At 37.8% G+C, this 57,671-nt stretch carries 54 protein-coding genes, 2 tRNA genes, 1 pseudogene and 2 other annotated features (1 of these 59 running past the window's edge); of the genes and pseudogenes, 52 read left to right on the top strand and 5 right to left on the bottom strand.

Translation table 11 applies throughout. The annotated features are described in order from the left end of the window. Positions 1 to 1,513: the 3' portion of an excinuclease ABC subunit UvrC gene (gene uvrC / locus GMJ66_RS15495; RefSeq protein WP_156291226.1), read on the top strand. 266 nt of this gene lie to the left of the window's left edge; 1,513 of the gene's 1,779 nt are visible here — the last part of the coding sequence; its start codon lies beyond the left edge, outside the window; it ends in the stop codon at positions 1,511 to 1,513. 70 nt (positions 1,514 to 1,583) lie between these two features. Here the strand turns inward: uvrC and GMJ66_RS15490 are convergent, their stop codons facing one another. Then, complete coding sequence (locus GMJ66_RS15490; protein WP_156291225.1) at positions 1,584 to 2,024, bottom strand: DUF2507 domain-containing protein; 441 nt, start codon at positions 2,022 to 2,024, stop codon at positions 1,584 to 1,586. 805 nt (positions 2,025 to 2,829) lie between these two features. On the opposite strand from GMJ66_RS15490, the gene GMJ66_RS15485 reads away from it, so the two are divergent. The 4 genes from GMJ66_RS15485 to GMJ66_RS15470 all read left to right on the top strand — a co-directional run bounded on the left by GMJ66_RS15485 (position 2,830) and on the right by GMJ66_RS15470 (position 6,543). Next, complete coding sequence (locus tag GMJ66_RS15485; protein ID WP_156291224.1) at positions 2,830 to 3,450, top strand: succinate dehydrogenase cytochrome b558 subunit; 621 nt, start codon at positions 2,830 to 2,832, stop codon at positions 3,448 to 3,450. A 28-nt stretch (positions 3,451 to 3,478) separates the two neighbouring features. Further along, positions 3,479 to 5,230, top strand: coding sequence for a succinate dehydrogenase flavoprotein subunit (gene sdhA, locus GMJ66_RS15480; protein ID WP_156291223.1), 1,752 nt, complete (start codon positions 3,479 to 3,481; stop codon positions 5,228 to 5,230). A gap of 18 nt (positions 5,231 to 5,248) precedes the next feature. Continuing rightward, on the top strand, positions 5,249 to 6,013 hold the full coding sequence (gene sdhB / locus GMJ66_RS15475; protein WP_156291222.1) for a succinate dehydrogenase iron-sulfur subunit: 765 nt from the start codon (positions 5,249 to 5,251) through the stop codon (positions 6,011 to 6,013). Positions 6,014 to 6,078: 65 nt separating this feature from the next. After that, positions 6,079 to 6,543, top strand: coding sequence for an acyl-CoA thioesterase (locus GMJ66_RS15470; RefSeq protein ID WP_331279690.1), 465 nt, complete (start codon positions 6,079 to 6,081; stop codon positions 6,541 to 6,543). A gap of 102 nt (positions 6,544 to 6,645) precedes the next feature. On the opposite strand, the gene GMJ66_RS15465 is transcribed toward GMJ66_RS15470, so the two are convergent. Further along, complete coding sequence (locus GMJ66_RS15465; RefSeq protein WP_010651078.1) at positions 6,646 to 6,870, bottom strand: helix-turn-helix domain-containing protein; 225 nt, start codon at positions 6,868 to 6,870, stop codon at positions 6,646 to 6,648. 804 nt (positions 6,871 to 7,674) lie between these two features. Between GMJ66_RS15465 and GMJ66_RS15460 the strand changes: the two genes are divergently transcribed. The 13 genes from GMJ66_RS15460 (at position 7,675) to yihA (ending at position 20,573) form a co-directional block, all read left to right on the top strand. Next, positions 7,675 to 8,091, top strand: a complete 417-nt coding sequence (locus tag GMJ66_RS15460) for a MarR family winged helix-turn-helix transcriptional regulator (protein ID WP_156291228.1) — start codon at positions 7,675 to 7,677, stop codon at positions 8,089 to 8,091. A gap of 22 nt (positions 8,092 to 8,113) precedes the next feature. Then, complete coding sequence (gene racE, locus GMJ66_RS15455; RefSeq protein WP_156291220.1) at positions 8,114 to 8,938, top strand: glutamate racemase; 825 nt, start codon at positions 8,114 to 8,116, stop codon at positions 8,936 to 8,938. A gap of 145 nt (positions 8,939 to 9,083) precedes the next feature. Continuing rightward, positions 9,084 to 10,169, top strand: a complete 1,086-nt coding sequence (locus GMJ66_RS15450) for a GerMN domain-containing protein (RefSeq protein ID WP_156291219.1) — start codon at positions 9,084 to 9,086, stop codon at positions 10,167 to 10,169. 471 nt (positions 10,170 to 10,640) lie between these two features. Continuing rightward, positions 10,641 to 11,396, top strand: a complete 756-nt coding sequence (rph, locus tag GMJ66_RS15445; protein ID WP_156291218.1) for a ribonuclease PH — start codon at positions 10,641 to 10,643, stop codon at positions 11,394 to 11,396. Positions 11,397 to 11,410: 14 nt separating this feature from the next. After that, a complete protein-coding gene (locus GMJ66_RS15440; RefSeq protein WP_156291217.1) occupies positions 11,411 to 12,004 on the top strand; it encodes an XTP/dITP diphosphatase in 594 nt (197 codons plus the stop codon). A 16-nt stretch (positions 12,005 to 12,020) separates the two neighbouring features. After that, entirely contained in the window at positions 12,021 to 12,530 is a 510-nt protein-coding gene (locus tag GMJ66_RS15435) for a metallophosphoesterase (protein WP_156291216.1), read from the top strand. A gap of 348 nt (positions 12,531 to 12,878) precedes the next feature. Continuing rightward, positions 12,879 to 12,952, top strand: a tRNA-Gly gene (locus GMJ66_RS15430). A 3-nt stretch (positions 12,953 to 12,955) separates the two neighbouring features. Then, positions 12,956 to 13,029, top strand: a tRNA-Arg gene (locus tag GMJ66_RS15425). A 133-nt stretch (positions 13,030 to 13,162) separates the two neighbouring features. After that, positions 13,163 to 14,143: a tetratricopeptide repeat protein gene (locus GMJ66_RS15420; protein ID WP_156291215.1), complete on the top strand. Its 981-nt coding sequence runs from the start codon at positions 13,163 to 13,165 to the stop codon at positions 14,141 to 14,143. Positions 14,144 to 14,282: 139 nt separating this feature from the next. After that, a complete protein-coding gene (tig, locus tag GMJ66_RS15415) occupies positions 14,283 to 15,569 on the top strand; it encodes a trigger factor (RefSeq protein ID WP_156291214.1) in 1,287 nt (428 codons plus the stop codon). Between the two features lie 350 nt (positions 15,570 to 15,919). Next, positions 15,920 to 17,197, top strand: a complete 1,278-nt coding sequence (gene clpX / locus GMJ66_RS15410) for an ATP-dependent protease ATP-binding subunit ClpX (protein ID WP_156291213.1) — start codon at positions 15,920 to 15,922, stop codon at positions 17,195 to 17,197. Between the two features lie 471 nt (positions 17,198 to 17,668). After that, complete coding sequence (lon, locus tag GMJ66_RS15405) at positions 17,669 to 19,984, top strand: endopeptidase La (protein ID WP_156291212.1); 2,316 nt, start codon at positions 17,669 to 17,671, stop codon at positions 19,982 to 19,984. 1 nt (position 19,985) lies between these two features. Further along, positions 19,986 to 20,573 (top strand): ribosome biogenesis GTP-binding protein YihA/YsxC, encoded by a 588-nt coding sequence (yihA, locus tag GMJ66_RS15400; RefSeq protein WP_156291211.1) that lies wholly within the window; start codon positions 19,986 to 19,988, stop codon positions 20,571 to 20,573. Between the two features lie 573 nt (positions 20,574 to 21,146). On the opposite strand, the gene GMJ66_RS15395 is transcribed toward yihA, so the two are convergent. Next, entirely contained in the window at positions 21,147 to 21,629 is a 483-nt protein-coding gene (locus GMJ66_RS15395; protein ID WP_156291210.1) for a LiaI-LiaF-like domain-containing protein, read from the bottom strand. A 246-nt stretch (positions 21,630 to 21,875) separates the two neighbouring features. Between GMJ66_RS15395 and hemA the strand changes: the two genes are divergently transcribed. From hemA to GMJ66_RS15360, 7 genes are all read left to right on the top strand, one after another. Beyond that, complete coding sequence (hemA, locus tag GMJ66_RS15390; protein WP_156291209.1) at positions 21,876 to 23,252, top strand: glutamyl-tRNA reductase; 1,377 nt, start codon at positions 21,876 to 21,878, stop codon at positions 23,250 to 23,252. Positions 23,253 to 23,460: 208 nt separating this feature from the next. After that, positions 23,461 to 24,390: a hydroxymethylbilane synthase gene (gene hemC, locus GMJ66_RS15385; RefSeq protein ID WP_156291208.1), complete on the top strand. Its 930-nt coding sequence runs from the start codon at positions 23,461 to 23,463 to the stop codon at positions 24,388 to 24,390. Beyond that, positions 24,390 to 25,151, top strand: coding sequence for a uroporphyrinogen-III synthase (locus GMJ66_RS15380; RefSeq protein ID WP_156291207.1), 762 nt, complete (start codon positions 24,390 to 24,392; stop codon positions 25,149 to 25,151). Before hemC ends, GMJ66_RS15380 begins: the two co-directional genes overlap by 1 nt. A gap of 6 nt (positions 25,152 to 25,157) precedes the next feature. Continuing rightward, complete coding sequence (hemB, locus tag GMJ66_RS15375) at positions 25,158 to 26,132, top strand: porphobilinogen synthase (protein WP_156291206.1); 975 nt, start codon at positions 25,158 to 25,160, stop codon at positions 26,130 to 26,132. Between the two features lie 16 nt (positions 26,133 to 26,148). Then, complete coding sequence (gene hemL / locus GMJ66_RS15370; RefSeq protein WP_156291205.1) at positions 26,149 to 27,435, top strand: glutamate-1-semialdehyde 2,1-aminomutase; 1,287 nt, start codon at positions 26,149 to 26,151, stop codon at positions 27,433 to 27,435. Positions 27,436 to 27,736: 301 nt separating this feature from the next. Further along, positions 27,737 to 28,897: a stage VI sporulation protein D gene (gene spoVID / locus GMJ66_RS15365; RefSeq protein ID WP_156291204.1), complete on the top strand. Its 1,161-nt coding sequence runs from the start codon at positions 27,737 to 27,739 to the stop codon at positions 28,895 to 28,897. Between the two features lie 67 nt (positions 28,898 to 28,964). Then, positions 28,965 to 29,975 (top strand): protein kinase family protein, encoded by a 1,011-nt coding sequence (locus GMJ66_RS15360; RefSeq protein WP_156291203.1) that lies wholly within the window; start codon positions 28,965 to 28,967, stop codon positions 29,973 to 29,975. A gap of 252 nt (positions 29,976 to 30,227) precedes the next feature. Here GMJ66_RS15360 and GMJ66_RS20775 read toward each other — a convergent pair whose 3' ends face one another. Further along, positions 30,228 to 30,416: a hypothetical protein gene (locus GMJ66_RS20775; RefSeq protein ID WP_231514948.1), complete on the bottom strand. Its 189-nt coding sequence runs from the start codon at positions 30,414 to 30,416 to the stop codon at positions 30,228 to 30,230. Between the two features lie 445 nt (positions 30,417 to 30,861). Next, positions 30,862 to 31,096: a binding site (T-box leader), on the top strand. 52 nt (positions 31,097 to 31,148) lie between these two features. Between GMJ66_RS20775 and GMJ66_RS15355 the strand changes: the two genes are divergently transcribed. The 26 genes from GMJ66_RS15355 (at position 31,149) to yajC (ending at position 55,501) form a co-directional block, all read left to right on the top strand. Next, the gene (locus GMJ66_RS15355) at positions 31,149 to 33,800 is read left to right on the top strand and encodes a valine--tRNA ligase (RefSeq protein ID WP_156291202.1); all 2,652 of its coding nucleotides are present in this window, start codon (positions 31,149 to 31,151) and stop codon (positions 33,798 to 33,800) included. A gap of 216 nt (positions 33,801 to 34,016) precedes the next feature. Beyond that, positions 34,017 to 34,925, top strand: coding sequence for an SPOR domain-containing protein (locus GMJ66_RS15350; RefSeq protein WP_156291201.1), 909 nt, complete (start codon positions 34,017 to 34,019; stop codon positions 34,923 to 34,925). Between the two features lie 171 nt (positions 34,926 to 35,096). Then, the gene (gene radC, locus GMJ66_RS15345) at positions 35,097 to 35,786 is read left to right on the top strand and encodes a RadC family protein (RefSeq protein ID WP_156291200.1); all 690 of its coding nucleotides are present in this window, start codon (positions 35,097 to 35,099) and stop codon (positions 35,784 to 35,786) included. 218 nt (positions 35,787 to 36,004) lie between these two features. Next, complete coding sequence (locus GMJ66_RS15340) at positions 36,005 to 37,045, top strand: rod shape-determining protein (RefSeq protein WP_156291199.1); 1,041 nt, start codon at positions 36,005 to 36,007, stop codon at positions 37,043 to 37,045. Between the two features lie 12 nt (positions 37,046 to 37,057). Further along, positions 37,058 to 37,939 (top strand): rod shape-determining protein MreC, encoded by an 882-nt coding sequence (gene mreC, locus GMJ66_RS15335; RefSeq protein ID WP_156291198.1) that lies wholly within the window; start codon positions 37,058 to 37,060, stop codon positions 37,937 to 37,939. After that, entirely contained in the window at positions 37,936 to 38,463 is a 528-nt protein-coding gene (gene mreD / locus GMJ66_RS15330; RefSeq protein WP_156291197.1) for a rod shape-determining protein MreD, read from the top strand. The genes mreC and mreD overlap by 4 nt, the downstream gene beginning before the upstream one ends. A 60-nt stretch (positions 38,464 to 38,523) precedes the next feature. After that, positions 38,524 to 39,210, top strand: coding sequence for a septum site-determining protein MinC (minC, locus tag GMJ66_RS15325; protein WP_156291196.1), 687 nt, complete (start codon positions 38,524 to 38,526; stop codon positions 39,208 to 39,210). Further along, the gene (gene minD, locus GMJ66_RS15320) at positions 39,203 to 40,003 is read left to right on the top strand and encodes a septum site-determining protein MinD (RefSeq protein ID WP_156291195.1); all 801 of its coding nucleotides are present in this window, start codon (positions 39,203 to 39,205) and stop codon (positions 40,001 to 40,003) included. The genes minC and minD overlap by 8 nt, the downstream gene beginning before the upstream one ends. A gap of 906 nt (positions 40,004 to 40,909) precedes the next feature. Next, entirely contained in the window at positions 40,910 to 41,677 is a 768-nt protein-coding gene (locus GMJ66_RS15315; RefSeq protein WP_156291194.1) for a M23 family metallopeptidase, read from the top strand. Then, entirely contained in the window at positions 41,664 to 42,530 is an 867-nt protein-coding gene (locus GMJ66_RS15310) for a site-2 protease family protein (RefSeq protein WP_156291193.1), read from the top strand. The genes GMJ66_RS15315 and GMJ66_RS15310 overlap by 14 nt, the downstream gene beginning before the upstream one ends. 63 nt (positions 42,531 to 42,593) lie before the next feature. After that, positions 42,594 to 42,673, top strand: a sequence feature (ribosomal protein L21 leader region). A gap of 12 nt (positions 42,674 to 42,685) precedes the next feature. Further along, entirely contained in the window at positions 42,686 to 42,994 is a 309-nt protein-coding gene (gene rplU, locus GMJ66_RS15305) for a 50S ribosomal protein L21 (protein ID WP_156291192.1), read from the top strand. 12 nt (positions 42,995 to 43,006) lie between these two features. Further along, on the top strand, positions 43,007 to 43,348 hold the full coding sequence (locus GMJ66_RS15300) for a ribosomal-processing cysteine protease Prp (RefSeq protein ID WP_156291191.1): 342 nt from the start codon (positions 43,007 to 43,009) through the stop codon (positions 43,346 to 43,348). Between the two features lies 1 nt (position 43,349). Continuing rightward, on the top strand, positions 43,350 to 43,640 hold the full coding sequence (gene rpmA / locus GMJ66_RS15295; protein WP_156291190.1) for a 50S ribosomal protein L27: 291 nt from the start codon (positions 43,350 to 43,352) through the stop codon (positions 43,638 to 43,640). Positions 43,641 to 43,871: 231 nt separating this feature from the next. Further along, positions 43,872 to 44,405 (top strand): Spo0B domain-containing protein, encoded by a 534-nt coding sequence (locus tag GMJ66_RS15290; protein WP_156291189.1) that lies wholly within the window; start codon positions 43,872 to 43,874, stop codon positions 44,403 to 44,405. 10 nt (positions 44,406 to 44,415) lie between these two features. After that, positions 44,416 to 45,696: a GTPase ObgE gene (gene obgE / locus GMJ66_RS15285; protein WP_156291188.1), complete on the top strand. Its 1,281-nt coding sequence runs from the start codon at positions 44,416 to 44,418 to the stop codon at positions 45,694 to 45,696. Positions 45,697 to 45,736: 40 nt separating this feature from the next. Then, positions 45,737 to 46,591: a prephenate dehydratase gene (pheA, locus tag GMJ66_RS15280; RefSeq protein WP_156291187.1), complete on the top strand. Its 855-nt coding sequence runs from the start codon at positions 45,737 to 45,739 to the stop codon at positions 46,589 to 46,591. A 426-nt stretch (positions 46,592 to 47,017) separates the two neighbouring features. Further along, positions 47,018 to 47,956, top strand: a complete 939-nt coding sequence (gene safA / locus GMJ66_RS15275) for a SafA/ExsA family spore coat assembly protein (RefSeq protein WP_156291186.1) — start codon at positions 47,018 to 47,020, stop codon at positions 47,954 to 47,956. A gap of 359 nt (positions 47,957 to 48,315) precedes the next feature. After that, a complete protein-coding gene (gene nadE, locus GMJ66_RS15270; RefSeq protein WP_156291185.1) occupies positions 48,316 to 49,059 on the top strand; it encodes an NAD(+) synthase in 744 nt (247 codons plus the stop codon). Between the two features lie 66 nt (positions 49,060 to 49,125). Continuing rightward, positions 49,126 to 49,701, top strand: a complete 576-nt coding sequence (locus GMJ66_RS15265; protein WP_156291184.1) for a YhcN/YlaJ family sporulation lipoprotein — start codon at positions 49,126 to 49,128, stop codon at positions 49,699 to 49,701. 86 nt (positions 49,702 to 49,787) lie between these two features. Continuing rightward, positions 49,788 to 50,519: a YebC/PmpR family DNA-binding transcriptional regulator gene (locus GMJ66_RS15260; protein ID WP_156291183.1), complete on the top strand. Its 732-nt coding sequence runs from the start codon at positions 49,788 to 49,790 to the stop codon at positions 50,517 to 50,519. A gap of 87 nt (positions 50,520 to 50,606) precedes the next feature. Beyond that, positions 50,607 to 51,212 (top strand): Holliday junction branch migration protein RuvA, encoded by a 606-nt coding sequence (gene ruvA / locus GMJ66_RS15255; protein ID WP_156291182.1) that lies wholly within the window; start codon positions 50,607 to 50,609, stop codon positions 51,210 to 51,212. 18 nt (positions 51,213 to 51,230) lie between these two features. Further along, on the top strand, positions 51,231 to 52,235 hold the full coding sequence (ruvB, locus tag GMJ66_RS15250; RefSeq protein WP_156291181.1) for a Holliday junction branch migration DNA helicase RuvB: 1,005 nt from the start codon (positions 51,231 to 51,233) through the stop codon (positions 52,233 to 52,235). Next, a complete protein-coding gene (locus tag GMJ66_RS15245; RefSeq protein ID WP_156291180.1) occupies positions 52,232 to 52,429 on the top strand; it encodes a DUF2905 domain-containing protein in 198 nt (65 codons plus the stop codon). The genes ruvB and GMJ66_RS15245 overlap by 4 nt, the downstream gene beginning before the upstream one ends. Positions 52,430 to 53,016: 587 nt before the next feature. Beyond that, positions 53,017 to 54,042 (top strand): tRNA preQ1(34) S-adenosylmethionine ribosyltransferase-isomerase QueA, encoded by a 1,026-nt coding sequence (gene queA / locus GMJ66_RS15240; protein WP_156291179.1) that lies wholly within the window; start codon positions 53,017 to 53,019, stop codon positions 54,040 to 54,042. Positions 54,043 to 54,058: 16 nt separating this feature from the next. Continuing rightward, a complete protein-coding gene (gene tgt / locus GMJ66_RS15235) occupies positions 54,059 to 55,201 on the top strand; it encodes a tRNA guanosine(34) transglycosylase Tgt (RefSeq protein WP_156291178.1) in 1,143 nt (380 codons plus the stop codon). Positions 55,202 to 55,234: 33 nt separating this feature from the next. Further along, positions 55,235 to 55,501 (top strand): preprotein translocase subunit YajC, encoded by a 267-nt coding sequence (yajC, locus tag GMJ66_RS15230; protein WP_156291177.1) that lies wholly within the window; start codon positions 55,235 to 55,237, stop codon positions 55,499 to 55,501. An 88-nt stretch (positions 55,502 to 55,589) separates the two neighbouring features. Here the strand turns inward: yajC and GMJ66_RS15225 are convergent, their stop codons facing one another. After that, positions 55,590 to 55,970 carry a TIGR04086 family membrane protein gene (locus tag GMJ66_RS15225; RefSeq protein ID WP_156291176.1) on the bottom strand — a complete coding sequence of 127 codons (381 nt, stop codon included), beginning with the start codon at positions 55,968 to 55,970 and terminating at the stop codon, positions 55,590 to 55,592. A gap of 128 nt (positions 55,971 to 56,098) precedes the next feature. Between GMJ66_RS15225 and GMJ66_RS21240 the strand changes: the two are divergent. Then, positions 56,099 to 57,379: pseudogene (locus tag GMJ66_RS21240) on the top strand (ArsB/NhaD family transporter). Positions 57,380 to 57,671: the final 292 nt, after the last annotated feature.

Raw genomic sequence — 57,671 nt, 5'->3', positions numbered from 1 at the left:
CAATGTGATGTTAAAGGATGATAAATCCTATCCATATTTAAAAATAACTTCGGAAAGACATCCTCGACTCCTTATTACTCGCAAAGTGAAAAAAGATAAAGGGAAATATTTCGGGCCGTATCCTAATGTGATTGCAGCACGGGAAACGAAAAAATTATTAGACCGTCTGTATCCGTTAAAAAAGTGCAATAATCCACCAGGTCGTCCGTGCCTGTATTATCACATGCACCAATGTTTGGCATGCAGTGATAACCCGCCAACAGTTAGTGAGTATAACGCCATAGTGCAGGAGATCACTTCTTTTCTTCATGGTGGGTTTAAAGACATAAAAAAGAATTTAACAGAAAAAATGCTTGAAGCGAGTGAACAGCTCAACTTTGAACGTGCGAAAGAATTCAGAGACCAGATACAGCATATCGAATCTGTGATGGAACAACAAAAAATGACATTAAATGACCGGACTGACCGTGACGTGTTTGGATACAGCTTTGATAAGGGATGGATGTGCATCCAAGTGTTTTTTATAAGGCAGGGAAAGTTAATTGAACGGGATGTCTCCATATTCCCTTTCTTTGATTCTCCTGAAGAAACATTTTTAAGTTTTATTGGTAGATTTTATTTGCATAAACAGCATATTAAACCGAAACAGATTCTAGTTCCAATTGGTACGGAAACGGAAATGTTAAGCGAATTATTAGAGACTGATGTTCATACTCCGTTTAGAGGAAGAAAGAAAGAATTAGTGGAATTGGCTGAAAAAAATGCAAAAATTGCTTTGAAAGAGAAATTTTCTTTAATAGAACGGGATGAAGAACGTACAATAGCAGCTGTTGAAAAAATTGGTGAAAAGCTGAATATAGAAACACCGCATCGTATAGAGGCTTTTGATAACTCCAACATACAAGGGACAGATCCCGTATCTGCAATGGTTGTTTTTATTGATGGCAAACCGAGCAAAAAAGATTATCGAAAATATAAGATCAGGGATGTAGAAGGACCAGATGATTATGAAACGATGCGGGAAGTAATTCGCAGAAGATATACTAGAGTTTTAAAGGAGAATTTGCCATTACCGGACTTAATCGTAGTTGATGGTGCGAAAGGGCAAATGAGTGCAGCTCTGGACGTACTTGAAAATGAGTTAAGCCTTGATATTCCATTATGCGGTCTGGCGAAAGACGACCGCCATCGAACAAGTGAATTATTGTATGGAACTCCTCCAGAAGTAGTATCTTTATCAAGGAATTCACAGGAATTTTATCTAGTTCAACGTTTACAGGATGAAGTTCACCGATTTGCTATTTCATTTCACAGGCAATTACGAGGCAAAAATTTATTTCAATCAGAGTTAGATAACATTCCAGGTGTTGGTGAAAAGCGCCGGAAATTATTACTTCAGCATTTTAAATCAATTGATGAAATTAAACGTGCTAATATTCAGGATATGACAAAACTCGGAATTCCGAGCAATATAGCACAGGAAATATTAGATTATTTAAATCATGATCATTAGAAATTTCTACAATAAAAGCTGTAGCTCTATTTCTGAACTACAGCTCTCTACTCTCTACAATTCGTGTACCTTATTCGGTAAAAACAATGGTGAATTTAATGAGGTTAATTCGGTTGTTGATGTTTTCTATGCATTCACACTCTCTCCCGAATATCTGTTGTATGGCTTCTGCTATGAAGCCAGATTCGAGCCGGAATTCCCTGGCAAATGGTGTTTGTAATTTTAATACGATTGAATCGGCCATTAGCTCAAACACCAGTTCTTTCTTTTTTTCCTTTACTAAATCCAATTTACCCCAACCTAACGCTTCAATAATCAAATATAAGGATTCCAAAGAATCAATTTCAAATTTTCTCGCTAAGTTTTTTCCCATAAAGTAAAGGAGTGTGTCTGATTCTTTGCCAAGCAATTCAGGTAAACTTATGTATCTTAAAACATCATAGCCAGCGCCATCAGTACGTAAATCTTTTAGCTGAGTAGTCGTAAGAAGATTTTTGGTTATTTTTGACATAGGTGCCATCCTTTCTTTCATCCCACTTGCATTACACTATGATTCCTCGCTAAAGGGTGTATAATACGGTTTTAAAATTAAATACTGCAAGTGGCTCACTAATCCCTTTTGTTGCTTCTTATATGAGAAAACCATCTATTAAGGCTTTTTCTAAAATGTTGGGACTGCAGTTACTCGTCCCACCGAAAAGATTTGTTATTATTACACAAAATGCATAAACTGCGAACTAGTATGTGCACCGCCCGTTTCCGCTCCGGGCAGTCGCTTTTCGCGGGCTCGCAATGAGCCTACTCCCGAGCAAAAATCGCTCGCTGCGGGGTTTCATCGTCTTCGATTTCCCGCAGGAGTCGACCGCCCTCCACTCCAGCCAACCAGTTTAATAGCGATAAGCTATACTAAAATTTATTTAGCTAATTCTAACATTAGAAAGATAAAAGCTCAAAGCGAGATGAAGTGTATTTACGGAGCGGTAAGTTAATGCGCAGTTTATATCTACTGCGAGTTAAAAAAACAACAAAACTTACCAAAGGAGCCTTTAGTAAAAAATGAAGGCTAACATATATTATCTATTTTATGCCGCGATTAATCAAGCATCCTAACGACGTTTTCTAAGATTTTTTAACGAAAGAATTAATATATTGGTCAAATTTACTGGGTGGTTTTCTTGACGCTTAGAATAGTTAGAAGTACAATAAACTTGTTAAAAGATTGTACAATTTTAAAAAATGAAGCTAGTTTGGATAAAAGCGCTTTATTTTTTGAAACGTACACAACCAGACTATTATTCTACTAAGGGGGGATAACTATGGCAGAACATCGTGATCTATTTTACAGAAGATTACATTCTTTGCTTGGGGTAGTACCTATTGGGATTTATTTGGTCACACATTTAATTGTAAACCATTTTGCTGTTTATGGAGAAGAGGAATTCAACAGGGCAGCAGGGTTTATGGGCAATCTTCCATTTTTATTGCTACTGGAAATTTTTGTGATTTATCTGCCAATTTTATTTCATGCTGTGTTAGGGGTGTACATTGCATTTACAGCTAATTACAATGTTAAAAAGTTTAACTATTTCCGAAATTGGATGTACGCTTTACAACGGATTACCGGTATTGTAACACTAATTTTTATCGTGTGGCATGTTTGGGAGACACGTGTCCAAAAAGCATTAGGTAATGCAGAAGTGAACTATAGCATGATGGAAAGCATTCTTTCCACTCCATTTATGTTTTGGTTTTATGTAGTAGGTGTAATTGCTACGATCTTCCACTTTGCTAATGGATTGTGGGGCTTCTTAGTTACATGGGGTATTACACAAACTCCAAAATCGCAAAAAATTGCTACTTACGGTGCAGTCATTGTATTTCTTGTGTTAAGTTATGTTGGAGTTAGAACTTTAATCGTATTTGCATACGGAGTTTAGTAGATAGAGAAAAGGGGAGTGAGTATTTATGAGTAATCGCAAAATTGCTGTAGTTGGCGGTGGACTTGCTGGTTTAATGGCTACCATTAAAGCTGCTGAAGCAGGTGTCAACGTAGATTTATTCTCAGTCGTACCAGTGAAACGTTCTCACTCAGTTTGTGCGCAGGGCGGTATTAATGGAGCGGTCAACACAAAGGGTGAAGGTGATTCACCTTGGATTCACTTCGATGACACAGTTTATGGTGGGGACTTTTTAGCGAATCAGCCGCAAGTGAAAGCAATGTGTGATGCAGCGCCTGGCATTATACATATGTTTGATCGTATGGGAGTTATGTTCAACCGTACGCCAGAGGGTCTTCTTGACTTCCGTCGTTTTGGTGGAACACAGCATCATCGTACAGCTTATGCAGGTGCTACGACAGGTCAACAGTTATTATATGCATTAGATGAACAAGTTCGCCGTTATGAAGTGGAAGGCTTAGTTACGAAGTATGAAGGATGGGAATTTGTTGGTGCAATTCTGGATTATGATGGAGTTTCAAGAGGAATTGTTGCCCAGGATATTAAGACCCATGAAATTAAATCCTTCCGCTCTGATGCAACTATTTTTGCTACAGGTGGACCGGGAATTATTTTCGGTAAATCAACTAATTCGATGATTAATACGGGTTCTGCCGCTAGTATTTTGTATCAGCAAGGTGTAAAATACGCCAACGGTGAATTTATCCAAATTCATCCAACTGCTATCCCTGGTGATGATAAACTTCGCCTTATGAGTGAATCCGCTCGTGGGGAAGGTGGACGTGTATGGACATATAAAGATGGAGAGCCGTGGTATTTCCTAGAAGAAAAATATCCTGCTTATGGAAATCTGGTGCCTCGTGATATTGCAACACGTGAAATCTTTGATGTTTGTGTCAATCAAAAACTGGGAATCAACGGAGAGAACATGGTATATCTTGATTTATCGCACAAAGATCCAAAAGAATTGGATATCAAGCTTGGTGGTATTATTGAGATTTATGAGAAATTTGTTGGTGAGGACCCACGTAAAGTACCGATGAAAATTTTCCCTGCTGTTCATTATTCCATGGGTGGAATGTGGGTGGATATTAATCAAATGACAAACATTCCTGGTATTTTTGCTGCTGGTGAATGTGATTATTCACAACACGGTGCAAACCGATTAGGTGCAAATTCACTATTATCTGCCGTTTATGGTGGTTCTGTTGCTGGTCCTAAAGCAATTGAATATACGGAAGGACTTGAAAAGCATGCAGATGAATTGTCTTCGGAATTATTCGATTCCAAAGTAAAAGAAGAAGAGGAGAAATTCCAGCAATTAATGAACATGAATGGTAATGAAAATGCATACCAAATCCATCAGGAGCTGGGAGAATGGATGACGGATAATGTCACTGTAGTTCGTGAAAATCCAAAACTTCTAAAAACCGATGAGAAAATACAGGAATTGCTCGAGCGCTGGGAGAATATTAACATCAATGATACATCGAAATGGTCCAATCAAGGAGTTATGTTTACTCGTCAGTTGAAGCATATGCTTCATTTAGCGCGTGTTATAACTATCGGTGCGTATAACCGTAATGAAAGTCGCGGTGCACACTATAAACCGGAGTTTCCTGAGCGTAATGACGAGGAATTCCTGAAAACAACCATTGCTGAGTTTGATGTAGAGAACCAAGCACCAGTATTGAGCTATGAAGATGTAGACGTTTCGCTAATTGAACCACGTAAGCGTGACTATACGAAAAAACACTAATAGGGGGAGAGAAGTAGAATGGCTGAACAAAAGACAGTTACCTTTATTATAACTAGGCAAGACGGCCCGGATTCTGCTCCTTACGAGGAAACTTTTGAGGTACCTTACCGGAGGAATATGAATGTTATTTCTGGGTTAATGGAAATCCGTAAAAATCCTGTCAATGCAAAAGGTGAAAAAACAACTCCGGTTCAGTGGGATATGAACTGTCTGGAAGAAGTATGTGGGGCATGTTCTATGGTCATTAATGGTGTGCCAAGACAATCTTGTGCTGCATTGGTGGATGATTTGGAACAGCCTGTACGGTTAGCTCCAATGGCAACATTTCCAGTCGTTCGTGATTTGATTATTGATCGTGAACGTATGTTTGATGCCTTGAAACAAGTAAAAGCATGGATTCCGATTGATGGCACACATGATTTAGGACCTGGTCCACGTATGCCGGAAAAGAAACGCCAATGGGCATATGAGTTATCCAAATGTATGACTTGTGGAGTTTGTCTGGAAGCATGTCCTAATGTTAATGATAAATCCGATTTTATTGGTCCAGCTGCGATTTCGCAAGCTCGTCTATTCAATGCTCATCCGACCGGTGATATGAATAAGAGTGAGCGTTTGGATGGATTAATGGAAGAAGGTGGAATCAGCGGCTGCGGTAATTCACAAAACTGTGTGCAAGTTTGTCCAAAAGGGATTCCATTAACCACCTCCATTGCTGCAATGAATCGTGCAACCAATATCCAAGCATTTAAAAACTTCTTTGGAAGTGACAATGCGCATTAATATTTTATTCAAAAGACCTTTCCAATTGTTTTTGGGAAGGTCTTTTACCTATTAGGGGGATGTTTATGCAGGATTATATAAATGATTTTGAAAGGTGGAAAGCAGAGTTTGAATTTTCTATACCGATTAAAATTCGTTTCTCGGAAACAGATATGTACGGGCATGTGAATAATGTGTCCGCATTCATTTATTTTGAGGAAGCTCGAATTGATTTTCTATATACAATCGGGTTGCATGAATTAATACAAAAAGATGGCGGTGCAGTAATTGTAGCGGATCAGCAATGTGACTACCACCGACAAATGTTTTTTTATCAACGGATCAAGCTGTTTGTAAAAGTAAATCATATAGGTACAACTTCCTTTAATCTACATTATTTAGCTTTAAACGAACGGAAACAAGTTACCTTAACAGGACGCGGAAGAATGGTTTATGTGAATGCTACTTCTTCCAAACCAAAACCGCTCACATTACAAATGAAAGAATTATTATCAGCAAAAGAAAAACCAAAAACCGACTCCTTAAAATAAGGGTCGGTTTTTGGTGTTTACTGACTTCATATCAGTAAATATAAAATAAGTCAACTAATCACCATATAGTCTAGCGTCTTAGAGGGGTTCTAAGCTCACTATTTACAGCTTTAATTCCCCCATACGAAGAAGCTCGACTACGGCTTGTGATCGCCCCTTAACTCCTAACTTTTGCATAGCATTTGAAATGTGGTTACGGACAGTTTTTTCTGATATAAACAATTCCTGGGCAATTTCCTTTGTTGTTTTGTCTTGTACTAACAATTCGAATACTTCTTTTTCTCGTTTGGTTAATAATTGCTTCGGTTTATACTCGTTGTCCTTCAAATGTTAACCCCTCCTTGCTCTCAATAGAGCTGCATGCTGAAGGGAAATTATTTAGTCACTATAGCTTATGAGGATGTCAAAAAATAGTGAGCACATTTAGACGGGAAAAGTATTTTTTCTTAAGGGTTTTTGTTGTTTAATTAACCTCATAGTAGATATAAAGTACGAACTAGTATAGTGCTCCGCCCATTCGCTACGGGCAGTAGCGCACCTTAGGGCACGGCTTCAGCCTCCTCGGAAGAAAACCACTTCCTGCTCAGGTCTAGACACGTGCTTTTCCCGCAGGAGTCGACCGCTTCCGCTACAATCAACTATTTTAATAGTAATTAACCAACAGATGGTATAACGCAACAATTATAATATTTTAGGAAGTTACAATACTCAACAATAGCGTAGTGTATTTCCGTAGCGGTATTTTAGCTCCAGCATAATATAAAGTTACTCCGCAGTTTATGTATTTAGTGACAAAATAACAAATTTTTTTGGTGGAGGAGTAACCGCAGTCTGAATCTTTTAAAAAACAGCTATTTTAACAATTTTTAAGCGTTACTTCCGCCTTTTTACTACAGCTACGGACTAATGTAGGTTTTTAGCAAAATTTGGCGTATTCCGTTTGTATCCGCTCTTCATCATGAATTGTAACGAAATGATTTAAGCCTACATATCTTTATTATCCAAGGAGAAATTTTAAATAGCTTTAATAATTGAATTACGCACTATCTTTCCCTAATATGGTAAACTATTGGTTAAGGATTAATGTAGGAGGTAACACAATTGGATGAATCAGCAGAAGCAATCGTAAAAATGGAAAAACGACTTCGATATATATCAGGAATGATTAAACAGAATGGCAGAAGAATATTAAATAATTATCCTATCACTTCACCTCAATTTGTTGCCCTGCAGTGGTTATTAGAGGAAGGTGACTTAACCATTGGAGAATTGTCGAATAAAATCAGTTTGGCTTTCAGTACAACAACAGATTTAGTGGACCGAATGGAACGAAATGAACTTGTCGAAAGAGTACGAGATTTAAAGGATCGACGTGTCGTCCGGATCCATTTGTTAGAAAAGGGAAAGGTAATCATCCATGAAGTAATAGGAAAGCGACAAGCTTTTTTAGGTGAGGTGCTAGAAAATTTCTCTGAAGAGGATATGAAAAATTTAACTAGGTTATTAGATTTATTATATAATCAAATGAAAACGGTAAGTGAAAAATAACAACTTAGAAGAGGCGATATTGTTGGAAAGAGCTATTGGGGTAATTGATTCGGGAGTTGGCGGCTTAACGGTTGTGCATGAGCTAATGCGTCAATTGCCGAAAGAAAAGCTAATATACTTAGGGGATACTGCCAGATGCCCATATGGCCCCAGGACAGAAGAAGAAGTAAAGTTATTTACGTGGGAAATGGTGCACTTTTTGTTGGAAAAAGATATTAAGATGCTGATTATTGCCTGTAATACGGCCACGGCATTCACATTAAAAGAATTGCAGAATTCACTGGATATCCCAGTGATTGGTGTCATTCAGCCGGGAGCGCGTGCGGCTATTAAATTTACTAAAAATAATCATGTCGGTGTCATTGGTACAGAAGGAACTATTCGCAGTAATGCTTATACAGAGGCATTACAGACAATAAAGGCAGATATACATGTAAATGCGTTAGCGTGCCCATTATTTGTTCCAATGGTGGAAAAAGGAATCCTAACAGGCCCTGTTGCAACATCTGTTGTGGAAGAATCCATTCTCCCGATGAAACAAAAAAATCATATGGATACGCTGATTTTGGGTTGTACCCACTATCCATTAATTAAGGACACGATACAGGAAGTAATTGGAGAGCATGTAACCATTATCTCTTCCAGTGAGGAAACAGCAAGAGAAACGAGCACTATTTTAGAAGTCCATAGTCTGCTCAGCAGGGAGGAGAACGTTCCTGTTCATCAATTTTACGCGACAGGTGAATTGGAAATTTTTATTGAAATAGCCAAAACAATTTTTCAAGAATCCAATTTCAACATGTTAAAAATAAAGAAAGCATGTTTAGGAACAAATCAGGAAGTGTAGTTTCCTGATTTTTTTGAAATAAATTATTGATTTTTGATGTGAAGAAAAAATGTCCGTTTTTCTAATATCAATTTAATTATGATTGGTCTATTTTTTACGATGGCTCGTATATATAATAGTACAAACCATCGTAGGAGGTATAGGCATGAATAAGAATGTTGTTCTTTTAACAGGTGCGATATCACTTTCGCTTGTATTATCAGGTTGTTTTCAAGGAGAGCAATCGTTGGAAGAGGAAATGGACCCACCTCAAGATGCAGAAGCGGTTGATAGTCTGGAAGAACCTAGTTCGGGTGATACGGAAACACTAGATGAGGAAACGGTAGATGAGGAAACAGAAGAGGCGACAGCAGAAATGCTTCCTCGAGAATTATATTTAATAGATAAAAATGGGATGGTCGCTTCTCAGACCCTTGAATTACCAGAAACAAATGAGGTTGGTAAACAATTAATGGAGCATCTTGTTAAAGGTGGCCCTGTATCATCCCTTCTTCCAAATGGATTCCAAGCGGTACTGCCTGAAGGTACAGAAATTTTAGGGCTAGATTTGAAGGAAGATGGAACAATGGTTGTAGATGTATCGGAAGAAATGAAGAATTATGAACCAAGTGAAGAAGTGAAAATATTAGAAGCGATTACGTTCACACTGACACAGTTCGATAATGTTGAAAAAGTGCAATTGTGGATTAACGGACACCCACAGGAGGTAATGCCGGTAGATGGTACTCCGATTGGTGACGGGTACTCCAGATCGAAAGGAATTAACGTCGTACAATCAGATACAGTAGATTTATTGAATGCCCAACCTGTCACGATGTATTATCCTGCAGAGCATAATGAAAATAGATACTATGTTCCTGTCACACAATATGTGGAATCCAATGATGACGCGGATTTGTATCAGGCGATTGTACAATCCTTGATTGAAGGACCTGGTTATAATACGAATGTTATTCATGTATTTAACGCAGATACGATGTTAACCAGTGAACCGCAAATGGAAGATGGGGTATTAAAGTTAATGTTCAGTGAGACAATTTTGAAGGACCCTGAACAGGCGGTTATTGCCGATGAGGTAATGGAGACATTGGTAAGAACATTAACAGAGCAAGAGGGAGTAGAAGCAGTTGACATCAAAGTCGAAAATGTGGATCAGCTCGTTAGTGAGAATGGGCAAACCTATGACGAACCAGTAACAAAAGACTCCATTTCTGAAACAGAAAAATTATAATAACGGAGGGGTTCAATTTTGAACCTCTTTTTTTATTGTTTACAAGAGGATGTTCAAAAAGTCCGGTGAAAAATGACACATCGTTAGGTCTACTAAAACCGCCCACTTCCTTTAAAAAGAAAAGCACTTTTTCTGCGTGCGATGTATCGCTGACGAAGTGTTCCTTGTCCTGTGGGCAACGTAGAAGTCACCACAACACGCTCAGGGCCCTCTACTCAAAGCTTCACCGCCACGAACTTTAGGGCACACAGGACGTGCTAGTGTCAGCGCTCGCAACAAATGTTTTCGGTGGGACGAGTAACCGCGGCCCCAGGACGTTGCGATCTTAGCCGACCGGTCCTTTTCACCCTCCTTTGAACACGCACTATAAGACAATCAACCAATCAAATTTGAGTTTGCTAAGATGAATTTCCGTGTTGCTTTCGTGTAAAATATGTTAAGCTAAGGATTGAAATAAGGAGGAGTTTACATATGAGAAATGATCAGCGAGAGTATAATCAGCTAAGACCAATTGAAATCATTCCGAATTACATAAACCATCCAGAAGGTTCGGTCCTCATTACAGTAGGAAATACTAAGGTAATATGTAATGCAAGTATAGAAGATCGTGTTCCCCCTTTTATGAGAGGGCAGGGAAAGGGATGGATTACTGCGGAATACTCCATGCTCCCACGTGCAACGGCACAGCGTAATATTAGGGAATCCTCAAAAGGGAAAGTAAGTGGGCGAACAATGGAAATTCAGCGACTGATAGGAAGAGCGCTGCGTTCCGTTGTTGATTTAGATAAAATTGGGGAGCGCACGGTTTGGGTGGATTGCGATGTGATTCAGGCAGATGGAGGCACGAGAACGGCTTCTATAACCGGCGCGTTTGTTGCAGTTGTGTTAGCTTTTGGTGAACTGATCAAAAATAAAAACATAAAAGAGATGCCGGTAACGGATTATTTAACGGCTACGTCTGTGGGCATATTACCGGATGGAAAAGAGATATTGGATTTAAATTACGAAGAGGACTCTGAAGCTAATGTAGATATGAACATTGTGATGACCGGTTCAGGAGAATTCGTTGAAATCCAAGGTACAGGTGAAGAAGCGACGTTCTCTTTAAATCAGCTGAAAGTGATGCTTAAACTTGCCAGTGAAGGGTTAGAGCAAATCATAGAGATTCAGAAGAAAACCTTAGGTGAATTATCAGAGCGTATTGGAGAAACAACTAGAAAAGAATAATAAGGAGCATGTCAATGAAACGTATTGTTATCGCGACCAAAAATAGTGGTAAAGCAAAAGAGTTTAAAGCATTTTTTTCTGAGAAAAATATGGAAGCTGTTTCATTATTGGATATTGAAAAGGATTTACCGGATGTTGAGGAAACAGGTGAAACCTTTGAGGAAAATGCTGAATTAAAGGCGGAAGAGATCAGTCGTATTTTGGGCATTCCAGTTTTGTCAGATGATTCCGGGTTAGTCATTGATGCATTAGGCGGAAGACCTGGAATTTATTCTGCGCGGTATGCTGGAGAAGACAAGGATGATAGAGCAAATATCAATAAGGTACTGCAGGAATTAGAAGGAATACCAGAGCATCAACGCACTGCCAGGTTTGTTTGTGTTTTGGCAGTTTCCAGGCCAGGCGAAGAAACAATCTTCAAAAAAGGATATTGTGAAGGCTTGATCGCATCTACTCCATCTGGTGATTATGGGTTTGGATATGATCCTATATTTATTCCAAAAGGCTATAAAAAAACAATGGCAGAATTGGGCCCGGAAGAAAAGAATCGGATTAGTCATCGAAAAAATGCAATGGTTGAATTGGAAGACTGGATAGACAGCCTGTAATTGGTGGTGAGAAATAATGTATGAAGTTTTAATTTTAAGTGATAGTCACGGTTTAACGGATAAAATAACAGAAATAAAGAAGCGGCATCAAATAAAGACGATTATTCATTGCGGTGACTCGGAGCTAGATTTTGAATCCAAACCACTTGATGGCATGTATAAAGTAGCAGGAAATTGTGATTTTGATTCCAGATATCCGAATGAGGAGGTCATTACTGTTGGGGAGTTAACTTTTTTTGTAACTCATGGTCATTTATATCATGTGAAATCCAATGTGATGTCATTATCCTATCGCGCGGAAGAAGTTGGTGCAAACGTCATTTGTTTCGGACACACACATATCGCTGGTGCAGAACAAGTGGACCAGCAGTTATTTGTAAACCCCGGAAGCATACGGCTGCCAAGAAACAGACGTGAAAAGACGTACGCCATCATGAAGTGGGAATCCATCAATGATGTTCATGTCAACTTTTATTCAGTAGATGGAGAAGAAGTGAGAGAATTAGCTTATCATGGATCATTTTAGTTGGGATCATCTGAGAGGGAGGTAAATATGGTGAATGTGTTAGCAATATTTGAAAAGTCCCCCTCTCTGTCTATGTCCCCCTTTTCACTGGACTTTTGCAACCATCCACTTAAAAGGTTATCCTGGCAGTGAAAACAAACCTGATTTTTTAAATTTAAGAGAGTATAAAGTTGCGCTTTGATGTCTAGATCCATCGCCCAGTGACTAGCGGACTTCCCTCACCTCCGTACGTCGCTAAACGGGCGCTTGCGCTTTTCTTAAAATTTAATGTTGACAAAAAAATCCAGAGTGATTATAATATTATTTGTCCGTTAAAAAATATCAAAAGTAACGATGTACATAATTGATGCGGGTGTAGTTAAATGGTATAACCTCAGCCTTCCAAGCTGATGTCGTGGGTTCGATTCCCATCACCCGCTCCATATGTCCCAGTAGCTCAGCTGGATAGAGCAACAGACTTCTAATCTGTAGGTCGGGAGTTCGAATCTCTCCTGGGACGTTTAAATTACTTCATGAAAAGAAACCTAACCAAAGTAGGTTTCTTTTTTCATGTTTAAATTTATCTTTATAGGGAATGTATATCTAATACCAAGAATATTATACTATATTTATTTAAGGAAAAGGGTGAATGTATGCAAACACACCATGATAAAGTCATACTTTTTCCAAAGTGGAAGAAAACACTCGAAGAAGAAAGTTTGAATGCGCTTAAAGATAAAGAATATGAAAAAGCATTGGTGAAATTAAATAAATTATTAAGTTACGAAGCCGACAACCATGAAATTATAACTGGAAAGCTGATTTGTTTAATGGAATTAGGAAGATTTAACGAAGCACAGGATTTATGTGAAAAGTTACTTCATAAACCGGATGAAAACTATTATCACTATGTACATATTTATTTAACTTTATTATTTCAAACGAATCAATATGATTTACTTATGGAACAAGTAGAGGAAGAATTTGAAAAGCATGACATACCAAAACTGCAGAAAGAACAATTTAAACAGCTATATGAAATCAGCAAGAAAATGAAATTGGATGTGACGGTCGAGAAAAAGACATCTATTTTACAAGAGCTGTTCCAAGCTGTAGAGGATCAGAATTTTGAAGAGCAGTGGCGGCAGGTTGAAAAATTAAGGTCCCTTCATACAGAACCATCTAATCAAGTAATCGAACTCCTGGTAGCTGAACATGTCCACCCATTAACGAAAACAGCTATTATACAGTGGCTCAAGGAACATCATATGGACGCTGAAGTGGAGATTTACAAATTCGATGTTCACTTAAAGATAGTTCCGGCTGAACTGGATGATATAAAGGAAAGCAAATTTGTTATAGAAATACAAAATTTAATTAGGGATATCGAACAACAAAATCCTTCCCTTTATCAATTGCTTATTAAATTATTATATGATTATGCTTATGTGCTTTACCCAATCATGCCGCCAGAAGAGGATTATATACATATCGCTCATGCCTTAGAAGCTATCGGAGACGATTTCTTAAGTATATCTCCTAAAAATCAACAGCAGATGCCTGAAAAAGTTAATCAATATATAGATAAAATTACAATGAGTGAATCACTTTATTTGAGTATTATTGAAGGATAGGTTAGGATATGTGATAAATGCTTGAAAGCCATTGGAATTATGTTATAATAAGGTGGTTGTGAAAATACATAGATAGCAGTAATTATTGTAATATACATAATTATGAAATGGTTATAATAGATTTTGGAGGGAAATAAATATGTCAGCTAAATGGGAAAAACAAGAAGGAAATAAAGGGGTACTAACTTTTGAAGTACCGGCAGAAGAGTTTGATAAAGCATTAGATCAAGCTTTCAAAAAAGTAGTGAAAGATGTTCAAATCCCCGGATTCCGTAAAGGGAAAATTCCGCGTCCGATTTTTGAAAAACGCTTTGGTGTGGAAGCATTATACCAGGATGCAGTAGATATTGCTCTTCCAGATGCATATCGTAAAGCAATTGATGAAACAGATATTTTCCCAATTGCACAGCCTGAAATCGATATTGAACAAATTGAAAAAGGAAAAGACCTCATTTTCACTGCTAATGTCGAAGTAAAACCGGAAGTAACTCTTGGTGAATATAAAGGTTTAGAAGTGGAAGAACAGTCTGTTGAAGTAACCGATGAAGACGTGGAAGAAGAAATTAATCGCCTGCGTGATCGTCATGCAGAACTTGTAGTGAAGGAAGAAGGAGAAATTGAAGAAGGCGATACAGCAGTAATTGACTTTGAAGGTTTCTTAGATGGTGAAGCGTTTGAAGGCGGAAAAGGTGAAAATCATTCGCTAGAAATTGGTTCCGGACAATTCATTCCTGGTTTTGAAGAACAATTAGTTGGTAAAAAAGCTGGAGATGATACAGAAGTAAAAGTAACATTCCCAGAAGATTACCATTCAGAGGAATTAGCTGGAAAAGAAGCTACATTCAAAGTGAAAATTCATGAAGTGAAATACAAAGAATTACCAGAACTAGATGACGAATTCGCAAAAGATGTCGATGATGAAGCGGAAACTCTTGATGGATTGAAGAAAAAGAAAAGAGAACAGCTTGAAGAAGAAAGAAAGCAGAATGCGGATAATGAAAAGCGTCAGCAATTAATTGAAAAAGCATCAGAAAATGCCGAAATTGATGTTCCTGAAGCAATGGTTGAAACAGAATTAGATCAAATGGTTCGTGAATTTGAACAAAATCTACAAATGCAAGGCATGACTATGGAAATGTATTCCCAATTCTCTGGTCAAGATGAAGATGCCTTAAAGGAACAAATGAAAGACGATGCTGAAAAACGTGTGAAAACGAATTTAACATTGGAAGCTATTGCGAAAGAAGAAAATCTTGAAGTATCGGAAGAAGATGTCAATGAAGAGCTGGAAAAAATGGCGTCTATGTATGGAATTGAAGCACAACAGCTTATTCCAATGCTTGGTGGTAACACAGATACGATTAAGAATGATATATTAATGAGAAAAGCAATCGACTTCCTGGTAGAGCAAAGTAAAGCTGTTTAAACAACAAAAACATACAGGAAAAGTTTCAAATTTGACACAATAGGCAAAGACAACAAGGTGCGAAACATATCGCACCTTGTTTTGTATTAATTGAATGGAAATACGACTTAATTTTAGAATCTGTCATATAGTATAAGTAATATGAATGACTTATCTATGGTAAACTAATAATTAAACAAATCATACTTGTTAAACCATAGGTAGTAAATGAGATAAAAGCCTCCATATAAAGATGAATTTAAAGGAGTTTATGCAAACAATAGTGGTTTTTATTTTGTTTTTTGATATTCTTCTGATATGATGGCTATAAATTGAAACCTAGATTCTAGGATATTTAGGGGTGAAAATGAATGTTTAAGTTTAATGAAGAAAAAGGACAATTAAAATGCTCGTTTTGCGGAAAAAGCCAGGATCAGGTTCGTAAGCTAGTTGCCGGACCGGGCGTTTATATATGTGATGAGTGTATTGAATTATGTACGGAAATTGTAGAGGAAGAGCTTGGTACAGAAGAAGAAATGGAATTCAAGGAAATTCCTAAGCCAAAAGAAATCTGCGAAATACTCAATGATTATGTTATTGGCCAGGAGAAAGCGAAAAAGAACTTATCTGTTGCGGTTTATAATCATTACAAACGTATTAATTCTCCGAAGAGCAATGATGATGTGGAGCTTGCGAAGAGTAATATAGCAATGATTGGGCCAACGGGTAGTGGTAAAACATTATTGGCGCAAACATTAGCACGAATTATCAATGTACCATTCGCAATGGCTGATGCAACATCATTAACAGAAGCGGGCTATGTTGGGGAAGATGTGGAAAATATTCTTCTCAAATTAATCCAAGCTGCGGATTATGATGTGGAAAAAGCAGAAAAGGGTATTATTTATATTGATGAGATTGACAAAGTAGCACGTAAATCGGAAAACCCATCGATTACACGTGATGTATCCGGTGAAGGGGTACAACAGGCACTATTGAAAATTTTGGAAGGTACAGTTGCCAGTGTGCCACCACAAGGAGGCCGTAAGCATCCACATCAGGAATTCATTCAGATTGATACGACAAACATCCTGTTTATTGTTGGTGGAGCATTTGATGGGATTGATCAGGTCATCAAGCGCCGTCTCGGTAAGAAAGTAATCGGTTTTGGTGCTAACGCGAAGCAGGAAGACTTGGATATGGGACAATTACTTCAGCAAGTACTTCCGGAAGATTTATTACGCTATGGTTTAATTCCAGAATTTATAGGAAGAATTCCAGTTATTGGTGCATTAGAACCATTAGATGAAGAAGCACTAGTGGAGATCCTGACAAAACCGAAAAACGCTTTAGTAAAACAGTATCAAAAGCTCTTTGAGATAGATAACGTTGAATTAGAAATCAAAGAAGAGGCATTGGTTGAAATAGCGAAAAAAGCAATAGAACGCAAAACGGGAGCTCGCGGATTACGTTCTATCATTGAAAGTATTATGCTTGATGTGATGTTTGAATTACCGTCTCGTGAAGACATTGATAAATGTGTCATTACGAAAGAAACAATTGTAAATGAAGACGGTAGTCCAACACTTGTCTTTAGTGATGGGACTGTCCAGGAAGGAATAAAGAAACATCCAAAAGAGAGTGCCTAGTTACACGAGTACGCTATAATGAATAAGGTCAGATTTCGTTCAGTTGGTTTTTCTGGATAGAAACTGGATGATAATGCTGAATTTAAACAAGATGGAATTCCCTTCCATCTTGTTTAGAGACTAACTGAGCAAAATGGTTCTTTTTCAAGAGCTTTTGGCTTTTAGTTAGTCTCTTTTTTAAACGCTGTAAAAAGAAGGGAAATGAAAGGATAACGTGACTGCGCAATCGTTATTTATTGACTATGAGCTAACAAACAGCGATAGTCGTTACGTTATCCAAGCGGGTTTTTGACTAGTGTCATCATTTGGTTATAATTAAAAGAATCGCTGTAATTTTTTCCAATAAGTTTAGTATATGAAGAAACGTAAATACTATATTTGAAAATGCTTTAGTTTACAAATGGAAAAATTATCTTTAAACTTTAAGAACATACAAGTTTTGTTATCATAATTATTTGGAGGTTACATTTCATGTCGAAAGAGATTATTCAGGTTCCCCTCCTTCCTTTACGTGGGTTACTCATTTTTCCAACTATGGTTCTTCATCTTGATGTTGGAAGAGATAAATCAATTACGGCCTTAGAAAAAGCAATGATGGATGATCAAACGATTTTTCTTGCCGCACAAAAAAAAGTAAGTATAGATGAACCTGAGCCAAAGGATATTTACCAAATTGGCACATTAGCAAAAGTTAACCAAATGTTAAAACTGCCTAATGGTACGATGCGAGTATTAGTTGAAGGACTGTTCCGCGGGGAAATTGTACGCTATATGGAAACAGATGATGAATTTATGGTTGAAATTGAAGAAATAGAGGATATCCATGGGGAAAACCATGAAGAAGAAGCTTTAATGCGATCATTATTAAGTCAATTTGAACAATACATAAAAGTGTCAAGAAAGATTACGGAAGAGACCCTGGCAACGGTAACAGATATTGAAGAACCTGGCAGGCTAGCTGATATTATTGCATCCCACCTTTCTTTAAAAGTAAAAGAGAAACAAGAAATACTGGAAATGAAGGAAGTTAAAAAACGGATACAAAAATTAATTCATATTATTTCCAATGAGAAAAAAGTGCTTGATCTTGAGAAGAAAATTGGACAACGTGTCAAGTCTTCCATGGAAAAGACGCAAAAGGAATATTATTTGCGTGAGCAATTGAAAGCAATTCAAAAAGAACTTGGTGAAAAAGACGGAAAAACAGGCGAAGTGGACCAACTGAAAGAAAAAATCGAAAACTCCGATATGCCGGAGCATATTATGGAGGTTGCTTTAAAAGAGTTAGGAAGGTTTGAGAAGGTTCCCCAGAGCTCAGCGGAAAGCGCTGTTATTCGTAATTATTTGGAATGGCTGTTGTCTTTGCCTTGGACGAAAAAATCACGGGATACTATTAATATTAAAAAAGCGGAAAAGGTTTTAAATCAGGAGCATTATGGGCTGGAAAAGGTAAAAGAACGGATTTTGGAATATTTGGCAGTTCAAAAGCTTACAAATACCATCAAAGGACCAATTCTTTGCCTTGTAGGGCCACCAGGAGTAGGGAAAACTTCACTGGCTAAATCCATCGCTACTTCCGTTAACCGTAGTTTTGTGCGTATTTCCTTAGGTGGGATCCGGGATGAAGCGGAAATAAGAGGACATCGCAGGACGTACATAGGAGCAATGCCAGGAAGAATTATTCAGGGAATGAAGAAAGCTGGAACGATTAACCCGGTATTTCTTCTGGATGAAATTGATAAAATGTCCAACGACTTTCGTGGTGACCCTTCATCAGCCATGTTAGAAGTTCTGGATCCGGAACAAAATAGTAATTTCAGTGATCACTTTATTGAAGAGACCTATGACTTATCCAATGTTCTTTTTATCGCCACAGCGAATAATGTCAATACGATTCCAGGACCATTATTGGATCGTATGGAGCTTATTTCGCTTGCAGGATACACGGAAGTGGAAAAAGTGCATATTGCTAAAGAACACCTTATTCCGAAACAGTTGAAAGAAAACGGGTTAAAAAAAGGAAATATGCAAATTCGTGATGAGGCATTATTAAAGTTAATTCGAACATACACCCGTGAGGCAGGAGTACGCGGGCTGGAAAGACAGATTGCAAAACTGTGCCGTAAAACAGCTAAAATTATTATTTCAGAAGAGAAAAAACGGGTGGTCATCACGGAGAAAACGATTGAAGAGCTGCTAGGGAAGCCTATGTTCCGATATGGATTAATGGAACAGGAAAATCAGGTTGGAGCAGCTACTGGACTTGCCTACACGAGCGCTGGTGGGGACATTTTATCAATTGAGGTTAGTCACTACCCTGGTAAAGGAAAACTTACTCTAACAGGGAAATTAGGTGAAGTGATGCAGGAATCAGCCCAGGCCGCATTTAGTTACATAAGGTCGCGTGCAGAAGAACTCCATATCGAACCTGATTTTTACGAGAAATATGATATCCATATTCATGTTCCAGAAGGTGCTACACCGAAAGATGGCCCTTCTGCCGGCATAACGATGGCTACAGCACTAGTCTCAGCACTTTCAGGTAAAACAGTTAAAAAGGAAGTTGGTATGACTGGTGAGATTACATTAAGAGGCAGGGTCTTACCAATTGGAGGTTTGAAAGAGAAGGCTTTAGGAGCTCATCGTGCTGGCTTAACGACGATTATTATTCCAGAAGAAAATAAAAAAGATATTGAAAATATACCAGAAAGTATTCGTGCTGGCTTAACGTTTATTCCTGTTAGACATTTAGATGAAGTGTTAAAACATGCACTAGTGGAGGAATAAGATGAAAGTAACTGAAGCAGAAATCGTAATTAGTGCTGTCAGCAAAAAACAATATCCAAATGACGGTCTGCCGGAAATTGCATTAGCAGGCAGATCAAATGTTGGCAAATCATCCTTTATAAATAAATTGATCCATCGGAAAAATCTGGCGAGAACTTCTTCTAAACCAGGAAAAACTCAGACATTAAATTTTTACAAAATTAATGAATCCTTTTATTTTGTAGATGTCCCAGGTTATGGCTATGCTAAAGTCTCTAAGAAGGAAAGAGAAAAATGGGGTATGATGATGGAAGAATACTTTCAAACCCGTGATACGTTAAAAGCGGTTCTTCTTATTACTGATGTACGCCATGAACCAACGAGAGACGATATACAAATGTATGAATTTCTGAAGTACTATGAGCTTCCTGTTATCATTGTAGCCACGAAGCTTGATAAAGTTCCGAAAAGTAAACAGGCGAAACACATCAAGCGAACCGAACAAACCTTGCAAGTTGACCCGCATGATGTTGTATTACCATTTTCAGCAGAAACTGGAGAGGGTAAAGATGAAGCATGGGGCTATTTAAGAACATATTTAGGTGTTTAACGTACGTGTTTAAGAAGGAGGATGAAAAGGACGGACGTGAGTTGCTGAGTAGCGGGCTTCCACAGAATCAGCTCGCTCACGTTACCCACGGGACTTAGTCGAAGTTCCTCTATCTGGTTGGATCTTTTTCACATAGTTTATTGTTAGTGAATTGATAAACCTTGAATACTGCTTTTGAATACCAATGCGGAAATATACTACGCGTACCTTGGGGCGATCCGTGAGCTCGTAACAGGACGTTGATTACTAAGGCGTTGCGCAGGACATGGATGGCTTCGTCAGCGTAACATCGCACGCTGAAAAAGCGCTTTTCTTTTTCAAGGAAGTGGTTTTCTTCCGAGGAGGCTGAAGTGTTGCCCTAAGGTGCGCGTACTGCACGTAGTGGAATCGGGCGGAGGATTATACTAGTTCGCACTTTATATCAAATACGGAATAACATTTTCCTGTAATATGGAACAAATCTTTCAAAAATCAGCTTTATAAAATGAAAAAATCCGAACTGATTCGAATTTAACTAAAAAATTCTGAATCATCGTTCGGATTTTTCTTTAACTAAACCACTTTGTACCTGTCTCATTTCTTTTTCTTTAACATATAAATACCAATAATAACTAGAATAACCGGCCAAAATGTTTCCATAAACTCCATGACATCATATACCCAATAAAAATAGATGGAGAGCGTATTGGAAAAAATCATAAATACACTAAACCCGATGAGCAGTATTCCCGTAAAATATCCTTTTTTTGTTTTGGATGCTTTAATAAAAAAGGCAATTCCAATGATTAACACGTAAATAGCCCAATGGTCAATCCAAAAATGATATTGTTCTAATCCGTGAAAGTGAATTCCTAATCCCAGGACAACGGTGCCACTGAATAAATGTTGATAGTTTCGATAGGAATAACTGTGGAATAATAAAATAAGACCAATAATAATCAGTACCGTCTGCCAGGAATAGAAATTAGTGATAATAGGTATTTTTAATTGCCTCAGCAGAAAAAACAAACCTATACCTATTAATACATAAGCGATTAATGAATTTTGTTTTTTCATTGTGATTATCCTTTCCGATGTAGCGATTTCTTGCTTATAAGCCTATTGTATGATAAAGTACATTCGAGTTAAAATTTAAACGTTTTTTACTTTGAATTGTTTCAAAATCTGTTCACATTTTATGAAATATAAATGGGGAATACGTGTTATAATAATAGATAATATGTTTTTATAATTACTTTTTATTTATAATTATTATATTGTAGTTGTTCGGTAATGTAACGAAATAGTTGGGGGTCGACAAAAGTGCACATTATTAAAGTAGGACTAAATTATAAAACAGCCCCTGTAGAAATAAGGGAAAAGCTCACCTTTTCAGAAAATACCCTGGAAGAAGCAATTCATGAATTAAAGAAACAAAAAAGTATTTTGGAAAATGTGATTATTTCTACATGTAATCGTACTGAGATTTATGCAGTGGTTGATCAGCTCCACACAGGTCGGTATTATATAAAAAAATTTTTAGCTGATTGGTTTGATATTGACAAACAATTATTTTCACCATATTTGCAGATCATGGAAGATGATGGTGCGCTAGAGCATTTATTCCGAGTTTCTACCGGATTAGATTCCATGGTATTAGGTGAAACACAGATTTTGGGGCAAGTAAAAGAAGCTTTTTTGAAATCGCAGAAACTAAGTACAACCGGTACTATTTTCAATGAGTTATTCAAGCAGGCGATTACATTTGGTAAGCGAGCACATAAAGAGACATCCATTGGAGAACATGCTGTTTCCATTAGTTATGCCGCCGTTGAATTAGCAAAACAAATCTTTGGTAATCTCCATGACAAACATGTTGCCATTTTAGGTGCTGGTAAAATGGGAGAATTGGCAGCAAAAAACCTGCATGGATCTGGAGCAACGGAAATCACGGTCATTAATCGTACGATGGAAACAGCAGTAGAATTAGCGGAAAAATTTCAAGCAAAAGCAGTGGGAATTGATCAGCTGATTTCAGTTCTTGCTGAAGCTGATATTCTTATTAGTTCTACTGGATCAAAATCCGTAGTTATTACAAAAGAAATGGTAGAGAAAGCTCAGGTTAACCGTGCGAAGCGACCATTAGCAATGGTGGATATTGCTGTTCCAAGAGATGTTGATCCAGAAATTAATGAGTTGGAAAATGTTTATCTCCACGATATTGATGACCTTCAAGGAATCGTTGACGGCAATTTAGAAGCGCGAAAAGCAGCTGCTGAACAGATTGAAATGATGCTTGAAAAAGAGATTGTTATGTTTAAGGAATGGTTAAAAACGCTTGGAGTTGTGCCAGTCATTTCGGCTTTACGCAATAAAGCACTAGCGATCCAGCAAGAGACGATGAAAAGCATTGAAAGAAAAATGCCTGACTTAACAGATAGAGAGAAAAAAGTTTTAAATAAACATACGAAAAGTATTATTAACCAATTACTAAAAGACCCAATTACCCAAGCGAAGGAAATGGCTGGGGGCGATCATGCAGATCATGCCCTTGAATTGTTTGTAGAGATATTTGGGATAGAAGATGAGGTAAGGGCGGAATTTAAAAAACAGGCAAAAAAAGATGACACGTTAATGACATTGCAAAAAAACGAATACATCACCTTTCCTCACTTGGAAAAAATTACAAGTGTTAACTAAGAAAAGCGGCTGACGTGCCTTCTTTATGTGCACGATTGCTGGACATACGTAAAGAACCAGATGGCGTTTTGCTTTCTGGTTCTTTTTACTCAGCCTCTTTTTCTTTTCCAATCAGTTCAAAAAAGGTTAAAATATACGTAAAAGTATAAAGGATTAATTATTTATTTGACGATAACAATCGCAACAGATGACCTAGGAGGATTTATTCATGCGTAAAATAGTAGTGGGATCAAGAAGAAGTAATCTCGCATTAATACAAACGAATTGGGTAATAAACCAGTTAAAAGAAGCAGGGGTACAAAATGAGTTTGAAGTAAAGGAAATTGTAACGAAAGGTGACCGTATATTAGACGTAACGTTATCTAAGGTTGGTGGAAAAGGCTTGTTTGTAAAGGAAATTGAACAAGCGATGTACGATAAAGAAATTGATATCGCCGTACATAGTATGAAAGATATGCCCTCTGTAATGCCAGATGGTCTTCTTATCTCTTCGGTACCTGTACGAGAGGATCCGAGAGATGCTTTTCTTTCTAAAAATAATATTCCGTTGATGGATTTACCAAAAAAGGCTGTTGTGGGTACAAGTAGTCTGCGTCGTGCTGCGCAAATCTTAGCTGCAAGACCTGATGTATCTATCCAATGGATTCGAGGAAATATTGAAACCCGAATTAGGAAACTCAAAGAAGAATCCTATGATGCAATTGTACTTGCAGCATCAGGCTTGAAACGCGCCGGCCTTAATGATGATATCGTAACGGAATATTTGGAGCCTGAAGTCGTTGTACCAGCAGTAGGGCAAGGGGCATTAGCGATTGAATGCAGGGAAGATGATACAGAAATAAGGGAAATATTGGATAAAATTAATGATGCTAATACAACCAGAACCGTAACTGCTGAACGAACTTTTCTTCACCTTTTAGAGGGAGGTTGTCAGGTGCCTATCGGTGGATATGCTTATCTTGAACAAGATGATATTATTTTAACTGCATTAGTGGGAACGCCAGATGGAAAAACTATTTTAAAAGAAGTGGTTAGGGGAACAGATCCTGAAGAGGTTGGGAAAGAGGCAGCAAGTTTGCTGATTAGCCAAGGCGCAAAAGATATTGTAGAAGGAGTTAAAGAGGAGTTGGACAAGTAATGTCCTCCTCTTTGCAAGGTCGTAAGGTAATTGTTACGAGGGATATGAAAGGTGCTAAACAATTTTCGAGAAAAATCGTTAAAGCTGGTGGCCAACCAATTGAAGTTCCTCTATTAACGATTACATGTGATGATCGTAAGGAGAATAAACGTATATTTAATGATATTAATCAATATGATTGGATTGTTTTCACAAGCGCAAATGGTGTAGAATGTTTCTTTCAACTAGTCGGGATGTATCATGTTTCCCTAGAGGAACTGAAAACATTAAAGATAGCGGTAGTTGGCCAAAAGACAAATAAAAAATTAAAAAAATATGGTTTTTCAGCGGATTTTGTTCCTTCTCGCTACAATGCCGATACCCTAGCACGTGAATTCCTTTTATCGATTAAGAATCCGGGAACTGTTTTACTTGTTCGTGGTAATTTATCAAGGACTGTTCTTCCCCGGGAATTGAAGCGGGCGAACATCCCTTATGACAGCTTATATGTTTATCGAACAAGGCCAAATGATAAAAATAGAGTTCTTTTAAATAATGTGTTACAAAAAAGTTTTGATTTTATGACGTTTACTAGTCCATCAGCTATTGAGGCATTTTTTACTTTATCGGAATATCCGCTTCATAAGCCATGTGTATGTATTGGTACAACGACGGAACAGCGTGCAAGAGAAAAAGGAATTTCAACTGTTTTGACACCGGAAACATTTACAATAGATGCAATGATTGATTGTATGATAGATTACATAAATAAAAAGGAGTAGAGATGAATGAAGTTTAAACGACATAGACGGTTACGATCATCCGCTTCCATGAGGTCGTTAGTTAGAGAAAATCATTTACGGGTGGATGATTTTATTTATCCAATGTTTGTTATTGAAGGAGAAAATATAAAAAATGAAGTTCCTTCCATGCCAGGGGTATTCCAGGTTTCTATGGACCTGCTGTTGGACGAAGTTAGAGAAGTATATGAGCTTGGAATTAAAGCAATTATGTTTTTTGGAGTCATAACTGCAAAAGATGAAATTGGTACGGGCGCTTTTGTGGACGATGGAATTGTTCAATCGGCAACACGTTTAGTGAAACAGGAATTTCCTGATGTGTTAGTTGTTGCTGATACTTGCCTTTGTGAATATACCGACCATGGTCACTGTGGTGTCATTCACGACCATGATGTAGATAATGATGAATCGTTAAAAATTTTAGCAAAAACGGCAGTATCTCAAGCCAATGCCGGGGCAGATATTATTGCACCTTCCAATATGATGGATGGGTTTGTAGCGGTTATCCGTAAAGCATTGGATGAAGCCGGATTTACGAATATTCCAATCATGTCCTATGCGGTAAAATATGCTTCTTCCTTTTATGGACCTTTTCGCGATGCGGCAGATAGTGCACCACAATTCGGGGATCGCAAAACCTATCAAATGGACCCGGCAAATCGTTTAGAAGCATTGCGGGAGGCCGAGTCAGATATAGAAGAAGGCGCGGATTTTATCATGGTTAAACCAGCCTTATCTTTTCTTGACATTATAAGAGATGTAAGAAATAACTTTGATGTACCTGTTGTTGCTTATAATGTTAGTGGGGAGTATGCCATGATTAAAGCAGCAGCCCGGAATGGATGGATCAATGAAAAACAGTTAGTGCTGGAGATGCTTACGTCCATGAAGCGTGCCGGTGCAGATATTATTCTTACGTATTTTGCAAAGGATGCAGCAGTGTGGTTAAAAGAAGATAATTAAATAGAGGTGAAGAAGAATGAAAAGTTTTGAAAAATCACAGCAAATTTTTGAGGAAGCGACAGGTTTAATGCCAGGCGGTGTTAACTCACCAGTTCGTGCATTTAAATCCGTTGGCATGTCACCTATTGTTATGGAATCTGGAAAGGGCTCAAAAATATACGATGTGGATGGAAATGAATACATTGATTATGTGCTTAGCTGGGGTCCACTTATTTTAGGTCATGCTAATGATCAGGTTGTAACGAAATTAAATGAGGCCGTACAGAAAGGGACAAGCTTTGGTGCGAACACGGATAAGGAAAATAAGCTGGCACAATTGGTGATTGATCGTGTCCCTTCTATTGAAATGGTACGTATGGTCAATTCAGGTACGGAAGCAACGATGAGTGCGATTCGACTTGCTAGGGGTTACACTGGAAGAGACATCATTATGAAATTCGAGGGAAGTTACCATGGTCATGGTGATTCCTTGCTCATTAAAGCTGGTTCTGGTGTAGCTACATTAGGTCTCCCAGATAGTCCAGGTGTGCCTAAATCGGTTGCAAGCAACACGATAACTGTACCATATAACGATTTGGATAGTGTGAAATTAGCATTTGAAAATTACGGGGAAAACATTGCTGCAGTAATCATGGAACCTGTATGTGGAAATATGGGTGTAGTCCCACCACAGGAAGGGTTTTTACAGGAAATGAGAGAAATTACTAGAGAAAATGGTTCATTACTTATTTTTGATGAAGTGATGACCGGGTTCCGGGTTGGTTATCAATCTGCACAAGGGTATTATGATGTAAACCCTGATTTAACTTGTCTTGGAAAGGTCATTGGTGGTGGATTACCAGTTGGTGCAGTTGGCGGCAAGCGTGAAATTATGGAACAAATTGCCCCAGCTGGTCCGATATACCAAGCAGGTACCTTGTCAGGAAATCCGCTTGCAATGACAGCAGGTTATGAAACTATATCGGCACTCAGTCAGGAATCTTATGATGATATTAATAAAAAATTAGATAGATTAGTGGAAGGGTATAAGCTAGCAGCAGAGGATTATAATATTCCTCTTCATATCAATCGGGCTGGGTCGATGTTAGGTGTATTCTTTACAGAAGAGGAAGTTATTAATTTTGAAACCGCAAAAACATCGAACCTGGATTATTTTGCGCAGTACTTTCGTGCCATGGTAGAAGAAGGAGTCTTTTTGCCACCTTCTCAATTTGAAGGTCTGTTTCTATCTACCGCTCATACAGATGAAGACATTGAAAAAACAATCCATGCCGTACGCAAAGCCTTTTCAAGAATTAAATAGTTTGAATGGGCGTTCTCCAAGCTTTTAGACGAATTCCTTAGTTGGTTTTTAAACGAAAGCTCTTTTTTCTAATATTGTTGTTGTGTTACTTGCAGTAGATATAAATGGTGACGTAGTATAGTACACATTGATTTTCGCTACGGGCAGTCTACGCACTTTTTTCTTCTATCCCTAATAAGAAGCAAAGCTATTCCTTAAGCGAGGAATAGCTTTTTTTCATGCATATCCTATAAATATGACTCATATAGATTACTAAGACGCTTAAAGCATATAGGATAATGCTTAGGAGGGAGGAAGTCAGTTGTCTGCTAATCAATCGGTATTTACCTTTGAATTGAATGAAACCCTTTATTTTGATAAAGGACAGGAAGTAGCAGAATTGCGAGGAATATCATTAGATCCTGAAATATCTATTCAAGCTTTTAATGACTATATTTCCATAAGGGGTGTCCTAGAGTTACAAGGAGCATATGAAAAAGCAGAAGATACAGTGGGAAAAGAAGAGAGTGTAGCGGACTTTAGCGGTCTTGATACAAAAAGATATGTAGAAAACGTTGTCGAAACAGATGACAGTTTAGCTGAGTTTACGCACCGTTTCCCGGTTGAAATATCTGTACCTACGTATCGTGTATCTGATATAGATGACGTAGCCGTTAGTGTTGAATCTTTTGATTATGAATTGCCGGAGCAGAGTCAGTTGAAGTTATATTCAACCATCGCCATCCACGGGATTAATCAGGATGCAGAAGTACCTAGAGGAGAAGAGGATACCGTTGAGGAAGTCGAACAAGCTAATCAAACAGAACAAACAGAACAGGAAGAGGACATAGAACAGGCACAAGAACCAATTTTATCAGAAACTGTAGAAGAAGTGGAACAGGATGAAACGGAAGCACCTTCTTTGTTGAATAGGGAAGCAGATTCCTTTGAGTTTGAAATCAAACAAAATCAACAAGAAGATGTCAATCAAACGGATGATTTATTGAGTATTCCGGAAACACCTTCCTTGTCGGAGGAACTAGCAGAATCTGAAGAAGACAAAGTAGAAGAGAAAGAAGAAGGCAGATGGTCATTTAAAACCAAATCCCAGTCTTTTTCTGATTTCTTTGCGAAAGAAGAAGTGAAAAGTGAGGAAATGGAAGAATTAGATGAAATAGTAGATAGTGAGGATAATATAGAACCAAAAGGAATGCATACGGAAATTGTATATGACAATACGTCTGATGAAAGAGATGATGAGGATATTACCTATTTATCAGATATATTCCGTGATTCAGAAGAAGAGGGATATACAAAGATGAGGCTTTGTATCGTACAAAAAGACGATACGATAGAGACGATTTCTGAACGTTTTCAAGTTAGTCCATTACAGATTATTAAACAAAATCAATTAGAAGAAGATTTTGATGTTTCTGAAGGACAGCTATTATATATTCCAGCAAAAAAAAATAATACTCCATAAAGGTAGCATCTCATGAAGATATTACCCCTTGAAGTTGGTTTCAAGGGGTTTTAAGGTGGTGTGGAAGATGACAGAGTATCTTAAATTTGTATTACAGGCATATAATATCTATACGAATAAAATTCATGAAGTGACTCCGAGGCTATTTAAAGTAAATGACCATCAGCAAGCTTATGCACTGAAAAGAAGTGCATTAACAGACAAGGACATTCGAAATTGGGAAGGCGTGTACCGTTTAGCAAATGCAAAAAACTTAGATACGGTATTACCAGTTTATTTGACAAAGGATGGTCAATTTTTCTTTCGTCATAATAACTCGATCTATTATGTGAGTCCATGGGTAGAAGAAACGAACCATAAAAGGAATAAAACATGGATTTCAAACTTTTATGAGACACTTGCTGACGTACATAACAAAACAAAACGTACACAAAAACTACCTATGGAAAAGGTATCTACCCCATTTACCTCTTTCCAATCTTTTTGCAATAATGCAAAAAACCATCTACTGACCTTTGTGCAACAGTTTGAGAAAAAGCGATATATGTCTCCATTTGAGCTGCTTGTTTGTACCCAGTTTCGAGATATTGAATATGCATGCACAGAAGCAGATAAACGGATTCATCGATTTTTAAATGATCATGAAGGTGATGAAATCAAGTGGAATTACTCCTTATGTCATCGGAATCTAAATGCTACACACATAAAGAAATCATATTTTGTGAATTGGGAACATGCTCGATACGATAATCCGGTTATGGATTTAGTCATATTTTTTCATCAGGAGATTGGGCATTTTAACCCTGCATCCGATTTATTTATCGATTTGTTTCCTTCTTATACCAAAATCAATGAACTAACTTTACCTGAGTTGCAACTCCTTTCGATTTACTTGCTGTCACCAGGAGAATACATGCAAACGATCCATCATTATATGAATAATATGAGAACAGAATCGATGGTACAATATGTTACGAAATTACAATATCAGTACCGAAAAATTTTGTTTGGATTAAAATGGTCAGAGTACTTAGAAAGGGAATTTGAGAGCCACGACTTAGATAATATAGAGACTTAAAGGCGTGTTCAAAAAGGAGCATGAAAAGGACCGGTCGGCTAAGATCACGTCCTGGGACTGCGGTTACTCGTCCCGCCGAAAACATTTGTTGCGAGTGCCGACACTAGTACGTCCTGTGCGCCTAAAAGTTTGAGGCGGCGGAGCTTTGAGTAGTGGGCCCCGAGCGTGGTGTGGTGACTTCTACGCTGCCCACAGGACGTGTCGCACTTAGTCGAAGATCCCCTAATTTTCACCGGACTGTTTGAACATCCTTTAAATCCATTTTAAATAAAAACAAATCAATAACCCAACTAATATTCCCAATAAAATTAAGTCAAACGTAGTAGGAAAGAAAATCGTTCGAAATAATTGGAATAGTAATATTGGCAATGTTACATTTTCCAGGACAAAGATACAGCGCCTGGCCCATGGTGGAAGTTTGTATCGATAATATTTCGCCAATGAAATCACCTCAATTTTCATGGTAGTCTTTTATTTTGGTCTATTCATAAGCATTGTTGCTTTTTATTCGCTGTAGATATAAACTGCGTACTAACTTTAGACGATATGTTGGAGCTATATCTACCGCTACGGAAATACACTACGCACACCTTAGGGTGACCCGTGAGCCTCCTCGAGCTGACGCGTATGAAGTCCGCTATCATTATTAGAACAAGCGAGAGCATCATGATAGGAATTTTCATTAGTCAGGAGTTTATAGATTTTGTGTCTAAAGCAACTAATTTTTCTCGGTAGGACGTGTAACTATAGTCCGTTTTTTTGAAAAACAGTCATTATTTTTAATATAATATGAATACATACACTTGTTTTGTGAAAAACTATGAATATATGTTGACGTATGTTTAAGTTAGCTATAAAATATGGATATTAAATCACTATGTCATATAGAAATGCGATGATTGGGAAGAGTACAAAATAAAACCTTCAGAGAGGGAAATCCAGCGCTGAAAATTTCCTAGGATTCTTTATTTTGGAAGGTCGCCCATGAAGCAGCTTCTTTGAACTTGCATTAGAAGAAGCCGGTGATATGCCGTTATTCGAATGAAGTGTATCAATCCTGTTTAGCATGGGATTGATAAACAAAGGTGGTACCACGGAAATAAACCCTTTTCGTCCTTTAATAGGATGGAAAGGGTTTTTTAGTGTGAGAGATGAATGAGGAGGAATATAAAAATGAGTGAAAATGAATATTCTGCACTTCCGCCGAAGTACAATCCACAGGAAGTGGAAAAAGGCCGATATCAATTTTGGTTAGAAGGGAAGTTTTTTGAAGCTACTAACGATCCGGATAAGGAGCCATATTCCATCGTTATCCCACCACCAAATGTTACTGGAAAATTGCACTTGGGGCATGCGTGGGATACTTCCATGCAGGATACCATTTCCCGAATGAAACGGATGCAAGGGTATGATGTTCTGTGGCTTCCTGGTATGGATCATGCGGGAATTGCCACTCAGGCAAAAGTAGAAGCAAAATTGAAAGAACAAGGTTCAAATCGTTATGAATTAGGCCGTGAGAAGTTTCTTGAACAGTCTTGGGAATGGAAAGAAGAATATGCTGATTTTATCCGGTCTCAATGGGAGAAATTAGGCCTTGGTCTGGATTACTCTCGTGAACGTTTTACGTTGGATGATGGATTATCTGATGCAGTGAAAGAGGTTTTTGTTAAGCTTTATGAAAAGGGATGGATTTACCGCGGGGAATATATTATTAACTGGGACCCGACTACCAAAACGGCACTATCTGATATTGAGGTTATCTATGAAGAAGTTCAAGGTAAATTCTATCACATGAAATATCCAATAAAAGACAGTGAAGAGACGATTGAAATAGCAACAACCCGTCCGGAAACAATGCTTGGGGATACAGCAGTCGCTGTTCATCCGAAAGACGAACGATATAAGCATTTAATTGGCAAGAAGGTTATTTTACCGATTGTAGGAAGAGAGATTGAAATTGTTGCCGATGAATATGTAGATATGGAATTAGGATCTGGTGCTGTAAAAATTACGCCAGCTCATGATCCAAATGACTTTGAAATTGGAAACCGCCACGATTTGGAGCGGATTCTCGTAATGAATGAAGATGGCACGATGAATGAGAACGCTGGTAAATATCAAGGTTTAGATCGTTTCGAATGCAGAAAACAAATTGTCAAAGATCTTCGGGATATGGATGTTTTGTTTAAAATTGAAGAGCGTGTTCATCAAGTTGGGCATTCAGAGCGAAGTGGAGCAGTTGTGGAACCATACTTGTCCACACAATGGTTTGTTAAAATGCAGCCATTAGCTGATGCAGTTATTGAAATGCAAAATAACGAAGATGAGAAAGTAAACTTTGTGCCTGAAAGGTTCGAACGCACCTACTTGAATTGGATGGAAAATATTCGTGATTGGTGTATTTCCAGACAACTATGGTGGGGACACCGTATTCCAGCCTGGTACCATAAAGAAACCGGAGAAGTTTATGTAGGAAAAGAAGCACCAAAAGATGTAGAAAACTGGGAGCAGGATGAAGATGTACTCGATACATGGTTTTCTTCAGCACTATGGCCATTTTCTACAATGAATTGGCCAGATACAGAATCCGAAGATTTTAAACGTTACTTTCCAACCGATGTTCTTGTAACAGGGTATGATATTATCTTCTTCTGGGTAGCACGAATGATTTTCCAATCTAAAGAATTTACTGGACAAAGACCATTTAAAGATGTCCTTATACACGGTTTAATTCGTGACGCAGAGGGGCGGAAAATGAGTAAATCTTTAGGGAACGGTGTCGACCCTATGGACGTCATTGAAAAATATGGTGCAGATTCCTTAAGGTATTTCCTGCTTACCGGATCCACTCCAGGGCAAGATTTGCGTTTCTACTGGGAAAAAGTCGAGTCCACTTGGAATTTTGCGAATAAAGTATGGAATGCGTCCAGATTTTCTCTAATGAATATGGAAGGTTTCAAGTATGAGGATATTGATTTAACTGGAGAAAAATCACTTGCAGATAAATGGATTTTAACGAGACTGAATGAAACAATTGAGCACGTAACTAAGAATACGGATAAATATGAGTTTGGAGAAGCGGGGCGTCATCTATATAACTTCATTTGGGATGAATTATGTGACTGGTATATTGAGATGGCGAAACTACCGTTATATGGTGATGATGAAGCGAAGAAAAAGACAACTCGTTCTGTACTCGCTTATGTATTGGATCAAACGATGCGCATGCTTCATCCATTTATGCCATTTATTACCGAGGAAATTTGGCAAAAACTTCCTCATCAAGGGGAGTCAATTACCGTTGCTGCATGGCCAAAGGTAAGAGAAGACTTTCATGATGAAAAAGCATCCAACGAAATGAAGCGTCTTGTTACCATCATTAAGTCTGTACGTAATATTCGTGCAGAGGTAGATACCCCGATGTCCAAACCGGTAAAGATGCTAATTGAGGCTGAAGGTGAATCGGTAGTAAATGAATTGGAAACCATCAGAATGTATTTAGAACATTTCTGTAATCCAAGCGATTTAATCATTGACCAGAAGGTAGATGTTCCAGACAAAGCTATGTCCGCAGTGGTAACAGGAGCAGAAATTTATTTGCCGCTTGAAGGATTAATTGATTTTGATAAAGAAATCAAGCGCCTAGAAAAAGAGTTAGAAAAATGGAATAAAGAAGTAGAACGAGTACAGAAAAAACTTGCTAATCAAGGTTTTGTAAGCAAAGCTCCACAAGCAGTTGTAGAGGAAGAAAAACGTAAAGAGCAGGATTACCTGGATAAGCAGGCAAAAGTGAAGACTAGACTAGCCGAATTACAAGGTAATTAAATAAATGATTAAAAGCAGAACATGCGCTCTGCTTTTATTATCTGGTTCTTTGTAAGGGAATCTTCGAGTAAGCCACCGTCTAAAATAAACGATTTTTATCGAAAAAACACAGGATATGACACACGATTTTTTAATAGTGTGACAGTATTCGTCTTACTTTTTATTGTCTCTATGCTAGAGTGATTTTAACGACTCTAGCAGAGGGAGGGGACAAAGGTGGACAAGAATAAACAAATTATCGTCAAAGAAAATGGTAAAGTAATAAGAAAATATCCAGATCAACTATTACATTCATCAAACCGTGAATCAGCAGCTACCCTTCAGGAGTCTGATGACGATCCCGTACAAACTTTTGAAAGGAAAATGATTTCACCTGAAGCAACTTTAAAAAAGTCAAGTAAATTCACTATGTTTAAACCAATATTAATAGCGATTTCCTCTGCTATAGCAATTGGTTTGGTCCTAAGTGTCATAATGTTTCAGGTTCTCATAGATGTGGAAGACGGGCTAGCTAATCAAACAGTAACCGGTATGCAGGCTACAAATGGGAATCAATTAGATGAAGAAGAAGTTACCAACCAAACTGCCTCCGATGGTGCGGTTGAATCTTCAAGCTATACATTAGAGCCATTACAGGCATTCGTGCTGCAGGCTGGTGTTTTTTCAGAAAAGGAAAATGCAGAGGTTTGGGCGGACAATTTTTCAAATATAGGATTACCTTCATTGATTTGGCAGCGTGGAGAACAATATTTCCTACTTATAGGTCTTGCTGATTCTAAAGAGCAGGCTGGCAATATTGTTAATGATTTGGATACTGGTGAATATGATCTTTTTGTTAAAGAATGGTCTACTACTCAAGGAGAAGTGGATTTAACGGAACAAGAACAAAATTGGTTAGTTTCCTTTCAGCAGACCTGGCAAGAGAATATTAGTAAGACAGATAACTTGTCCAAAGATAACTGGGGTGATTTACCAACTAATAAAATCAGTGAATCCGAAAAATTGTCTGCATTTGTAAATTCTATTGAAAATATGGAGACATTAAATGGTATTGAAGCCCAGCAGCATTTACTTCAACTGATGTATGAATATGAATTATTAACACGTGGAACAGGCAGCGAATAAAGTTGCCTGTTTTTGCATTTTATGTGGAAAAGGCGGTATAAAATACAATTTCCGCTAGAACTTTTATTCATTTTTGATTCAAGAAACCTATACAAAAGCGTTTTTTGATGATTTGTCATGATATTCCGTACTCAAGTAAGATGATGGTATCTGAAAGAAAGGAGATAAAATATGTCATCACAATCCATTATGATTAAAGATGTTCCAAAAGAGGACCGGCCCAGGGAACGTATGCTTAAATTAGGGGCGGGACATTTATCAAATCAGGAATTATTAGCAATCCTATTAGGAAGTGGCACGAAGGAAGAGTCGGTTATGGCATTGTCAAATCGAGTTTTGATGCATTTTGAAGGTTTAAAATTATTAAGAGATGCGACGGTTGAGGAATTGGTTGCTATTAAAGGAATTGGTTATGCTAAAGGGGTTTTGCTATTATCGGCTATTGAGATCGGAAAAAGAATGAATCAGTACAGGTCGGAAGAAAAGTATATTATTCGCTCCCCTGATGATGGTGCAGACTATATCATGGAGGAAATGCGGAATTTGAGTCAGGAGCATTTTGTCGTTCTGTTTTTAAATACAAAAAACCAAGTGATTCACAGACAGACGATTTTTATTGGGAGTCTCAATGCCTCAATTGTACACCCGAGAGAAGTGTTCCGTGAAGCCGTAAAACGGTCAGCAGCCTCTATTATCGTTGCTCACAACCATCCATCCGGAGACCCCACCCCTTCCCAGGAAGACATTCATGTAACACGACGGTTAGTGGAGTCAGGAAAGATGATAGGAATTGAACTTTTGGATCATCTAATCATCGGAGACCGAAAATTTGTATCATTAAAAGAAAAAGGATACTTATAACACTATCTATTTTAGAATTTTTTTCGTATAATTATATAGAATAAATATGTAGCGCCATTTTCGATATATGTATTGAATGTGGCGCTTATTGAGATGATATTTTAATATGTGAACTGGTCTCGATATTCATGACCTGAATGTTTGCAACATCCAAAATTAATCGATATAGTTAACCTACATAAGTTAAACGAATTGTATAGTTGGAGAGGAAGATATAGTTGGGCGGATTAAGCTTTTTACAAGATTTAGGTATAGACTTAGGTACTGCAAATACATTGGTGTTTGTTAAAGGAAAAGATATAGTAGTAAGAGAACCTTCAGTTGTAGCGAAAAATACAGAAACAGGAGAAGTAGAAGCAGTAGGGATGGCTGCTAGAAATATGATAGGGCGTACGCCAGGAAATATTTCGGTTATTAGACCGATGAAAGATGGAGTTATTGCAGATTACGATACGACCTCTGTGATGATGAAATACTATATACAAAAAGCAATGAAGAAAAGATCTTTCTTTGCGAAAAAGCCAAATGTCATGGTATGTGTTCCTTCCGGGATTACGATGGTAGAGGAACGTGCTGTTATTGATGCGACAAAACAAGCTGGTGCAAAAGATGCCTTTCCAATTGCTGAACCATTCGCAGCCGCTATTGGAGCTGGGCTGCCAGTTTGGGAGCCAACCGGAAGTATGATTGTTGATATCGGTGGAGGTACAACAGAAGTTGCGGTTATTTCATTAGGTGGAGTTGTAACCAGTCAGTCCATTCGCATTGCAGGAGATGATATGGATGAGGCCATTATAAACTACATAAGAAAACAATATAGTTTGTTAATTGGCGAAAGATCTGCCGAATCGATTAAAATGGATATTGGATCGGCTGGTGAAGTAATGGAAGATAAAGAGTTGGATATTCGCGGCAGGGATTTATTATCCGGTTTGCCGAAGACAATTACTATTACAGCAAAAGAAATTGCAAGGTCACTAAACGATACGGTGGAAGCAATTGTCGAAGCAGTTAAAAATACATTGGAAAAAACACCTCCAGAATTGTCTGCAGATATAATGGATCGGGGTATTGTATTATCCGGTGGAGGTGCATTGTTAAAAAATCTCGATAAAGTGATAAGTGATGAGACCAAGATGCCTGTATTTGTTACAGAAAACCCATTGGATAGTGTAGCAATTGGAACAGGTAAATCTTTGGAGTACATTAAACATTTCCGTTCCCATCCGAATGTATCTTCTCGTCCTTCTATAGATTAAGAGGGTGTAGTAATGCCGTTTTTTCGTAATAGACGATTATTTATTTTTTTAATTGGATTTATTGTACTTGTTGCATTAATCGGATATTCGTTAAGGGAACGAGATAATGTAACAATGGTAGAACAATTTATAAATGATACGGTTGGTTGGGCGCAAAATGTCATTCATGTGCCGGTTACATTTATCACGGATATTATTTCAAATATTGATGATTTAAGAAATACGTATAATGAAAATCAAATATTAAGGGAACAACTGGGACAATATAAAGGACTTATTTATGAAGTACAGGAATTGAAGGAAGAGAATGAAGAGTTAAAAAATGCATTGGAATTAACCGAATCAGACTCGATTAGAGAATTCGATGCCATACAGGCTACCGTTATTTCCCGTTCTCCAGAGCAATGGCTCGATGAAGTGACAATTAATAAAGGAAAACAGCATGGAATAAGAGAGAATATGGTTGTTATTACTGCTGAAGGAATGGTTGGTAAAATACAAACGGCTCAACAATACACATCTAAAGTACAATTACTCACTGGATTTGACCAATTTAATCGTATTTCAGCCACCATTTCACGTGAAGAAGGAAACGATATATTTGGAATGATTGAGGGATTTGACAATGAAACGGGTACCTTGTTGTTCCGTATTATTGAAGAATCTGAGAAGGATGTAGACGAGGATGAATTAGTGGTCTCCTCTGGTATGGGTGGGGTGTTCCCTGCCGGAATGGTTATTGGAACGGTAAAAGATGTTGTTCCAGACCAATATGGTTTAACACGTACGGCACTTGTAGAACCAGCCGCAGATATGTATGAAATAAATCATGTCATGGTGTTGGACCGAGCTGCTGCAGAGGTTGAAGAAGTAGAAGAGGAGGAGGAAGAATGAAACGCGTATATATTCTTTTATTCCTCTTTCTGTTTCTCATTTTGGAAGGTGTCGCCATCAAGTTTTTACCGTCCAGCATTGTTTTGAGTGAACAAATGATGGTTCCGCACTGGATTCTACTGATTCTTATTTTTGTAGCGGTTTTTTTTGATAAAGGACATACGTATCATGCGATTCTGTATGCAATCATATTTGGTTTTTTAGTTGATATTGTCTATACTGGGATACTAGGGGTATATATGTTTTCCTATGGTATAGTAGTATATATTATTCATAGCTTGAAAAAGTTTCTTCATGGGAATTTTTTTGTCATGCTTTTGTTTAGTATTTTAGGACTGATACTAAGTGATTTATTAATTACGTTTATTTACGATTTAGTAGGAATCATAAAAGTTAGCTGGGAACATTATTGGTTAGATCGTTTAGTTCCAACCGTAATATTAAACCTAGTGTTTTTTATTATATTATATCCAATTCTAGTGAAGAGGCTTATAGCATGGGGAAGTGAAGCGAACTGGGATTAATATGGACTAATCGGTAAATAGACAAGCAACTGGTTATGATGTTAATGAGGTGAACTAATTGTGCAGGATAAGAAACAGTTAATTACAATCAAGGGTACAAGGGAAGGACTAACACTTTTTATCGATGAATTATGCTCATTTAATGAGGCTATTAAAGAACTTCATGATAAAATTATTAAGAATAAACCAAAAAAAGATGACCCAATTGTATCTGTCAGAATAAAACTTGGCAATCGTTATTTAGAAGATGATCAGGACAAACAGCTGACGGAGATTATTAATCAGGCAAACGGTTTTAAAATTGATTCGATTGAATCAGAGGTTATTCGCAAAGAGGATGCGTTAAAATGGAAAGAAGACAGCAAGATAAAAGCGATTAATCGGATTGTCAGGTCTGGCCAGGTTCTGGAAGTGAAAGGTGATCTCCTACTAATTGGGGATGTTAATCCAGGAGGAAAAGTAGTTTCAACTGGAAATATATATATTATGGGTAATTTATATGGAATTGCCCACGCAGGTGTTGATGGCGACCGAAATGCTTGTATCGTAGCATCCTATATGAAACCGACACAGCTTAGGATAGCGGATTATATTAGTCGGGCCCCAGATTACGAGTCTGATGGTGTATATATGGAATGTGGTCTTGTAGATGAAGGACAAGACAAGATCATTATTGATAGGCTGCAAGTTCTTTCAAATAAAAGAAAAGAATTAAGCAGATTTGAAAGGAGAGTACAAAATGGGTGAGGCAATCGTAATTACTTCTGGTAAAGGCGGCGTTGGTAAAACAACTACATCAGCTAATATTGGAACTGCGTTAGCATTAATGGAGAAAAAAGTATGTTTAATAGATACAGATATTGGTTTGCGAAATCTGGATGTAGTTATGGGCCTGGAAAATCGAATTATTTATGATATTGTCGATGTAATTGAAGAGCGATGCAAATTAAAACAGGCATTAATTAAAGACAAGCGATTTGATTATTTGACCTTGCTTCCAGCAGCACAAACGAGCGATAAAACTGCTGTTACAACCGATGGTATGAAAAAAATTATTTCGGAACTAAAACAAGAGTATGATTACATAATTATTGATTGTCCTGCAGGGATCGAACAAGGTTTTCAAAATGCAATTGCTGGTGCCGATCGTGCCATTGTTGTCACTACACCAGAAAAATCCAGTGTTAGAGATGCCGATCGAATTATTGGTTTAATAGAAAAAGAGGATATGAAAGAACCACCAAGACTGATTATTAATCGTATTCGCAATCATATGATGAAATCAGGCGACATGATAGATATTGATGACATTGTTCAATTACTTTCTATTGATTTAATTGGCGTTGTTATTGATGATGAAGAAGTAATTAAAGCGTCCAATAAGGGAGAACCAGTTGCCTTGCACCCAAATACTAAATCTTCCATTGCGTATCGAAATATTGCTCGCAGAATACTTGGAGAAACAGTACCTTTACAATCGTTGGAAGATGAAAAAGGAATGTTTCAAAAGGTGAAAAAATTCTTTGGTATAAGAGCATAGATTGAGAGAAACTGAGAGGGTTTCAGTTAAAGAAAAATCCGAACCATGATTCAAATTTCTTCCGTTAGAATTTGAATTCGTTCGGATTTTTTCTTTTTACACGTTAGGATCCCACCGAAGATTTGTTGCTTTTGTCACTAAATACATAAACTGCGAATTAAAGAAACTTCTTAGAGTAGCTCTCGCTTGTTCTAATGATGATAGCGTGTTGCATTCAACTCCGGCAGAATACTTGCGGTTCGTGGGCACGACCTCAGCCTCCTCGCGGAAAACCGCCGCTGCTCAGGTCTGGAACGTGCTATTCCACAGGAGTCTATGTATTCTGCCTACGCTGGTATTGTCTTTCTGAATTAATGTTTAGCTATAACCTGTAATTAGGACGTTTTTTCACCTCAAGTGAGACCTTACTTAACTAAGTAACAAAATACGTACTCAACCAGATTACTTTCTGCTCGTAAGAAATCTAGCTTTGTATTTTAGGGGAAAATATGTTTTTTTAATCTAATCAAACATCAATTAGTAACATCCGTAGAAAGTTGAATAGCTCACACCAGCGGAGGAAATACACGGAGACTCCTGTGGGAAAAGTGGCCAAAGTAAGACCCCTAAAGAAGACAGTACGAGGAGGCTCACGGGTCACCCGCGGAAAGCGTAGTGTGTCTCCGGAGCGGTAAATTGATGCTCCAACAGCATCTAAAGTTATGTAACAGTTTATATCTACTGCGCTGTTAGAATTGCGAAACTTACGAAAATCATCGTGAAATCCTTTGCTTTAAGAACGGAGTGTTTTGTAATGTTGCAGCTTCTGTTTTTAGCTTTTCCTTCTTTAACTCATGTTTTTGTATTCATATGTCTGCTTCTTGTCACATATACTTGTACAAATGTTTGCGAAGGATAGTGAGGACAATGGATAAAGGCGTTAAAAAAGTACGAAAATCAATCGAAAGACGAAAGAAAATGCGGGGGTCTATTACAAACGACAATGAAATGAGAAAAATCTATCCAGCACTCCCCCAAGAAGAAGAGAAGCATGGGTATTATCCTTTTTTCGCGGAGGAAATGACTCCAAGCGAAAGAAATGGCAGTATGGTTACAGGAATTGTGTTAAAGGGAATGTTGTCGGTGATGTTATTTTTAGGTACAGCATTGCTTTATCAAAGTGATTCACAAGTGTTGGAGACGCCTAAAGAATGGACGAGCAGTGTCTTAACAAACGAATTTCCTTTTGCACAGGTGAATCAGTGGTATCGTGAAACATTCGGTAACCCCATGGCCTTTTCCCCTGAACAAGTAGAATCAGGCAATAGAAGTGAATCCTTAGCACTTCCAGTCAGTGGAAGCATTACAGAATCTTTTCATTCGAATGGAAAGGGAATTATGATTACACCAGGTGAAACAACGGAAGTTTCTGCTCTTCGCGAAGGCATTGTCATTTTTGCTGGGAATGATCGCGAGACGGAAAAAACGGTCATTGTTCAACATGCCGATGGAACGACTTCGAGCTATGGTCATTTAAGTGATATTGATGTTCACCTTTATCAATTTGTGACCAATAACCAGCCATTAGGCACGTTCCAGCCAACTGCTGATAGCCAAACGGTGTATTTTTCAATCGAAAAAGATAATGAATTTATCGATCCTGTTCAGGTGATTCAAGTTGATGAACAGCCATAATGTTTTTCCAAAAATACACATTCATCCAATATTATTAATATTTATATTTATTTCTTTTATCACAGGTACATTTTTGGAACTCGCCATCATTTTGACCATTGTTTTCATCCATGAGCTCGGTCATTATGTTATGGCAAGGCATTTTAAATGGCGAATTAATGGTATTATGCTATGGGTATTTGGCGGTGTATTAGACACGGATGAACATGGTAACCGTCCAATAAAAGAAGAAGCGCTGGTGACGATAGCAGGACCATTTCAGCATGTAATTATTCACCTGCTTCTATTTTTTTTGTCTTTTCTAACATTCATACCATCTAGTATGATAGAAACAGCCATACATTATAACTCTGTTATTCTCTTATTTAATTTACTCCCAATTTGGCCGTTGGATGGCGGTAAGCTATTATTATTAATGCTTTCTAAGTTTTTACCATATAAAAAAGCACACTATTCAGTTATTATCTCTTCTGTTTTATTAAGTATCAGTTTTCTTATTTTGCAAATTGCTGTATACTCTTTTACATTGAGTACAATGTTGATTATGATTTTTCTATTGATGGAAAATAGAAGGGAATGGAAACAAAGGTATTACGTGTTTATGCGTTTTCTCCTCCATCGATATGAAGGAGCATCCCATGCTTCTAAAATACAGCCTATCCGTGTTTCGTCTGATTCTACGATAATGGATGTATTTTCCCAATTTAGACGGGGAAGAAAGCATTCCATTTACATTACTAATTCTGATAGACAACGTATGGTTATAGATGAAAATGATTGTTTGTATTCCTTCTTTTATAAAAAACAGTATAATCAGCCGATAGGAGAGGTTTTTGTCAATAATATTCATTAATTTGACATGCCCTTGACAAAGGGATGAATAGATGATAACATCATTATGTTATACGAAGTAGCACCAGTGCTACAACCGCGCAAAACAGGTTTTTATAAACTCTAAGTAAATAGAGTACCTGCATGGCGAGTCTGAGTGATTAAGGAGGTGCAAGGATGTACGCAATTATCGAAACAGGTGGAAAACAGGTAAAAGTTGAAGAAGGCCAGGAAATTTACGTAGAAAAAATTGCTGCTGATCAAAACGAATCTGTAACATTTGATAAAGTTCTTTTCGTAGGTGGAGACGATGTTAAGGTTGGATCTCCGTATGTTGAAGGTGCTACTGTAACTGCCAAAGTTGAAAAACAAGGTCGCAGAAAGAAAGTTACAGTTGTTAAATTCAAACCGAAGAAAAACTATCACCGTAAACAAGGTCATCGTCAACCTTATACAAAATTAGTAATTGAAAAAATTAATGCGTAAGGATATAAGCATATGATTCAGGTAACTGTGTACCGGTCAAACAATCAAATTACCGCATTTACAATGTCTGGTCATGCTGATAGTGGTCCATACGGCTATGATTTAGTATGTGCAGGTGTGTCGGCAGTATCTATTGGTGCTGTTAATGCAGTGATGGAATTATGTGACTTGGAATTAGGTGTAGAGCAAGGATCTGATGGTGGCTATTTATACGTTACCATCCCTGAACCGCTTGATACTCGTTTAATGGACAAAGTTCAGCTCTTATTTGAAGGAATGCTTATTTCCTTGAAATCAATTGAACTGGAGTATGGTCAGTTCATTCAAATAAAAGATAATCAGGAGGTGAAATAGGATGTTACGTCTAGATTTACAATTTTTCTCACAGAAAAAAGGTGCTGGTAGCACAAAAAACGGCCGTGATTCTGAAGCAAAACGCTTAGGTTCAAAACGTGCGGATGGACAATTCGTATCTGGTGGATCAATTTTATACCGTCAGCGTGGTACTAAAATTTACCCAGGTGAAAACGTAGGCCGCGGTGGTGATGACACGCTTTTTGCTAAAGTTGACGGTGTTGTGAAATTCGAACGTTATGGCCGTGAACGTAAAAAAGTTAGTGTTTACCCAGTTGCTCAAGAAGCATAAGTAATATAGAAAAAAACTCCAGTCAACCAATTGGCTGGAGTTTTTTACTTTTGCTCCACGTTAGGAAAGTATAAGAAAAACGAACTCATTTGATAAAAGATGAGTTATGCGGATTTTTCTAAAAAGAGTATAAGTGTGCTTTTAGTAGCCATGATCATGGATTGTTTTTGTTTTTAAATGGACTTTCCTAGCATTTCTGCTATACTTTCATAGTAATGGGGAGGAGAAAATATGGAAGATCTGGAAGTCGTTCGATTGCTGCAGCATTATCGTCATGACTTAATGAATAAACTTCAGCTTGTACATGGTTACCTTAATATGGGTAAAATAAATAAAGCGCAAGATAAGATGGATGAATTATTTTCTCATTTTAATGAAGAGCGGAAATTAATTAGTTTGCAGTCACCAAAATTAATTTTATGGCTCATTCAATTTAATCACGCCTATGATAATTTTCGTATGACGTATAATATACATATTGATAATCAATCGCTACAGAATCTGGATAACGTGTTATATATGAAATGCAAGCAGATTATGGATTACTGCGAGAAAATAGGTGACCCATCTGAGCTATATGACGTAGAATTGACTATCAATGATAAGGAAGAAACATATACAGTGGAGGTCTTATTAATTATCAACGGATTGCTGGATGAGGTTCATACTTTGAATATTAATGAGGAAAATAAAGATGCACGTATTGAAGTAATAAATCAAGAGGATGGAATGGTTTGTCGTATTCTAGTACCAAGGAAAGAGTGAGGTGAATTAAATGTTTGTAGATCAGGTACGTGTGTATGTGAAAGCTGGAGATGGTGGAAACGGGCTTGTTGCATACCGGAGAGAGAAATATGTTCCTAAGGGTGGCCCAGCAGGAGGGGACGGAGGAAATGGTGCAGACATTGTATTTGAGGTAGATGAAGGGCTTAATACTTTAATGGATTTTCGATATAATCGTCATTTTAAAGGAAAACGCGGTGAAAACGGAATGAGTAAGAATCAGCATGGGAGAAATGCGGATCCATTAGTCATTCCTGTTCCACCGGGTACAACTGTTTATGATGAAGAAACAGAAGAAATGATTGCTGATTTAACTGCACACGGTCAACGTGCAGTTATTGTGCGAGGTGGTCGGGGCGGTCGAGGCAACTCGCGATTTGCAACACCAAGAAATCCAGCCCCGGAATTTGCGGAAAACGGGGAACCAGGAGAGGAGCGCAATATAAAAGTAGAATTAAAAGTGATTGCAGATGTTGGCCTGGTAGGATTCCCAAGTGTCGGTAAGTCCACATTTATTTCCGTAGTCAGTGCTGCAAAACCGAAGATTGCTGACTACCATTTCACAACGTTATCCCCGAACCTCGGTGTAGTGGAAACGGAAGACCACCGAAGTTTTGTGATGGCAGATTTACCTGGTTTGATTGAAGGTGCACATGAGGGAGTTGGTTTAGGCCATCAATTTCTTCGTCATGTTGAGCGCACAAGATTAATTGTTCATGTAATTGATATGGCAAGTATGGAAGGCAGAGACCCATACGAGGATTATAAAAAAATCAATAATGAACTAAATGAGTATGATTCCAGCTTATTAAAGCGACCACAAATTATCGCAGCAAACAAAATGGACATGCCTGGTGCAAAAGAAAATTTAAAACAGTTTAAAGAGAAATTGGAAGAAGATATTCCTGTTTATGAAATTTCTGCACTGACAAAAGAAGGAGTGCGGGAGATTCTTTTTGCTGTTGCAGATAGATTAGAGATGATTCCGAAAGCTGCACCGGATATCGAAGAGACGGAAAAAGAAGTGGTTTATCGTTATCAAAAAGAAGAGGATCCATTCCAAATTTCGAGAGATGATGACGGTGCTTATGTTTTATCAGGTACTAAAATAGAAAAACTGTTTAAGATGACCGATTTTGCACGGGATGAAGCTGTACAGCGCTTTTCTCGTCAGCTCCGCACGATGGGAGTGGATGATGCACTCAGACAACGTGGGGCAAAAGATGGAGACATCATTCGATTACTTGATTTTGAATTTGAATTCATTGAATAGATAAGATTAATGCTTTTGATAGTGATGAGGGGGAAGCTTTTTGACTACAATTGGATATTTAGGACCAAGGGGAACATTTACAAAACTAGCAGTTGATTCTGCTTTTAATGGAGAAGAAAAAGTAAGTTTCAACACGATTCCAGAGTGTATTGATGCAGTCAAAGATGGGTCAATTGATATCGGTGTGGTGCCTTTGGAGAATGCGATTGAAGGTACCGTTCAGTTAACGGTTGACTATCTTGTTCATCAAGTAAGACTACCGGTAATGGCTGAAATTGTTGTTCCGATTCAGCAGCACTTATTAGTACATCCCAATTTTTCTGGTGAGTACTCTGATATTAAAGAAATTCACTCACACAGTCATGCTATTGCACAATGTCACCAGTTTATTCATAAGTACTTGCCTGATGCGTCGATTCACTATTCTTCGTCGACTGGGAAAGCAGCAGAGCTTGTTAGTGACAATGGTGAAAAACCTATTGCAGCAATTGGCAATCGCCTAGCTGCAAGTGAATATCAGCTGCAAATTCTAAAGGAGAATATTCACGATTACCCTAACAATCATACGAGATTTGTTGTACTTACAAAAAATAAAGAATTATTGAAGATTAAACATAACATGCAAGGGGAAAAGACGAGTTTATTAATTACCTTGCCTGATGATGAGCCTGGTGCCCTGCATCAAATTTTATCTGCATTTGCATGGCGAAAAATGAATTTATCTAAAATTGAATCACGCCCAACTAAAACTGGTCTGGGTAATTATTTCTTTGTCGTTGATGTAGAACAGCAATATGATGATGTCTTATTTCCTGGAGTGAAAGCGGAACTGGAAGCATTGGGCTGTAATGTTACGCTTTTGGGAACCTATCCGGTTTATCATATGCAATTATAGAAATATGTAATCAACGTTGCACAATACTAGTTCGCAGTTTATGTATTTGGTAAGAAAAGCAAGACATCTCTTCGGTGGGACGGGTAACTACAGGCACAATCTTTTAGAAACCAGTATAAGAAGTGAAAATCCGAACCAATTCAAATTCTAACTGAAGAATTTTGAATTATGGTTCGGATTTTTTTAACTAAAACTCTTTTCTCGCAGCCTCATTTTTTAACGCGTTAGTACAGTGTAACATTTAAGCTAAGTTGAAATAGTTATAGCAAAAATTTAAAACAAACTCATTCACTATACAAAAAGTTAATACGACTTTTTCTAATTCTTTTTTAGATTATCATACAATTGGTCAACATTTTTATTTTTCCTGCATATGTTGATATAGTAATTAGCCCAGTTATAAAAATGAAAGGAGTATGGTTCGTTTTGAAGATACACGTTGTTCAAAAGGGAGACACACTATGGGAGCTGTCCAAACAATACGGTGTCGATTTTGAAGAATTAAAGCAAGTGAATTCCCACTTGGCTAGTCCGGATATGATTATGCCAGGTATGAAAATTAAAATACCAAGTACAGCAAAAGCAGTTAAAAAGGAAACGCAAGCACAGAAAGAAATAAAGAAACCTTACAAAGATGTCAGTCCAAAACCAATGCCTGTCATCCATGAAGACGATAAAGAAAAGAAAAAAATAGTAAAACCTGAAATGCCAGTTCAGCCGCCAAAAATGCCGACACAACAGATTATGCAAATGCCTATCATTGACCAGGATTTTGATTTCGAATTTAATTTTCCGCAAATGCCGAGCTACCCAAAACCAAAGGCGAAAGAAGAACCTAAAAAAGAAAAGGTAAAAAAAGAAGTGAAAGAACCAGTTAAAAAACAGCCATCACACAAACCATATCCACCGAAACAACCGATGTACCAGCCTCCAGTACACGCACCAGTACACCAGCCAATGATTCAGCCGATGCCACCTATGATGCCATGTTGTTTCTATGTACATCCGTGTCATCCGCCAATGCCGCATCCGATGATGATGCCAGATACATTTATGCCACCAGCACCCCAGCAACCAGCATTACCAGCACAGCTGGCAGTAGATGATTGTGGTTGTGGAGGAACATCGTCTCAAGCGCCAGCAATGACCGCACCGGCCGATTACTATCCAACACAGAACTTTAGCAGCTACCAGCCAATGTTAAATACCGATCCTTTTATGGGGGCTCAGATGTATCCAACTCCATACCCTGCAGCTAATACGGATTCGGCATTTGATTATCCTACTCCTCCATCTTATCCTAACTTTTCCGCTTTGCAGAGAGATGAAGATGGTGAGGAAAAAAACGAAGATGAAAATAAATAATTAACAGGAAAAGAGACGTCCAGTTTGCGTCTCTTTTATTTTTTGCACGTTAGGAAAGTATAAAATTTTAGCATGAAGAGGATTCGACGTAGTTAAAATTTCAATGTACCAAGTATAAGAAAAACTAACACATTCGCTAAAGGACGAGCGAATGCGAGTTTTTCTAACTTTTTGCAAAGCTGATCATGTAGGCAGTGAATAGCGACAGAGCAAGTTTTGTCGTGTATATTTAAAAGGATGTCCGCACATATTAACGAAGAAATGATTTTGACATAAAAAAATTTTTGTAATATATTCATTTAATGGTAAAATTATCTATAATACGCTATGTTAGTTTACCTTACATAAGGGGGGATAAAATGGAAAAGCAAGTGGAAGCAATTGTAGAGTGGCTGCGACAGCAATTAAAGCAGTCAGGTGCTAAAGGATTTGTCGTTGGTGTGAGTGGGGGGATTGATTCTGCAGTTGTAGCAAATCTGATTAAACGTGCAGCCCCTGAAAATTCTTTGGGTGTTTTACTTCCAATCTATACAAAGCCAGAGCATATGACAGATAGTCAAAAAGTAATTGAGAAATGTGGAATTGATTCATTAACACTGGATTTAACAGAATCTCATAACGTTATGTATTCATATATTCAAGACCAGTTAAAAGGTAAAAATGAATTTAATGAATCGACCGACCAGTTAGCTGGTGCTAATTTGCGTGCAAGATTGCGAATGAGTGCCCTATATACGGTAGCAACGAACTACAATTATCTTGTAGTGGGGACAGATAATGCTGCTGAATGGTATACAGGCTACTTTACAAAATATGGTGATGGCGGTGTTGATATTCTTCCAATTGTGGATTTTACAAAATCTGAGGTACGTGAATTGGCGAAGTATTTAGATGTTCCGGAAGAGGTAATCACAAAAGCACCAAGCGCAGACCTTTGGGAAGATCAAACAGATGAGAAAGAAATGGGAACAACCTATGACCGGATTGATGCATATCTGGGAGGGGAAGAAATTCCCGAAAAAGACAAGGATATTATTGAATTATTGCACAAGCGTTCTGCACATAAACGTGATCCATTACCTCAATATAAAAGAAAAAGTTAATTTCCTTAAATTTACTGTGTAAAACAACTTCCCTTCAAACAAACTACTCATAAGGGAGGTTGTTTTATGTATAACGTGAAATCAACATTTATCTTTGCAGTATTGTCCATCGTTATGATTGGATGTACCAATGCAGATAATCATACACAAAATAATTCAACTAACAATCAAACTCAACCTATTCATTATGATACACGACAAGAACATAACCAACGAATCGGGATAGAGAATCAATCAATAGGAGAGCAAGGTGGTTATCCTCAGACACAGCAGCCAGGTGTCAATGCAGGTGATAATGAAAATGGCTACACGGATCCCTTTACGAATGAGGAAACAGAAATGATATCCAGTGAATTGAAAAAGGAGAGAGATATTGTTCAAGCACAGGTAGCATCTACGGATGACCGTATTATCGTCGCTGTCATGTTAAGAGAACATTTTAATCAAGATGTTGCACCTGTTGTTCGTGATATTGAAGGGCGGGTTAGACAAATTGTTCCAAATACAGACAAGGAAATTGTTGTTTATACTGACGACATTCAGTGGGATCGCCTAAAAAATTTACATGCACGTACGAAAGCAAGTGAAAATGGAGAAAATATCGAGGAACTGTTTGAAAATCTTATAAATCAAAATGATTGACCTTTGCATCCGCAAAGGTTTTACTTTTATATATGTGTATTTTTTGTTATAGTAAAAAAGGAAATTTCGAGAGAGGAGAATGCCCGATGGCTGGTCATTCTAAATGGAAAAATATACAAAAAAGAAAAAATGCTCAAGATGCTAAAAAGGGTAAAATCTTTATGCGTCATGCAAAAGATATATATACTGCGGCTAAACAGGGCGGTGGCGATATTGCAACGAATGCGGCACTAAGAACTGCAGTGGAAAAAGCTAAGGCAGATAATATGCCTAATGATAATATCGATCGTAATATAAAAAAAGCAACAGGTGACCTTGATGGTGCAAACTTCGAAGAACTTACTTATGAGGGCTATGGTCCTGGTGGTGTTGCTGTTATTGTAAATGTACTAACAGATAATAAAAACCGTACGGCATCAGATATAAGACATGCGTTTAAGAAGAATGGCGGAAATCTTGGTGAAAATGGCAGTGTATCTTTCATGTTTGATCGTAAAGGTTATATCATCGTTTCCAATGAAGAAGGTAATGTGGATGAAGATGAATTAACACTTGAGGTGCTTGAAGCAGGGGCAGAAGATATCGTTACACAAGAGGGGGCATATGAAGTTTTTGCAGAACCAGAAAACTTCCAACCAGTTGTAGATCACTTAACAGAGTCAGGATATACCATTGCCGACAGTGAAGTTACGTTAATTCCTCAAAACTACAACAGTGTTTCTGAAGAAGATGCGACGAAAATGCAAAATCTTTTAGAAGCACTGGAAGAAAATGAAGATGTACAAGATATTCACCACAACCTGGAGGAAAGTGAATAAGAACGAGTAAACTTCTATTTCTAACTGGAAATAGAAGTTTATTCTATTATGATAAATCATGATAGAATGGAATAGGAGAGAGATTACATGATTGCTTATATAAGAGGGAATGTAGCATTGGTACAGGATGAGTCGGTAGTTATCGATGTACAAGGGGTTGGATATGAATTAATTTGTGCGAATCCATTTGCCTTTCAAACATACATAAATAAAGAAATACTAATTCATACCTTTCATTATGTCCGCGAAGATATGCAAGTGCTATATGGCTTTAAGAATGAGGATGAGAAATATTTGTTTACCAAATTAATTTCCGTTTCGGGTATTGGTCCTAAAGGAGCTCTGTCAATCTTAGGATCTGTGGATATTCAGGAGTTTGTCGGTGCAATAGAGCGTGAGGATGATAAATTTTTAACCAGCTTTCCCGGTGTAGGCAAAAAGACTGCTAGACAAATTATTTTAGATTTAAAAGGAAAACTGAATGTTTCATTCTCCATTGGACCAGATGCTGAGCAGGATACGAAAGAAAATAAAATAAATAATCAAGTATTGAGTGAAGTGCAGGAGGCTTTAAAATCACTAGGATATACGGAAAAAGAAATCAAATCCATCCTTCCTGAACTTAAAAAACAATCTGACCAGGATATTGATGGGATGGTTAGAAAAGCACTAGCATTATTCATGAAAAAATAAGAGAGGAGGAAATCTCGCGTGGATGATAGAATGGTTACAGGTGAACTGCAGGATAATGATAGATCAATGGAGCAAAGTCTTCGTCCCATTAATTTAAATCAGTATATTGGTCAGGATAAAGTGAAAGATAACTTAAAAATATTTATTCAGGCAGCCAAAATGCGCGAAGAACCATTGGACCATGTGTTACTATACGGACCACCAGGTCTAGGGAAGACAACATTAGCGGCAATTATCGCAAATGAAATGGGTGTTCATTTCCGCTCTACATCAGGCCCAGCTATTGAGCGAGCAGGAGATTTAGCAGCTATTTTGTCTTCATTGGAACCGGGTGATGTATTATTTATTGATGAGATTCACCGTTTACCAAGAACCGTTGAAGAAGTATTGTATCCGGCGATGGAAGATTTCTTTCTGGATATTGTTATTGGTACAGGTCCTAGTGCCAGGTCGGTACGAATAGATTTGCCGCCATTTACATTAGTGGGTGCCACAACGAGAGCCGGCTTACTATCAGCACCGCTTAGAGATCGCTTCGGAGTACTAAGCCGATTGGAATTTTATGAAACAAAGGATTTACGATCTATTGTGGAACGGACAGCGGAAATATTTGAAACATCGATTACAAAGGAAGCGGCACTTGAAGTAGCCCGCAGATCCAGAGGTACTCCGCGCATCGCTAACCGACTGTTAAAACGCATTCGTGACATTTCCCAAGTAAAAGGGGAAGAGAAAATTAGTTTAGCGACAACCAATGAAGCTTTGAAAATGCTCCAAGTGGATGATGTTGGGTTAGATCATACGGATCATAAATTATTAAAAGGGATGATCGAAGGGTTCCGGGGTGGTCCTGTAGGCCTAGATACCATTGCAGCAACTATTGGTGAGGAATCCCAAACGATTGAAGATGTATACGAACCTTATTTGCTGCAAATAGGTTTTATACAACGAACACCGAGAGGGAGAGTTGTCACTCCAAAAGCATATCAACATTTTGGTATGAAAGGGTATGAGGATGAATGAATTTGGGAAAGCTTTTTATTGTATTAGGTATCATTTTCCTTGTTATTGGCATGATTTGGAGTTTTATAGGGAGATTGCCGGGAGATATTAGTTTTAAAGTAGGAAATGTATCCTTTCATTTTCCAATCGTAACATCCATTGTTATCAGTATTATACTTACTATTATTTTTACGATAATTGGTCGATTTCGTTAAAAGTGCTTGCTAAAAAATGCTTTTTCCATTGCTTTTTTAACAACCCTGTTTTCTAAAGGATAGGGAGCACGGTAACTCGACCTACCGAAAAGATTTGTTGATTATTACAGGAAAACGTTATTAATTTTTTATATAAATTGCAAATAGTTTAATTTGAGATAATACTATCGCTACGGAAAACACTACGAGTACCTTAGGGCCGCTGGTGAGCCTCCTCGTGCTAACGCGTCTTTAGGGGTCTTACCGATGCCACTTTTCCCGAAGGAGTCCCCGTGTATTTCCCTCGCTGGTTTTGAGCTTTTATATTTCTAACATTTTATTTTGCTAAGTAAATTTTAGAATACTTATCACTATTAAGATGGTTGATTGGAGCGGAGGGCAATCGACTCCTTCGGGAAGAGCACGTGTCTAGACCTGAGCAGCGGCGGTTTTCCGCGAGGAGGCTGAAGCCGTGCCCTAAGGTGCGCCACTGCCCGGAGCGGAATCGGGCAGTGCACATACTTAGTCATTAGTTTATACCCATTCCATAACAACAAATTTTGCGAAAAGATTTTAGCAACCGCTATTGGAAAGTTAGGAGATTCATGATGAATATTGAAGATTTTGATTTTAACTTACCTGAAGAACTTATTGCACAAACGCCGTTAAAAGATCGAACGTCGTCACGGCTGCTAGTCTTAAATAAAGAAACAAAAGAAATCAAACACCAGCAATTTACAGATGTGAAAAAGTTTTTAAGAGCAGGAGACTGTCTTGTATTGAATAATACAAAAGTGCTGCCTGCAAGGTTGTATGGGGTGAAGGAAGACACAGGTGCAAAAATAGAAGTATTATTGCTGCATCAGCAAGAAAAAGATATATGGGAAGTTCTCACCAAACCTGCTAAAAAGGTAAAAGAAGGTACAGTCCTCATCTTTGGTAACGGTCTGTTGAGAGCAACGTGCATCGGTTATAAAGACCATGGAGGACGGATATTGGAGTTTTCCTATGATGGTATATTTTATGAGGTACTTGACCAACTTGGAGAAATGCCACTGCCTCCGTATATTAAAGAGCAATTACCGGAAAAAGATCGGTATCAGACGGTATACGCAAAGGAGGAAGGTTCCGCAGCTGCTCCAACTGCAGGACTTCATTTTACAACTGCATTACTGGAAGAAATAAAAGAAATCGGAGTTACCATTGCTTTTATCACATTACATGTTGGCCTTGGAACATTCAGACCGGTTAGTGTCGATAAAATAGAGGAACATGAAATGCATGCAGAATTTTTCCAAATGACAAAGGAAACAGCGGAAACATTGAATAGAGTTAAAGAAAATGGTGGTAGAATAATATCTGTTGGTACAACTTCGACCAGGACACTTGAAACGATCGCAAGAGATCATGGGGAATTTGTGGAATCCAGTGGATGGACAGATATATTTATCTATCCTCCATATGAATTTAAAGCAATTGACGGCTTAATTACCAATTTTCATTTGCCAAAATCGACACTTATTATGCTTGTCAGTGCATTGGCAGATAGAGAAACTATATTAAAGGCATATAATGAAGCTGTAAAAGAACGTTATCGTTTTTTCAGTTTTGGAGATGCCATGTTAATCATTTAGAAGAGGACGTATGTATATGACGACACCAATAACCTATGAATTAATTAAAACAGATAAACAGACGGGTGCGAGACTTGGACGAGTCCACACACCACATGGGTCATTTGATACCCCTACCTTTATGCCTGTTGGAACATTGGCAACCGTTAAGACAATGAGTCCAGAGGAATTAAAAGAAATGAATGCCAACATCATTCTTTCCAATACCTATCATTTATGGTTAAGACCTGGAGAAGATATTATTCGTGAAGCAGGTGGATTACATAAATTTATGAATTGGGATGGCGCCATTTTGACAGACTCAGGTGGTTTCCAAGTTTTTAGTTTAAGTGATATGCGCGAAATTAAGGAAGAGGGCGTACATTTCCGAAACCATTTGAGCGGCGATAAATTGTTTTTGTCACCTGAAAAAGCAATGGAAATACAAAATGCCCTTGGGTCAGATATTATGATGGCATTTGATGAATGCCCACCATACCCGGCCACACATGAGTATATGAAAGCTTCGGTGGAAAGAACATCACGCTGGGCGGAACGTTGTCTCCAGGCCCATCAGCGAAAAGATATTCAAGGATTGTTTGGAATTGTTCAAGGTGGGGAATATGAAGATTTAAGAAAACAAAGTGCCAAAGATTTAATTTCCCTCGATTTTCCCGGGTATGCAGTAGGTGGTCTTTCTGTAGGTGAACCTAAAGACGTGATGAATCGTGTCTTAGAGTTTACGACTCCTTTGCTACCAGCGAATAAGCCTCGTTACCTAATGGGAGTTGGTTCACCAGATTCATTGATTGATGGCGCGATTCGTGGTATAGATATGTTTGACTGTGTTTTGCCAACGAGAATCGCACGTAATGGAACTTGTATGACCTCGACTGGACGATTGGTTGTAAGAAACGCGAAGTATGCACGTGATTTTCGGCCAATAGACGAAAATTGTGATTGCCACGTTTGTAAAAATTACACTCGTGCATATATTCGCCATCTCGTTAAGTGTAACGAAACATTTGGATTCAGACTTACTACTTATCATAACCTGCATTTTCTGTTAAAATTGATGGAGCAAGTACGATTTGCGATAAGCGAAGATCGACTTGGTGACTTTAGAGAAGAATTCTTTGAGCAATACGGTTTGAATAAACCAGACGCAAAGAACTTTTAAAAGTTTATATAAATGAAAGGGAGTGAACACCTAATGGAAATGATCGTTTCATTATTGCCTATCATCTTAATGTTTGTTATTTTCTATTTCCTGCTTATTCGTCCACAGCAAAAGAGACAGAAGAAAGTTCAGGAAATGCAAACGAACCTGCAAAAAGGTGATGAAGTAATTACAATTGGCGGTTTTCATGGCAAGATTCATGCGTTAGACGAAGGGACCATCGTACTAATTACTGAGAACGGTACGAAACTTACGTTTGACCGTTCAGCAGTACGTGAAGTAAAGCAACAAAACGATTAGTAATTTGATATGTAGAGATCATACATATGCAATGAAAAAGAAGTTGTCCGAAAATTTACCTGGACAGCTTCTTTATTATGTTGAACAGTTATTCTCTTGTATCACCAATTATATTAACTCCTATTACCCCTCCTACAAGTGCTGCAAATATATATCCGAAGTGGTGAAGCGTTTGTTCCAGAGAAAATCCCTGCTGGTAACCTAGATATTGTACTAGGAACGTAAAAACAGTAAAGCCGACTCCGGTAACCGAACCTATTATCCATCCCTTTGTTTTCCCTTTTAGACCGGTAATAAGCCCACCAATGAATAAGGAAAGTATTCCAATCACCAATGCAATCCATGAAAGCAGATCTGCATCTAAAGAAGTAACACGCAGTAAAAAAGCAATAATGACACTGGAAATAAGAATTAAACCCAGCACGGCAATCCAACCAAATAAGAGTGCATGAAATAGTTGTTTTCTCATGTATAGTACTCCTCCTTAACCTTTGTCCATCTTATAGTAATCATATTCATCACCATATAGAAATAGAAGAAAATATTTAAAATTTCGCTGCATATTGATATAAGTAGTGGACAAGGAAGAAGGGTAACATGGACGTCATTCTAGCAGCAATAATCTTTGTCACAAGTTATTTCTTTATCATGCAGATAGGATTAACCGGGTGGTTGTAGCTTTAGCAGGTGGAACTCTATTATTGCTTACGGGTATCTTATCTCCCTCTGAAGTGTTTCAGGGATATATTGACTGGAATACCATTGCTTTGCTTTTTTCAATGATGGTACTTATTCAGATTACGGAAAAGACAGGCTTTTTTACTTTTATCGCTATTAGCTTTGCACAGAAAGTTCACGGAAAACCGATTCCACTATTAATTGGAATTAGTATGTTAACAGCGCTGGGCTCTGCTTTTTTAGATAATGTAACCACTGTACTTATATTTGTTCCAATTGTACTGAAAATAACATTCCAATTAAATTTGCCTTCCTTTCCATATTTAATAGTGATCATTTTTAGTTCAAATATTGGCGGATCTACAACATTAATTGGTGATCCTCCCAATATTATGATTGGACAAGCGGTAGATGAACTGAACCTTCTATCCTTTTTAAACCATTTAGCCCCGGTAGCAGTCATAATGTTCATAGTTATGCTCGGAGTCATTCTCGTATATTATAAAACCTTACTTCTACAAAACCAGTCAAATAAAGAGGAGCTAATGCTTATCGATGCGAGTTCCTACTAAAAAAAACACCGCTATTATACAAATCCTTATCTGTCCTAGGTATAACACTTATTGGATTTGTTTTACATACTTTAGTGCATGTGGATTTAACTATTATTGCCTTAGCAGGAGCTGTTCTGCTCCTGCTATTAACCGATGAAGAGTTAGGGTCAGAACGTATATTTGCAAATGTGGAATGGGTGACTTTGCTCTTTTTTATCGGCCTTTTTGTATTAGTAGGTGGATTAGAAGAAGTGGGAGTCATTGATCAATTAGCTGTAGGGATAATGGGGAGTACAGATGGTAATTTAGCTTCTACCGCGTTGCTGATTTTATGGGTATCTGGCCTGTTTTCCGGTATTGTAGACAATATTCCTTTTGTTGCTGCCATGATTCCAGTTATTCATGAATTTGAAAGTTTAGGAATGGATAACTTGGAACCTATATGGTGGTCGTTAGCACTAGGGGCATGCTTAGGTGGCAATGCGACACTTATAGGTGCATCTGCAAATATTGTTGTAGCGGGAGAAGCTGAAAAGGCAAAACAGAAAATACCATTTATCGCTTCATGTTCTTTGGAATTCCGATCGTTTTCCTATCTCTAATTGTTTCATCTGTTTATATTTGTGTGCGTTATTTAACACCATAACGTATACAGATGTAATAAGGTTATCACATCTAAAATAGTAGGTAATTAGTATAGTAATAGCACTTTAAAACGCATGGAAAATTAATCCATGCGTTTTAATGAGTAACCATTAGTTTTCATACATTAATCTAAAGGCTGGAACACAATTTTAAACGCTCCGCTCTAAAGGCGAATGATTTCACTATAAGGAAGATCATAAAAGGCCTTTTTAGTAAGTTTTGTTTTTTAGCCTCGCAGTTACGTCGAACTTTATCTATTTAGTGACAAAAACTTGAATATTTAGAAAACTGCT

The sequence above is a fragment of the Oceanobacillus salinisoli genome, assembly GCF_009733865.1.
In the GTDB taxonomy this organism is placed as follows: domain Bacteria; phylum Bacillota; class Bacilli; order Bacillales; family Amphibacillaceae; genus Oceanobacillus; species Oceanobacillus salinisoli.
Note: the sequence above shows the minus strand (reverse complement) of the source record. Positions and strands in the feature narration are given on the sequence as shown.

Bases quoted from the DNA above. Each gene is read 5' to 3' on its own strand.
- GMJ66_RS15490 (WP_156291225.1), bottom strand. From the start codon at position 2,024: ATGTCAAAAATAACCAAAAATCTTCTTACGACTACTCAGCTAAAAGAT.
- GMJ66_RS15485 (WP_156291224.1), top strand. From the start codon at position 2,830: ATGGCAGAACATCGTGATCTATTTTACAGAAGATTACATTCTTTGCTT.
- sdhA (WP_156291223.1), top strand. From the start codon at position 3,479: ATGAGTAATCGCAAAATTGCTGTAGTTGGCGGTGGACTTGCTGGTTTA.
- sdhB (WP_156291222.1), top strand. From the start codon at position 5,249: ATGGCTGAACAAAAGACAGTTACCTTTATTATAACTAGGCAAGACGGC.
- GMJ66_RS15470 (WP_331279690.1), top strand. From the start codon at position 6,079: ATGCAGGATTATATAAATGATTTTGAAAGGTGGAAAGCAGAGTTTGAA.
- GMJ66_RS15460 (WP_156291228.1), top strand. From the start codon at position 7,675: ATGGAAAAACGACTTCGATATATATCAGGAATGATTAAACAGAATGGC.
- GMJ66_RS15450 (WP_156291219.1), top strand. From the start codon at position 9,084: ATGAATAAGAATGTTGTTCTTTTAACAGGTGCGATATCACTTTCGCTT.
- rph (WP_156291218.1), top strand. From the start codon at position 10,641: ATGAGAAATGATCAGCGAGAGTATAATCAGCTAAGACCAATTGAAATC.
- GMJ66_RS15440 (WP_156291217.1), top strand. From the start codon at position 11,411: ATGAAACGTATTGTTATCGCGACCAAAAATAGTGGTAAAGCAAAAGAG.
- GMJ66_RS15435 (WP_156291216.1), top strand. From the start codon at position 12,021: ATGTATGAAGTTTTAATTTTAAGTGATAGTCACGGTTTAACGGATAAA.
- GMJ66_RS15420 (WP_156291215.1), top strand. From the start codon at position 13,163: ATGCAAACACACCATGATAAAGTCATACTTTTTCCAAAGTGGAAGAAA.
- tig (WP_156291214.1), top strand. From the start codon at position 14,283: ATGTCAGCTAAATGGGAAAAACAAGAAGGAAATAAAGGGGTACTAACT.
- clpX (WP_156291213.1), top strand. From the start codon at position 15,920: ATGTTTAAGTTTAATGAAGAAAAAGGACAATTAAAATGCTCGTTTTGC.
- lon (WP_156291212.1), top strand. From the start codon at position 17,669: ATGTCGAAAGAGATTATTCAGGTTCCCCTCCTTCCTTTACGTGGGTTA.
- yihA (WP_156291211.1), top strand. From the start codon at position 19,986: ATGAAAGTAACTGAAGCAGAAATCGTAATTAGTGCTGTCAGCAAAAAA.
- GMJ66_RS15395 (WP_156291210.1), bottom strand. From the start codon at position 21,629: ATGAAAAAACAAAATTCATTAATCGCTTATGTATTAATAGGTATAGGT.
- hemC (WP_156291208.1), top strand. From the start codon at position 23,461: ATGCGTAAAATAGTAGTGGGATCAAGAAGAAGTAATCTCGCATTAATA.
- GMJ66_RS15380 (WP_156291207.1), top strand. From the start codon at position 24,390: ATGTCCTCCTCTTTGCAAGGTCGTAAGGTAATTGTTACGAGGGATATG.
- hemB (WP_156291206.1), top strand. From the start codon at position 25,158: ATGAAGTTTAAACGACATAGACGGTTACGATCATCCGCTTCCATGAGG.
- hemL (WP_156291205.1), top strand. From the start codon at position 26,149: ATGAAAAGTTTTGAAAAATCACAGCAAATTTTTGAGGAAGCGACAGGT.
- GMJ66_RS15360 (WP_156291203.1), top strand. From the start codon at position 28,965: ATGACAGAGTATCTTAAATTTGTATTACAGGCATATAATATCTATACG.
- GMJ66_RS15355 (WP_156291202.1), top strand. From the start codon at position 31,149: ATGAGTGAAAATGAATATTCTGCACTTCCGCCGAAGTACAATCCACAG.
- radC (WP_156291200.1), top strand. From the start codon at position 35,097: ATGTCATCACAATCCATTATGATTAAAGATGTTCCAAAAGAGGACCGG.
- mreC (WP_156291198.1), top strand. From the start codon at position 37,058: ATGCCGTTTTTTCGTAATAGACGATTATTTATTTTTTTAATTGGATTT.
- mreD (WP_156291197.1), top strand. From the start codon at position 37,936: ATGAAACGCGTATATATTCTTTTATTCCTCTTTCTGTTTCTCATTTTG.
- minD (WP_156291195.1), top strand. From the start codon at position 39,203: ATGGGTGAGGCAATCGTAATTACTTCTGGTAAAGGCGGCGTTGGTAAA.
- GMJ66_RS15315 (WP_156291194.1), top strand. From the start codon at position 40,910: ATGGATAAAGGCGTTAAAAAAGTACGAAAATCAATCGAAAGACGAAAG.
- GMJ66_RS15310 (WP_156291193.1), top strand. From the start codon at position 41,664: ATGAACAGCCATAATGTTTTTCCAAAAATACACATTCATCCAATATTA.
- rplU (WP_156291192.1), top strand. From the start codon at position 42,686: ATGTACGCAATTATCGAAACAGGTGGAAAACAGGTAAAAGTTGAAGAA.
- GMJ66_RS15300 (WP_156291191.1), top strand. From the start codon at position 43,007: ATGATTCAGGTAACTGTGTACCGGTCAAACAATCAAATTACCGCATTT.
- rpmA (WP_156291190.1), top strand. From the start codon at position 43,350: ATGTTACGTCTAGATTTACAATTTTTCTCACAGAAAAAAGGTGCTGGT.
- GMJ66_RS15290 (WP_156291189.1), top strand. From the start codon at position 43,872: ATGGAAGATCTGGAAGTCGTTCGATTGCTGCAGCATTATCGTCATGAC.
- obgE (WP_156291188.1), top strand. From the start codon at position 44,416: ATGTTTGTAGATCAGGTACGTGTGTATGTGAAAGCTGGAGATGGTGGA.
- nadE (WP_156291185.1), top strand. From the start codon at position 48,316: ATGGAAAAGCAAGTGGAAGCAATTGTAGAGTGGCTGCGACAGCAATTA.
- GMJ66_RS15265 (WP_156291184.1), top strand. From the start codon at position 49,126: ATGTATAACGTGAAATCAACATTTATCTTTGCAGTATTGTCCATCGTT.
- GMJ66_RS15260 (WP_156291183.1), top strand. From the start codon at position 49,788: ATGGCTGGTCATTCTAAATGGAAAAATATACAAAAAAGAAAAAATGCT.
- ruvA (WP_156291182.1), top strand. From the start codon at position 50,607: ATGATTGCTTATATAAGAGGGAATGTAGCATTGGTACAGGATGAGTCG.
- GMJ66_RS15245 (WP_156291180.1), top strand. From the start codon at position 52,232: ATGAATTTGGGAAAGCTTTTTATTGTATTAGGTATCATTTTCCTTGTT.
- queA (WP_156291179.1), top strand. From the start codon at position 53,017: ATGAATATTGAAGATTTTGATTTTAACTTACCTGAAGAACTTATTGCA.
- tgt (WP_156291178.1), top strand. From the start codon at position 54,059: ATGACGACACCAATAACCTATGAATTAATTAAAACAGATAAACAGACG.
- yajC (WP_156291177.1), top strand. From the start codon at position 55,235: ATGGAAATGATCGTTTCATTATTGCCTATCATCTTAATGTTTGTTATT.
- GMJ66_RS15225 (WP_156291176.1), bottom strand. From the start codon at position 55,970: ATGAGAAAACAACTATTTCATGCACTCTTATTTGGTTGGATTGCCGTG.